The 44521-nt window shown below is 72.8% G+C and carries 37 protein-coding genes; 21 read left to right on the top strand and 16 right to left on the bottom strand.

Features of this window, described 5'->3' with window-relative positions; genetic code table 11:
- Both SNE206_RS36015 and SNE206_RS36010 read right to left on the bottom strand, forming a co-directional pair.
- The coding region (locus SNE206_RS36015) for a PAS domain-containing protein (RefSeq protein ID WP_407917793.1) at positions 1 to 1408 on the bottom strand (1408 nt) is incomplete at its 3' end.
- Positions 1409 to 1672: 264 nt separating this feature from the next.
- Complete coding sequence (locus SNE206_RS36010; protein WP_407917792.1) at positions 1673 to 3421, bottom strand: CocE/NonD family hydrolase; 1749 nt, start codon at positions 3419 to 3421, stop codon at positions 1673 to 1675.
- A gap of 645 nt (positions 3422 to 4066) precedes the next feature.
- Here SNE206_RS36010 and SNE206_RS36005 point away from each other — a divergent pair.
- The gene (locus SNE206_RS36005; protein ID WP_407917791.1) at positions 4067 to 4774 is read left to right on the top strand and encodes a GntR family transcriptional regulator; all 708 of its coding nucleotides are present in this window, start codon (positions 4067 to 4069) and stop codon (positions 4772 to 4774) included.
- Between the two features lie 114 nt (positions 4775 to 4888).
- Here the strand turns inward: SNE206_RS36005 and SNE206_RS36000 are convergent, their stop codons facing one another.
- From SNE206_RS36000 to SNE206_RS35990, 3 genes are all read right to left on the bottom strand, one after another.
- Positions 4889 to 5692 carry an ABC transporter ATP-binding protein gene (locus SNE206_RS36000; protein ID WP_407917790.1) on the bottom strand — a complete coding sequence of 268 codons (804 nt, stop codon included), beginning with the start codon at positions 5690 to 5692 and terminating at the stop codon, positions 4889 to 4891.
- 160 nt (positions 5693 to 5852) lie between these two features.
- A complete protein-coding gene (hisC, locus tag SNE206_RS35995) occupies positions 5853 to 6968 on the bottom strand; it encodes a histidinol-phosphate transaminase (protein WP_407917789.1) in 1116 nt (371 codons plus the stop codon).
- Positions 6965 to 7375, bottom strand: a complete 411-nt coding sequence (locus tag SNE206_RS35990) for an amidohydrolase family protein (protein WP_407917788.1) — start codon at positions 7373 to 7375, stop codon at positions 6965 to 6967. Before SNE206_RS35990 ends, hisC begins: the two co-directional genes overlap by 4 nt.
- On the opposite strand from SNE206_RS35990, the gene SNE206_RS35985 reads away from it, so the two are divergent.
- Positions 7359 to 8111, top strand: a complete 753-nt coding sequence (locus SNE206_RS35985) for a hypothetical protein (RefSeq protein ID WP_407917787.1) — start codon at positions 7359 to 7361, stop codon at positions 8109 to 8111. The genes SNE206_RS35990 and SNE206_RS35985 overlap by 17 nt on opposite strands.
- A complete protein-coding gene (locus SNE206_RS35980) occupies positions 8108 to 8641 on the top strand; it encodes a MarR family winged helix-turn-helix transcriptional regulator (protein ID WP_407917786.1) in 534 nt (177 codons plus the stop codon). Before SNE206_RS35985 ends, SNE206_RS35980 begins: the two co-directional genes overlap by 4 nt.
- Before the next feature lie 22 nt (positions 8642 to 8663).
- Here the strand turns inward: SNE206_RS35980 and SNE206_RS35975 are convergent, their stop codons facing one another.
- Entirely contained in the window at positions 8664 to 9551 is an 888-nt protein-coding gene (locus SNE206_RS35975) for a LysR substrate-binding domain-containing protein (RefSeq protein WP_407917785.1), read from the bottom strand.
- Between the two features lie 82 nt (positions 9552 to 9633).
- Here SNE206_RS35975 and SNE206_RS35970 point away from each other — a divergent pair, with 82 nt between their 5' ends.
- The 8 genes from SNE206_RS35970 (at position 9634) to SNE206_RS35935 (ending at position 20038) form a co-directional block, all read left to right on the top strand.
- A complete protein-coding gene (locus SNE206_RS35970) occupies positions 9634 to 10233 on the top strand; it encodes a nuclear transport factor 2 family protein (RefSeq protein ID WP_407917784.1) in 600 nt (199 codons plus the stop codon).
- 175 nt (positions 10234 to 10408) lie between these two features.
- Positions 10409 to 11404 carry an amidohydrolase family protein gene (locus SNE206_RS35965; protein ID WP_407917783.1) on the top strand — a complete coding sequence of 332 codons (996 nt, stop codon included), beginning with the start codon at positions 10409 to 10411 and terminating at the stop codon, positions 11402 to 11404.
- A gap of 312 nt (positions 11405 to 11716) precedes the next feature.
- Positions 11717 to 13057 carry a spinster family MFS transporter gene (locus SNE206_RS35960; protein WP_407917782.1) on the top strand — a complete coding sequence of 447 codons (1341 nt, stop codon included), beginning with the start codon at positions 11717 to 11719 and terminating at the stop codon, positions 13055 to 13057.
- Positions 13054 to 14646: a flavin-containing monooxygenase gene (locus SNE206_RS35955; RefSeq protein ID WP_407917781.1), complete on the top strand. Its 1593-nt coding sequence runs from the start codon at positions 13054 to 13056 to the stop codon at positions 14644 to 14646. The genes SNE206_RS35960 and SNE206_RS35955 overlap by 4 nt, the downstream gene beginning before the upstream one ends.
- Positions 14643 to 15827 carry a zinc-binding dehydrogenase gene (locus SNE206_RS35950; protein ID WP_407917780.1) on the top strand — a complete coding sequence of 395 codons (1185 nt, stop codon included), beginning with the start codon at positions 14643 to 14645 and terminating at the stop codon, positions 15825 to 15827. Before SNE206_RS35955 ends, SNE206_RS35950 begins: the two co-directional genes overlap by 4 nt.
- Before the next feature lie 296 nt (positions 15828 to 16123).
- A complete protein-coding gene (locus SNE206_RS35945; RefSeq protein ID WP_407917779.1) occupies positions 16124 to 16834 on the top strand; it encodes a response regulator transcription factor in 711 nt (236 codons plus the stop codon).
- Positions 16835 to 16875: 41 nt separating this feature from the next.
- Complete coding sequence (locus SNE206_RS35940; RefSeq protein ID WP_407917778.1) at positions 16876 to 18315, top strand: sensor histidine kinase; 1440 nt, start codon at positions 16876 to 16878, stop codon at positions 18313 to 18315.
- A gap of 508 nt (positions 18316 to 18823) precedes the next feature.
- On the top strand, positions 18824 to 20038 hold the full coding sequence (locus SNE206_RS35935; RefSeq protein WP_407917777.1) for a PP2C family protein-serine/threonine phosphatase: 1215 nt from the start codon (positions 18824 to 18826) through the stop codon (positions 20036 to 20038).
- A gap of 222 nt (positions 20039 to 20260) precedes the next feature.
- Here the strand turns inward: SNE206_RS35935 and SNE206_RS35930 are convergent, their stop codons facing one another.
- The gene (locus tag SNE206_RS35930) at positions 20261 to 21439 is read right to left on the bottom strand and encodes an RNA-guided endonuclease InsQ/TnpB family protein (protein WP_407917776.1); all 1179 of its coding nucleotides are present in this window, start codon (positions 21437 to 21439) and stop codon (positions 20261 to 20263) included.
- Positions 21440 to 21572: 133 nt separating this feature from the next.
- Positions 21573 to 22955: a group II intron reverse transcriptase/maturase gene (gene ltrA, locus SNE206_RS35925; protein WP_407917775.1), complete on the bottom strand. Its 1383-nt coding sequence runs from the start codon at positions 22953 to 22955 to the stop codon at positions 21573 to 21575.
- Between the two features lie 745 nt (positions 22956 to 23700).
- On the opposite strand from ltrA, the gene tnpA reads away from it, so the two are divergent.
- A complete protein-coding gene (gene tnpA / locus SNE206_RS35920; protein ID WP_407917774.1) occupies positions 23701 to 24129 on the top strand; it encodes an IS200/IS605 family transposase in 429 nt (142 codons plus the stop codon).
- 70 nt (positions 24130 to 24199) lie between these two features.
- Here the strand turns inward: tnpA and SNE206_RS35915 are convergent, their stop codons facing one another.
- From SNE206_RS35915 to SNE206_RS35905, 3 genes are all read right to left on the bottom strand, one after another.
- A complete protein-coding gene (locus SNE206_RS35915; RefSeq protein WP_407917773.1) occupies positions 24200 to 24376 on the bottom strand; it encodes a DUF1918 domain-containing protein in 177 nt (58 codons plus the stop codon).
- A 200-nt stretch (positions 24377 to 24576) separates the two neighbouring features.
- Positions 24577 to 26964: a glycoside hydrolase family 65 protein gene (locus SNE206_RS35910; protein ID WP_407917772.1), complete on the bottom strand. Its 2388-nt coding sequence runs from the start codon at positions 26962 to 26964 to the stop codon at positions 24577 to 24579.
- Between the two features lie 158 nt (positions 26965 to 27122).
- On the bottom strand, positions 27123 to 27659 hold the full coding sequence (locus SNE206_RS35905) for a flavodoxin family protein (RefSeq protein WP_407917771.1): 537 nt from the start codon (positions 27657 to 27659) through the stop codon (positions 27123 to 27125).
- Between the two features lie 339 nt (positions 27660 to 27998).
- Here SNE206_RS35905 and SNE206_RS35900 point away from each other — a divergent pair, with 339 nt between their 5' ends.
- From SNE206_RS35900 to SNE206_RS35885, 4 genes are all read left to right on the top strand, one after another.
- Positions 27999 to 30746 (top strand): GNAT family N-acetyltransferase, encoded by a 2748-nt coding sequence (locus tag SNE206_RS35900; RefSeq protein WP_407917770.1) that lies wholly within the window; start codon positions 27999 to 28001, stop codon positions 30744 to 30746.
- A 93-nt stretch (positions 30747 to 30839) separates the two neighbouring features.
- Positions 30840 to 31454: a CBS domain-containing protein gene (locus SNE206_RS35895; RefSeq protein WP_407917769.1), complete on the top strand. Its 615-nt coding sequence runs from the start codon at positions 30840 to 30842 to the stop codon at positions 31452 to 31454.
- Between the two features lie 265 nt (positions 31455 to 31719).
- Positions 31720 to 32412, top strand: a complete 693-nt coding sequence (locus SNE206_RS35890; protein ID WP_407917768.1) for a response regulator — start codon at positions 31720 to 31722, stop codon at positions 32410 to 32412.
- 475 nt (positions 32413 to 32887) lie between these two features.
- Positions 32888 to 33889 carry an Acg family FMN-binding oxidoreductase gene (locus tag SNE206_RS35885; RefSeq protein ID WP_407917767.1) on the top strand — a complete coding sequence of 334 codons (1002 nt, stop codon included), beginning with the start codon at positions 32888 to 32890 and terminating at the stop codon, positions 33887 to 33889.
- Between the two features lie 2 nt (positions 33890 to 33891).
- Here the strand turns inward: SNE206_RS35885 and SNE206_RS35880 are convergent, their stop codons facing one another.
- Positions 33892 to 35610, bottom strand: coding sequence for a GAF domain-containing protein (locus SNE206_RS35880; protein WP_407917766.1), 1719 nt, complete (start codon positions 35608 to 35610; stop codon positions 33892 to 33894).
- 410 nt (positions 35611 to 36020) lie between these two features.
- Between SNE206_RS35880 and SNE206_RS35875 the strand changes: the two genes are divergently transcribed.
- Positions 36021 to 36740: a helix-turn-helix domain-containing protein gene (locus SNE206_RS35875; protein ID WP_407917765.1), complete on the top strand. Its 720-nt coding sequence runs from the start codon at positions 36021 to 36023 to the stop codon at positions 36738 to 36740.
- 161 nt (positions 36741 to 36901) lie between these two features.
- Positions 36902 to 37597 carry a CBS domain-containing protein gene (locus SNE206_RS35870; protein WP_407917764.1) on the top strand — a complete coding sequence of 232 codons (696 nt, stop codon included), beginning with the start codon at positions 36902 to 36904 and terminating at the stop codon, positions 37595 to 37597.
- Positions 37598 to 37821: 224 nt separating this feature from the next.
- Here the strand turns inward: SNE206_RS35870 and SNE206_RS35865 are convergent, their stop codons facing one another.
- Positions 37822 to 38388, bottom strand: coding sequence for a rhodanese-like domain-containing protein (locus SNE206_RS35865; protein WP_407917763.1), 567 nt, complete (start codon positions 38386 to 38388; stop codon positions 37822 to 37824).
- Positions 38389 to 38459: 71 nt separating this feature from the next.
- Positions 38460 to 39227, bottom strand: coding sequence for a sulfite exporter TauE/SafE family protein (locus SNE206_RS35860; RefSeq protein ID WP_407917762.1), 768 nt, complete (start codon positions 39225 to 39227; stop codon positions 38460 to 38462).
- 359 nt (positions 39228 to 39586) lie between these two features.
- Between SNE206_RS35860 and SNE206_RS35855 the strand changes: the two genes are divergently transcribed.
- The 3 genes from SNE206_RS35855 (at position 39587) to SNE206_RS35845 (ending at position 42785) form a co-directional block, all read left to right on the top strand.
- Positions 39587 to 40957, top strand: a complete 1371-nt coding sequence (locus SNE206_RS35855; RefSeq protein ID WP_407917761.1) for an MBL fold metallo-hydrolase — start codon at positions 39587 to 39589, stop codon at positions 40955 to 40957.
- Positions 40958 to 41076: 119 nt separating this feature from the next.
- The gene (locus SNE206_RS35850) at positions 41077 to 41343 is read left to right on the top strand and encodes a metal-sensitive transcriptional regulator (protein WP_407917760.1); all 267 of its coding nucleotides are present in this window, start codon (positions 41077 to 41079) and stop codon (positions 41341 to 41343) included.
- A 62-nt stretch (positions 41344 to 41405) separates the two neighbouring features.
- Positions 41406 to 42785 (top strand): Ni/Fe hydrogenase subunit alpha, encoded by a 1380-nt coding sequence (locus tag SNE206_RS35845; RefSeq protein ID WP_407917759.1) that lies wholly within the window; start codon positions 41406 to 41408, stop codon positions 42783 to 42785.
- 34 nt (positions 42786 to 42819) lie between these two features.
- On the opposite strand, the gene SNE206_RS35840 is transcribed toward SNE206_RS35845, so the two are convergent.
- A complete protein-coding gene (locus SNE206_RS35840) occupies positions 42820 to 43665 on the bottom strand; it encodes an aminoglycoside phosphotransferase (RefSeq protein WP_407917758.1) in 846 nt (281 codons plus the stop codon).
- Positions 43666 to 43933: 268 nt separating this feature from the next.
- A complete protein-coding gene (locus SNE206_RS35835) occupies positions 43934 to 44203 on the bottom strand; it encodes an SHOCT domain-containing protein (protein WP_407917757.1) in 270 nt (89 codons plus the stop codon).
- Positions 44204 to 44521 lie beyond the last annotated feature (318 nt).

Raw genomic sequence — 44521 nt, 5'->3', positions numbered from 1 at the left:
CGAACCAGTCGCCGCCGATCTCGGCGCCGTCGGTGGCGGGGAGGTAGTGGCCGGCGGTTTCCAGGGTGGTGGTGCGGGTGGTGGCGCGGGGCAGGAGGCGTTGCTGGAGGGCGACGGCGGCGCGGTGTTCGCGGGTGTAGCGGCGGGCGTTGTCGACGGCGAGTGCGGCATGCGCGGCGACCTCGGACAGCAGGTCGGTGTCCTGCTGGTCGAAGGGCTCGGGGCGTTCGGTGCGCCAGACGGCGGCTACGCCCAGCACCAGGCCACGGGCGAAGAGCGGCGCGATGGCCAGGGAGTGGCCCGCGTCGGGGGCGGCCGAGCGGAGGAAGGCCGGGTCGGCGAGCGCGCGCTCCAGGGTCGCCCGGTCGGCGACGACCGCGCGTCCCTGCTGGAACAGGCGGATCAGCGGGCTGTCCGGGAACGGGGGGATGACCGCCCCCGGCTGGAAGAGCTCCGCGGGCCAGTCGCCGTGCGCGGAGCGTACGGCGGTGCGGCGCAGCTGCAGGTCGCCCCCGCCGAAGGTCCTGGGCGGATCGTCGCCGACCGTCACGGCCTCGGCGAGGTCGATCCAGGCGAGGTCGCCGAAGGCGGGCACCAGGACGTCGGCGATGTCCTGGGCGGTCCGGGCGACGTCCAGCGAGCGTCCGATCGCGGTGGACACCCGGTGGCGCAGCTCCAGGCGGCGGGCCGCCTCGAAGTGCGCGGTGGCGTCGGTGAACATCACGGCGACCCCTTCGGGCCGACCGCGGGCGTCCTCCAGCCGCAGGGCGGACACCGAGAACGCCCACTCCGCGGCCGGGTGGCCGCGCGTGCGTGCCCGCAGCTCGCGGGCCACCACCGGCTCCCCGGTCTCCAGCACGTCGTGCAGGGCGGCCTCGGCCTTTGCGGCGTCCTGCGGCTCCACCCCTTCGGGCAGGCGGCTGCCGGTCGCGAACAGCAGGCCTTCGAAGGCGGCGGAGTCGAGATTGCTGCGCACGATGGCGAGTTCGGTGTCCCGCAGGACGAACCCGATCCTGTCCTGGGTGAGCAGGGCGCGGAGCAGGGCGGTGCCCTGCCGGGTCTCGGTGTCCAGGTCGGCGGTGACGGCCAGGACGAGGAAGCGGGACGGGGACGCCGTGGGCAGGACGCGGTAGCGGACGGTGACCGTCCGTCCCGCGCCGCCGGTCAGCCGGGCCGTGCCGGTACGGGGGCGGTCGCCGTCGGCGGGGAGGGCGGAGGGGAGCGCGGCGGGCCGCTCGGCCGGGTCGGCGATCAGCCGCAGCACCGAGCGGCCGCGGATCTCATCGGCCGGGCGGCCCAGCAGGTCGGCGGCCGCCGGGGAGCACCACCGCACGACACCCCGGGCGTCGACCAGGGCGGCCGCGACATCGGCGAGAACGCCGTCCTCGCTGGTGGGGAAGGCACTCATCGTGCTGCTCACCGCCTGGTGTCGTGCTCGCCGCCCGGGCCGGAACCCTGCGAGGCTCCTCCCTGGGGACGGCCTGTCCTGGTTACGACTGATTCTCCCTGATACGTGCACCTCCGGCTCGGCCGTTCGTACCGGAGGTCGGGCCGGGCTTCGCGGTGCCGGGGACGGCCGGCCGTTGCCGGAGGGTGACCGCCGTGTCGACGGACGTGTCGACCGCGGCCCGCCCGGGGGTGTCCGGACGTGACCGCGGCCGAGACGCGGGGGCTAGGCGGTCGTCCTGACGGGGAGCTGCAGGTAGGACGTGTGGTCCCCGCCGGTGTGGACGACGTGCTTCCCGCTGTTGCGGGGGATGTAGTCACGCGTGCCGGGCATCATCCCGCCGAGCGCGTTGTGTCCGCTGACGACCAGCCGGAGCTGCTCGCCGGGGTGGAACACCAGGCCGACCGGGAACAGGTCGACCTCGATGTCGACGATCTCGCCGGGGCTCAGCTTCTCGATCCGGTCGAAGGCGTGGGCCGGCACGTCGTCGGTGGTCAGGGCCTTGTCCAGGTGCCGTGCGGACACGCGCAGACGTCCGTTGGAGCCCTTGTACCGCAGCACGGAAGCGCCCCGCTCGGTCACGTCCTGCATCAGCGCGCCGTGGTTGGGCACGGTGAACTGCTGCAGCGGCGTGCCGTGGCGGTCCAGCTTCTGGACGAGGACGAACAGGTCCATGTCGTCGGAGCCCTCCGACTCGACCCACAGCCGGGCCTTGGGGTAGCCGACCAGCGTCGTCTCCTCGTCGAAGCGGACGACGAAGGAGGCCTGGCCCGGGCCTGCTTCCGTGTCGTAGACCGCCTTCGCCGCTCCCGCGGGCGGCTCGGTGGCCAGCGTGCGGGAGAGGCCGTCGAGGTAGTACTTCGTGGAGGTGGTGCCCTCCGGGGGGAAGGCGTCCGCGGGCTGGTCGATGCGGTCGCCGCCTTCGAGGTCGAGCAGGCTGTAGCGGACGCGCGGCGTCCGCTCCCAGCCGTTGTCCTCGCCCTTGAGGTAGTGGTCGAAGAACCGCCGCAGGTCCTCGACGTTCTTCTCGTCGTAGTAGTCGGGCCACTCCTGCGTGTTGTGGATGCGGAGCCACTTGTCCTCGGAGGCGATCCTCCGCCAGCCGCGGAAGGTGCCTGCGGTGTGGAGCGTGTTGGAGTAGCTGGCGACGACGTAGGCCGGCACGGTGACCTTGTCGAACTGCGGGATCTTGTCCTCCCACAGGTCGTCGACCAGCGGGTGGCGTTCGGCCTCCGTGAGGATGTCCTCGCGCCGGTTGGTGCCGGCGTAGCTGTGCTTCTGGAGCCGCTCCGCGAAGCCGGTGTCGGGCATGCCGCCGCGCAGGACGAGGTCGCGGTAGACGTCGCTCAGGCCCTCCCACGGGTTGATCGCCGCCAGGTGGGGCGGCTGTTCGGCCGCGGTGAACCACTGGGCGATCGCGAGGTAGGAGGTCCCGCTCATCGCGACCTTGCCGCTGCACCAGTCCTGCACGGCCAGCCACTCGATCAGGTCGTGGCAGTCCTCGCCCTCCTGGCGCCCGAACATCGCGCTGTCGCCCTCCGACCGGGCGATGCCCCGGGGGTCGGGGTTGCAGACCGCGTAGCCCTGCGCGCACCAGTACGCCGGGTCGGGTCCTTCGAACTTCTGGAGTCCCGAGAGGGCCCCGTTGTCGATGCCGAGCATGCCGAACAGGGCGGTGACGCCGGGGGAGGTGCCGTGGCTCTTGCCGTAGGGGCTCCAGGCGACGAGGACGGGCACCTTCTCGGTGCCGGCGGGGCGGAACACGTCGACGTAGATGGTGACACCATCACGCAGGGTGACGGCGACGTCCCTCTCGAACACGACGTCGGTCGGCAGCGACCGGAAGCGAGGGTCGATCCGGGACCCTGCCGGCAGGGTCCGGGTGCCCGGCTCGAAGGCGCTCAGCAGCCCGTGCGCGGGGCCCGCCTCGTAGTGCGACGGCTCGAACGCCTTCTCTTCCTCACGCATGGCCATGTTTTTTCCTTGATCTGTGGGTGGTCGAGATCAGTTCGGTCGGCGATCGACCGCGCGTACCGCAGCGGCACGATCGGTGGGCTCTGCATCGCGGAGACGTGGCAGGTGCGCGACAGGACGCTCGGGGGTGCGAGGTCTGCGGCCCGGGAGGGAGGGGCGGCGACCGGGATGTCCGCACCCGCATGCTGTGCCGACCCGGCTCCGGGGGCGGTGTCCGGCCGGTCCGGCGCCGCGATCGCCTCGTGGACGTGCGGGCCCTGGGAGGGGGAGGGCCCGTCAGGTCCGACTTCGGTACATCTGTAAATGTACTCTGTAGCCGAGTTTCAGTCCAGGTCTGCGGGCGCACGGCGGGCGGCCGGGACCGCCGTCGTCCCGCCACCCGGGACCGTGCGGGACAAGGGCACAGTGTCGACACTTCGCCGCCGCCCCGAAGGGGTCGGGCCGTTCTCCCCTCTCTGAGGTGGGCGTTCCGGGCCGGGACGCGGCCCCGGTCGGGTCGGGGCCGTCCCGGAAGTGTCGGCAGGTTCGGGGTCGGCGTCGGATACGGTGGTGCGTGCAGCCCGTCCGTGCGGTCCTGCGGACCGCCGGAACGCCCTGTGGGAAAACGTGAAAGGCCGACATGCGATGACAGCACAGTCAGCTGGGGTGACGGACAGGACCGCCCACCCCGACGAGGTGAGCCGGGCCCACCACGCGCTGCGGCGCGCGATCATGCACGGCGAGCTGCGTGCCGGCGACCCGCTGTCGCAGGTCGAACTCGCCCGGCAGCTCGGGGTGAGCCGCGGCCCCCTGCGCGAGGCGCTCAGGATCCTGCAGCGCGAGGGCTTCGTCCAGCAGGAGTCCCAGCACCGTGCCCGGGTGACGGCCTTCAGTGACGAGGACCTCGACGAGCTGTATGCCATGCGGATCGGCCTGGAGTCGCTCGCGATCGGGATCGCCGTGCCGCGGATGACCGGGGAGCACCTCCGGCGGCTCGACCAGCTGCTGGAGGAGATGGACGAGAAGGCGCGCACCGGGGACGTCGAGCAGTGGGAGTGCCCGCACGAGCAGTTCCACCGTGCCCTGGTCCACCCGTCCGGTCCGCGGATGGAACGCGAACTCGCCCTGCTGTCGGACCATGCGACGCGCTACCGTCTGGCCTTCGTGTCCTGGAACCCGCTCGAATGGCAGGCCGGCACGAGCGAGCAGCACCGCACGATCGCCGAGGCGGTGAAGGCCCGGGACGCGAACGCCGCCGCGCAGGCACTGGCGGCCCACCTCGGCCGCACCGCCCTCGTCGTGCTCTCGATGGCCTCGCCCACGTACGAGCCCGTCCGGGTCCGCCGGGCCCTGGCTGCTGCCTGCGGCCGGTAGCCCCGCACCGCGGGATCCACGGAACCGCGGCCGCCGGTGCTCCCCGACCGCGTGTGCACCGACCGCGTGTGCACCGGTCCGGTGCGGGCCCCACCGGCTCGGGCATCCACCGGCTCAGGCCGCGCGGCTGCGCAGGGTCTCCGCGTGCCAGCGCCCCTGTGCCGTCCTGGTGAGGGCGAGGGGATGGTCGAAGCAGTCGCTGACGGTCCGGCTGGTCAGTACGTCGTCGACGGGGCCGGAGGACAGGACGCGGCCTGCTCGGAGCAGTGCGGCGTGGGTGGTGCCGGAGGGCAGTTCTTCCAGGTGATGCGTGACGATCACCGAGGCCAGTTCCGGGCGGGTGCGCTGGAGCGTGTCCAGGCTTTCCACGAGTTGTTCCCGGCCGGGGAGGTCCAGGCCGGTGGCGGGCTCGTCGAGGAGCAGGAGTCCTGGGTCCGGCATCAGGGCGCGGGCGATGAGGGCCCGTCCGCGTTCGCCCTGGGAGAGCACCGGCCAGCGGGCGTCGGCGCGCTCCGAGAGGCCGAGCGTGGCGATGAGCTTGTCGGCCAGCGCCATCTGGTCGGGGGTGGGGGACCAGCGGGGGGCGCGTTCGATGCTGCCGGTGAGGCCGGTGAGCACGACGTCGGACACCTTGAGCGCGGACTTCAGGGGGTGTCGCGGGTTGACGTGCCCGACCAGGCCGCGCAGCCTCTGCAGGTCGACGCGGCCGAGGGTGTGTCCCAGGACCTGGACCGTTCCCCGGGTGGGGTGGCTCACGGCGCCGAGCAGGCCGAACAGCGTGGTCTTGCCGGCGCCGTTGGGGCCGAGGAGCGCCCAGTGCTCGCCGGGGTGGACGGTCAGTGACACGCCGTCCAGCAGCAGCCTGCCGTCGCGCACGACGTCCACCCGGTCGGCCTGGAGTACGGGAGTGCGGGCCATGGGTTCCTCACGTGGTCGGGCAGGACGGCGGTGCTGCGGGAGGTGCCGGCCTCCTGGTCGGTTCCTGTGGGGCGCCGGAGCCGACGCTTGAAGGATAATGGTAGATGTAGCCTGTAGTCGAGTTCCAGGCGGCGCCGTCCCCGCCCGCCCCCCGGGGGTTTCAGGCCGGTGGTGCGGTGGGGATCCGTCGGCGGAAGCGGTCGGCCGCGAGCAGTACGGCGTCGTTGGCCTGCCGTTCGCCGATGGTGATCCTGACGCCGTCCTGGCCGTAGGGCCGCACGGTCGCACCGGCGGCGAGGCAGTGTTCGGCGAAGGCGGCGGTCTGCCGGCCGAGGCGCAGCCAGACGAAGTTGGCCCGGCTGTCGGGCGGGGTCCAGCCCTGCTCCAGCAGGGCTCGGTGGACACGTCCGCGTTCGGTGACCAGTTCCCCGACGCGTTCCATCAGTTCGGTCCGCCGGTCGAGGGACGCGACGGCGGCGCTCTGTGCCGTCGTGGAGACGCCGAAGGGTACGGCGACCTTGCGCAGCGCGTCGGTGACCGGCTCGTGGGCGACCGCGTAGCCGACCCGCAGTCCGGCCAGGCCGTAGGCCTTCGAGAAGGTCCGCAGGGCCACGACGTTCGGCCGGTCCCGGTAGAGCTCCAGGCCGTCGGCGCGGTGGGGGTCGTTGTCGAACTCCGCGTACGCCTCGTCCAGGACGATCATCACATCGGTCGGCAGGCGGTCCAGGAAGGGCTCCAGGGCGTATCGGCGCAGTGCCCTGCCGGTGGGGTTGTTGGGCGTGCACACGAGGACCAGCCGGGTGCGGTCGGTGACCGCCCGCGCCATCGCGTCGAGGTCGTGCGCCTCGTCCCCGGTGAGCGGCACCTCCACGGGACGCGCCCCGGAGAGGCGGGTGACGATGGGGTAGGACTCGAAGGACCGCCAGGCGTGCACCACGTCGTCGCCGGGGTCGGTGCTGATGTGCAGCAGCTGCTGGAGCAGCCCGCTGGAGCCGGTGCCGAGGGCGATGTGGGAGGAGGGGACGGAGAGGTGTTCCGCCAGCCGCTCCGTGAGCTCGGTGCAGTGCGGATCCGGGTAGCGGTGCATCCGCCCGGCGGCGGCGGCCACCGCCTCCAGCACGCCGGGGAGCGGGGGGTAGGGGCTCTCGTTGGAGGACAGCTTCCAGCCGGGGCCGCCGGTGGACGCGGCCGGCTTCCCGGGCACGTAGGCCGGGACGCTGTCGAGCAGGGGGCGCAGCCGGGGTGACGGGCCCCTGCCGGACGTGCTCGTGCTCATCGGATGCGCTCCCCGGCGATCCAGACGCCGGCGATGTTGCGGGTCGCGGTGATGTCCGTGGTCGGGTCGCCGTCGACGAGGAGCAGGTCGGCGCGCCTGCCCGGTTCGATCGTGCCGCGGTCGTCGAGACCGAACGTCCGGGCGGTGAGCGTGGTGGCGCCGCGGAGCGCCTCGACGGGGGTGAGCCCGGCGTCGACCATGAGCCCCAGTTCGTCGTGCAGGGACCGGCCGTGCCCGGGTGCGAACGGGACGCCGGGTGCGGAGTTCGCGTCGGTGCCGACCAGGAGCCGGATGCCGGCCTCGTGGAACTTCGCGACGGTGTCGCGGGCGTACTCGTACCTGAGCCCTGCCGCGGCCCGTACCGTGGCGATGCCCTGCATCATCGTCAGCGTGGGTGCGGAGATCATCCCGGCGGTCCGCATCTGCTGGACGGTGTCGTCGTCGAGGACGGCGTCCAGGGGGGGCGTGCGTGCTGATGTCGACCCCGGCCTCGACCGCGACGCGGAAGGCGCCGGTGGTGATCGAGTGCGCCACGACGAGGAGGCCGTGCTCGTGCGCGGCCTCGACGATCGCGTTCACCGTCTTCCGGTCCATGCCCGCGGGCGGGGCGGCCTCGGTGACGATCTTCACGTAGTCGGCGCCGTCGGCGACGCGGCGCTCGACGAAGGTGCGCGCCTCCTGCGGGGTCGTGACGATCCCGTCGGCGGGGAACCCGGGCATCCTGGCGTGGTTGCCGCCGGGGCCGACCGCGGGAGTCGTCGCGCTGAAGACCTGCGCCACACCTGTCCGGGCGCGCATGTCCTCGACGAACGGGAGCGGCCAGGCCGCCATGTCCATACCGGTGGTGACGCCCCACGTCGCCAGGTTCCACAGGTCGTCCCGGCCCAGGACGTGCATGTGGGCGTCGATCAGGCCCGGCAGCAGCACCTTGCCCCTGCCGTCGACCACGGAGTCCGGGTTCGCCGAGGCGACGATCCCCGTGCCCTCGACGTGGACGCGCCGGGGCTCCGTCAGGCCGTCGCCCGTGAACACGCGGACACCGTCGATCACTGTCGCCGTCGTCATGGGGGCTCCCTTGATAGTTTTCTTGAAAGCTATTATGAAAGCTACCACGAAAGCTTTACGGCTACACTGGGGGCATGACCTCCGCCATCACGAACGGTTCCGGCGACGAACGCCTGGCTCTGGTGTTCTCCCAGCACGTCGTGCGCCTGCAGGGCCTCCTTGAGCAGGCCATCGCCCCCACCCTGGCCGCACAGGGCCTCACGGCCGCAGAGCTCGACGTGCTCGGAGCGCTCCGCGTGGCCGGCAGCCCGTACCAGCTGCGGCCCAAGGAGCTCACGGCCCGGCTGCTGCTGACCACCGGCGGGCTGAGCAACGTGCTGCGCCGGCTCGACACCCGCGGCCTGGTCTCCCGCGTCCCCGACCCCGCGGACGGGCGAAGCCACAACGTCCGGCTGACGCCTGCGGGAGTCACCACCGCCCAGGCCGCGACCGCCGCCGCGACAACGGCGCTCCAGCGCCTCCTGTCCGCGGTGCCGGCCACGACACTGGAGGACGCGCTGCACCGGCTGCAGTCGGTCCTCGGCGCCGTCGGTGACACCTCGCCCGGGGCCCCCGCCGTCCGGCACCTCCCGGAGACCCACGCACCCGGATCCCGGACCGCCGACTAGCCTCGCCGGCCCCGGAGCCTGTTCACGCCCCTGCGGCCGGGCCGCACGACCTGACGAACGCGCGGACCGGGCCGGTGAGTTCGTCGGGCCGGCTGAGCATCACCACGTCCACCTCGGCCGGCATGCCGCGCAGCGGCCGGTAGACGACGTCCGGCAGCCCGATGCGTTCGGCGGCGGCCGGGACCACGGCCACGCCCACGCCGGCCGAGGCGAGCGCGAGCACGCCGAGGGTGCCGGTCACCAGGTGGACCCGTCCCCGGTGTTTCTCCCGGGCGGCCCCGAACCGGTCGAGCACGCTCTCGTCGTCGTGGTCGGCCGCGTACACGATGAGGTTCTCGCCCTCCAGGTCGGCGGGGGTGACCGAGGCCGTGGAGGCCAGGGGGTGGTCGTGGCGCAGGGCGATCGACAGGGTCGTCCGCGCCCCGCGCGCCACCACGAGGTCGTCCACGTCCTTGAGCCCGTTGTCGGGGCTGTACCCGATGTCGAGGGTGCCCTCGCGGATGCCCTGCACCTGTGCGGCGGGCGGGAGTTCGGTCAGGTGGAGCTCCACCCGGGGGTGAGCCGTGTGGAAGCGGCGCAGGTCCGCGGACAGGGTGCCTTCCAGCGCGGCGATTCCGGAGAACCCGATGCGTACCGCCCCGATCTCGCCCCTGACCGACTGCCGGGCGACGTCCAGGGCCCGGCCGGCCTGCGCCAGCGTCCGTCGCGCCTCCAGGAGCAGCAGTTCCCCGGCCTCCGTCAGCTCGACCCGGCGGCTGGTGCGGAGGAAGACCGGGCCTCCCACCTCGCGTTCGAGCGCCTGCACCTGCGCGCTCAGCGTCGACTGGGTCACGTGCAGCCGTGCGGCCGCACGGCCGAAGTGGCACTCCTCGGCGACGGCCACGAAGTACCGCAGGTGGCGCAGTTCCACACCAAGCTCCGATCGTTTTCAACGAACAATGGATCATATCTAACAATTTGTGCGATCAATGCTGCTCGCCAAGACTGTACATATGCCGACATCGACAACGCTTCAGGACCGCCAGGACATCGCCGACCTCATGACCGGGTGGGTCCATCGTGACCAGGGCCGGTGGGACCGCCTCCGAGAGCTGTTCCACCCGGACGCCCGGATCGAGATCACCTGGTTCGAGGGCGCCGCTTCGGACTTCGTCGACGCGTCCGCCCGGATGGCCACCACCGACCTGCGCACCAAACACCTCGTCACGTCCCCCACCGTGACGTTCTCGGCCGACGGCACCCGCGCCGTCAGCGAGACCAACGCGGTCATCGTCGCCGAGAACAGCAGCCTCGGCCTGGGCTGCAACGGCCACAACCGGTTCATCGACCGGATCGAGCGCCGGGCCGGCGTCTGGCGCATCCTCGACCGCACGAGCGTGTACGACTTCGCGACCTTCACCTTCCCCGCCGGGATCGCCGAGATCGACCCCGAGGTGGTGGCCAGGTACCCCCGCGAGTACGGGGCACTGGCCTACCTGCTCGACAGGAGCGGGTTCCCCGTTCTGCGCACCTTCGCGACCAAGGGCAGCGAACTGGAGCACGCCATCGAGAAGTCCGCGTTCGCCTGGCTCGGCGAACAGGCCCTGGACTGAGACCGACCACGGTCGCCGGCGCCGCCAGCTTCGGCGGCTTCGGCGGCGCCGGCGGTGCGCCGCTGCGCCGTCGCGCCCGCCGGAGAACCACCAGGGGCCGGCCGCCGGGCCCCGCAGGCACCCCCTTCACCACCGCAGCCTTCACCACCGCAGAACGCACGGAACCGGAATCGACATGAAACTGATCACCATCGAGGAGCACACGCTCGACACCGCGGTGGCGCAGGCCTCCGCAGGGCGCGCGGCCGAGGTGAGCCCTCACTTCGGGAGGGCGTACTCGCCGGCCACCGGACTGCCCTACTGCCCTACGGCCGAGGAGCTGGAAGACCTCGACGAGGGGCGCATCGCCGACATGGACGCCCACGGCATCGACATGCAGGTGCTGTCCAACCTCACCACGCAGTTCCTGCCGGCCGACGTGGCACCCGAGTTGGTGAGGGGGGTCAACGACCGGCTGGCGGCGGCCTGCGGACGCCACCCCGACCGCTTCGCCGCGTTCGCGTCGCTGCCCACGACCGCTCCGGACCGGGCGCCGGCCGAACTCAAGCGCGCCGTCGAGGAGCTCGGCCACGTCGGTGCGCTCATCCACGGCCGTACGGACGACGAGTTCCTGTCCGCGGAGCGGTTCGACCCGATCCTGCGCACCGCGGCCGAACTGAGGGTTCCCATCTATCTCCACCCTGCCCCGCCCACCCGCGGCACCAGTGCGGCCGACTACGAGGCGGGCCTCGATCCCGTGGTCGCCACGCGGTTCGCCACCGCCGCATGGGGGTGGCACAACGAATCGGGCATCCACTTCCTCCACCTCGTGCTCGGCGGAGCACTGGACCGCCACCCGGACCTGCAGTTCGTCCTCGGGCACTGGGGCGAGATGATCCCCTGGTTCCTGGACCGCCTCGACGAGGCGCTGCCCCGGCGTGCGACGGGTCTCGACCGGACCATCGGCGACTACGTGCGCCAGAACGTCCACTACACCCCCAGCGGCATGTTCACCGCACCGCACCTGCGCTTCTGCGCCGACGTCCTGGGCACCGACCGGATGATCTACTCGGTCGACTACCCCTTCGTCGGCCACGCAGGTGCCCGCGGCTTCCTGGAGGACTGCGACCTGCCCGCGGACGCCAAGCTCGACATCGCCCACCGCAACGCCGAGCGGCTGCTCGGACTGTGACCCGGAACCGGCCCGCGGTCGGCCCGCGGCCCGGCCCGCCCCGCCTGCCGTCCGGCGGCCCGGCGCACCCCGCCTGCCGTCGGCAGGGACCGACCGGATCCCCGTCCGCGGCGTGGAGCCGAGGATCTCGCGGGTTCCGCCTCTACCCGCCGTCCCTACCATCAGGTTTGTCTGCAGACACAAGGACGCCGCTGCGATCCTGTCGGAGGAGCCGTATGCACCGGGCCGGGCCGCCGCCACACTGTCGCCAAGCTCGTGGCGCCTTGTTCCGGCTGCCAGTCCGAGCGCTCTTCACCGGCGAAGGGACTCCTCGTGGCACGTCCGCTCACCAAGCCTCCGGGCGCCGCCCAGGCTCCGCCCCGCTCCACCGCGGGATACGTTCTCGGGCTGCTGTTCGTCGGCAATCTGCTCAACTTCTACGACCGGGCCCTGCCGTCCGTCGTGCTTGAACCGATCAAGGACGAGTTCGGCCTCGACGACACGCAGGTCGGGATCCTCGCCTCGGCGTTCGTCCTCGTCGCGGCCGTCGCGGGCGTTCCGCTGGGCCGGCTCGCGGACCGGATCCCGCGGGTGAAGGTCGCCGGCCGGGGACTGTTCGTGTGGAGCGCCTTCACGGCAGCCGGGGCACTGCTGCCCGGCTTCTGGGGATTCTTCGCCTCCCGGGTGGGCGTCGGCGTCGGGGAGTCCAGTTACGCACCGGCCACCGGCTCGCTCCTGGCGGACCTCTATCCGAGCGAGCGCCGCTCCCGGGCCAACTCCCTGTTCATGCTGGGCTTCCCCATCGGCACGCTGCTCGCCTTCCTCACCGCCGGCGGGATCGCCGTCGCGTTCGGCACCTGGCGGGCCCCGTTCCTCGCCGCCGCCGTACCGGGCGTCGTGGTGGCCTTCTTCGTCCTGCGGATCCGCGAACCCGAGCGCGGCGCCGCCGAACCGGTGCCCGGCACGGCCCCCGGGCGGGAGAGCCCTGCGCGGTCCCTGCGCCCGCTGCTGAAGGTCAGGTCCGTGTACGGGATGCTCGTCGCGTTCGCCGGCTACAACTTCGCGGCGTACGCCATCGGGACCTTCCTCACCCCCGTCCTGCAGCGCTGGTACGGGCTCGACCTGGTCGCCGCGGGCGCCGTCGGCGGTGTCGTCGTCGGCGTCACCGGACTGGTCGGCCTGGTGGCGGGCGGCCGGGTGCTCGACCGGGCCGCCAGGACCTCGCCCGGGGCCCGGACCCGGGTGGCCGCGGCGAGCCTGGCCGGTGCCGCGGTGTTCTCCCTGATCGGCCTCGCCGCGGGCCGGGGCTCGCTGTGGCAGCTGGTGGTGTTCCTCAGCCTCGGCTACATGCTCGGCATCGTCTACCTGGCGGCGGCCGTGCCCGTGGTGTCCGACGTCATCGGCCCCGAGCAGCGCTCCGGCGCCCTGGGCGTGATGTTCGCCGTCGGCTACCTGCTGGGCGGAGCCGGCGGCCCGATCTTCGTCGGTGCCCTGTCCGACGCCCTGGCCGCGGGTTCCGCGTCCGCCGCCGACGCCTCGGCGCACGGCCTGCAGACGGCGATGACGATCACCGTTCCCCTGGCCTTCGCGGTCGCGGCGGCCGGCATGCTCGTCGCCGCCCGTTCCGTACAGGCCGATCGTGACTCGATGCTCGCCCGCGGGGCCGCCGTATGAGGGACGACGAACCCGGCACGGTCGACACCGGGACGACGGCCGACCGGCTCGGCCCACCCGCCGGCTCCCGGGAGGGGAACACCGGGGCCCGGCACACCGAGGTCCTCGTCGTCGGCGGCGGGTTCTCCGGGATCGGCCTCGGGAACGCCCTGCGCGCATCGGAGCTCACCGACTTCGTCATCCTGGAGCGCGGGCCCGCGGCCGGCGGCGTGTGGCAGTCGAACACGTATCCCGGCTGCAGGTGCGACGTCCCGTCCCACCTGTACTCGTTCTCCTTCGCCCCCAACCCGGACTGGACCTCGACCTACTCCCCGCAGGCGGAGATCCGGGCCTACCTGCAGAACTGCGTAGACCGCTTCGGCCTGCGCCCGCACCTCCGCACCGGGACCGAGGTCGAGGCGGCCCGATGGGACGAGAACGACCACCTCTGGCACGTCACGACGAACGACGGACCGTGGACGGCGCGCGTACTCGTCAGCGCCGTGGGCCCGCTGACCGAGCCCAGGCTCCCCGACGTCCCGGGCATCGACCGCTTCCGCGGCACGATCATGCACTCGGCCCGGTGGGACCACACCGCGGACCTGACCGGCGCCCGCGTCGCGTCGATCGGAACGGGCGCCTCCGCGATCCAGTACGTCCCCGAGATCGCGGACCGGGTCGACCGGCTGTTCGTCTTCCAGCGCAGCGCCCCCTGGATCACCCCGCACGACAACAGGCCGATCACCGACGCGGAACGGGAACGGTTCCGCGCCCGGCCGCTGCGGCAGAGGATCGCCCGCGCCAAGGTCTATGCCGCCAAGGAACTCCTGGTGCTCGGCTTCGCCAAACGCCCCGCACTCATGCGGGTGGTCGAAGGCCTCGCGCGGAAGCACCTGGAACGCCAGGTCCCGGACCCCGTCCTGCGCCGGGCCCTCACCCCTGACTTCACGCTCGGCTGCAAGCGCATCGTCCCCTCGAACACCTGGTACCCCGCCCTCCAGAAGCCGAACGTCGAACTCGTGCCCAGGGCGCTGCGCGAGATCCGCGAGCACAGCGTGATCGACGCGGACGGTGTCGAGCGGGAGGTCGACGCCGTCGTCTTCGGCACCGGTTTCCACGTCACCGACATCCCGTTCGCCGACCGGGTGCGCGGCCGCGACGGCCGGCTGATGAGCACGGCGTGGCAGGGCTCCCCGCGGGCCTACCTCGGCGTGTCCGTCCCGGGCTTCCCGAACTTCTTCATGTTCCTCGGCCCCAACTCCGGCCTCGGCCACAGCTCCATGGTCTACATGATCGAGGCCCAGGTGGAGCACGTGAAGAACGCGATCCACGCCCTCCGCCGGTCCGGTGCCACGTCCATCGAGGTGGACCGGCAGGTGCACGACGCGTACAACGCGGAACTCGACCGCAGACTGGCGAAGACGGTCTGGGAGCTGGGCGGCTGCCGGACGTTCTACCAGGACGCGAACGGCCGCAACGCCACCATCTACCCGGACTGGACCTTCCGCTTCCGCCGCCGGGCCGTGCGCTGGCGACCGGGCGCCTACCACCTCGCCACCGCGGCGCGCCCCTCCGACCGCAACCCCGCCACGACAGGAGGGCCGGCATGAAGGCCGTCAGCCTCACCCGCGGACGTCTGGCACTCGTCGACCTGCCGACACCGCGGCCCGCGGCGGGCCAGCTGCTCGTCGCGGTCGAGCGGTGCGGAATCTGCGGCTCCGACCTGCACGCCCGCCGGCACGCCGACGAACTGGCCGACGCGCTCGACCTGTGCGGCTATCCCCGCTACCTCCGGTCCGGCCAGGACGTCGTGCTCGGGCACGAGATCGTCGGCCGGGTCGTCGACCACGGCCCCCGCAGGGAGCGGAGCAGGCTCCGGCCCGGCACACCGGTCGTCACCGTGCCCCTGGTGAGGCGCGGCCGGCAGGTCGACGGCATCGGCCTGTCGGCGGACGCCCCCGGCGGCTACGCGGAGTACGTCGTCGTGCAGGAGGCACTGACGCTCCCGGTGCCCAACGGCCTGCCCGTCGACGTCGCGGCCCTCACCGAGCCCATGGCGGTCGCCTGGCACGCCGTCAACCGTGGCGAGGTGCGCCGCAAGGACGTCGCCGTCGTCCTCGGCTGCGGGCCGGTGGGGCTCGCGGTGATCGCCGTGCTGAAGTCCCGGAAGGTCGGCACCGTGATCGCGAGCGACTACTCGGCAGGCCGCCGGGCACTCGCCCGAAGCCTCGGCGCCGACATCGTGGTCGACCCCGCGGTCGAGTCCCCCTGGCAGGAGGCGTCCGCCGGACACGGCTTCGTCACCTCGATGCCGGACGAGTACAACGCCGGCATCGACGCCGTCGAGAGCCTGGCCGGACTCCCGGTGCCCTGGTGGACCACCTGGCGCGCCCTGGACGCAACCGGTGCCACCCGGCCGAGGCGCCCGGTGGTGTTCGAATGCGTCGGTGTGCCCGGCATGCTCGACGGCATCCTGGCCCATGCCCCCCTGCACTCGCGTGTCGTCGTCGTCGGGGTCTGCACGGGCACCGACACGATCCGCCCCGCACTCGCCGTGAACAAGGAACTCGACCTCCGCTTCGTCGTCGGCTACACGCCCCTGGAATTCCGGGACACCCTCCACGCCCTCGCCGACGGCGCCCTCGGCGTCTCCGGCCTGGTCACCGGACGGGTGGGGCTGGCCGGCGTCGCCGACGCCTTCACCGCCCTGGCCGACCCCGGCACCCACGCCAAGCTGCTCGTCGATCCGTCGCTCGCGTCACACGGGATCGCAGGGACCGCCGTGCGGTAGGACCCGCGCAGGCAGGCCGCCTGCACGGTGCCGGTGCCGGTGCCTGTGCAGCTCGGGATCCCACAGCGGCCCGGCCCGCCGGGTCGCCCGGCGGTCACCGTCCCCCGCCCGGCATCCGGACCTCTCAGTTCCTTCTGAGTTCTGCACCCGGACACCTTCCGCTGAGGACGTCCCGGCAGCTCAGGGGCATGATCCGTGGTCTGCGGCCTCCGTGGGTCCTTCTCCCGGCAGGGCACAATGGCGAGAAGAGCGACCGGCCCGTCCTCCGGTCGGAGCCGCTGACCGGATCGGATGCCATGCCCGTACCCACCCCACGCGTTCTGGTCGTGGACGACGAGCCCGACCTGATCGAGGTGCTGTGCGCCGCGCTCCGCTACGAGGGGTGGGAATCGCGCGGGGTCGGCTCCGGGGAGAGCGCGGTGTCGGAGTGCCGGAGCTGGAAACCGGACGCCGTCGTGCTGGACATGATGCTTCCCGGCCTGGACGGCATGGCGGTGCTGGAGCGCATCCACGCCGAGCAGCCCCAGGTGCGGGTGCTGTTCCTGAGCGCCCGCGACGCGTTGGAGGACCGTATCGCGGGGATCGAGGCCGGTGGCGACGACTACGTCACCAAGCCCTTCAGCCTCCAGGAGGTGGTGGTCAGGCTCCGCCGGCTGCTGCGGCGTGCCCAGGGGCCGGACGCCCGTGAGGAGACCGTGCCGGAGGGTGCCCTCGTCCTGGGCGATCTCGTCCTGGTGGAGCAGTCGAGGGAGGTGCTGAGGGGCGGTGTCCCGGTCGAACTGTCCCCCACCGAGTTCCAGCTGCTGTGCTACCTGATGCGGCATCCGCGCCAGGTGCTGAGCAAGGCCCGGATCCTCGACGCCGTGTGGTCCTACGACTTCGGCGGTCAGGCCCATGTGGTCGAGCTCTACATCAGCTACCTGCGCAAGAAGATCGACGCGGGCCGACCGGCGATGATCCACACCGTCCGGGGTGCGGGCTACCTGATCAAGGCGCCCGTCGCGTGAAGGCCCGGTGGCCGGGCCCGCGCGGCCTTCCGGGCCGGCTCGTGCCCCGCACCATCCGCGGCAGGCTGGTCGCGGGACTGCTGGCACTGCTGGTCGTCACCTTCGCCGGTGTCGGTCTGGCCGTCACCACCGCGCTCCAGCACTACCTGACGAGCCAGCTCGACCAGCGCCTGACGGACACCGGAGGCCGGTACGCCGCAAGCCTGGAGCACGGCGGTCCTGTCGGCGGACCGCACAGCGACACCCGCGCACAGAGCCCCGGCACGTTCGGAGCCCGGCTGCTGAACGGCCGTGTCACCAACGCGGGCGTGGTGGACGGCGACGCCGACGACGAGGCCGTCCCCGACGGCACCGTCCCCTCGGACACCGACGACGCCGTCACCCTCACCGAGCGGGACAGGCGGGCGCTGGCCCGGCTCCCGGTGGGCGGAGCACCCGAGTCGGTACGCCTGTCCGCCCTGGGCCCCTACCGCATGCGGGCGATCACCGGACAGGACGGCGACGTGCTGGTCACCGGCCTTCCGCTGCGCCAGGTGCACGAGACCGAACACAAGGTCGTCGCCCTGGAACTGGCGTCCTTCGTGATCGCCCTCGGCGTCACGGCCGTCGCCGGCGCCCTGTGGGTCCGGGTCTCGCTGCGCCCGCTGAGCCACATCGTCGGTACCGCCGAGCGGATCAGTGCGCTTCCGCTCGCGGAGGGCGAGGTCGTCCTCGCGGACCGGGTGCCCGACGCGGACCCGCGGACCGAGACCGGACGGGTCGCCCTCGCCCTCAACCGGATGCTGGGACACGTCGAGAACGCCCTCGCCCAGCGCCACGCCTCCGAGAACAGGCTCCGGGCCTTCGCCGCCGACGCGGGACACGAACTGCGCACCCCGCTCGCCACCATCCGCGGTCACGCCGAACTCGCCCTCCGCCATCCCGCCGGCACTCCGGACGGGGTGCACCGCTCCCTGCAGCGCATCGACGCCGAATCGGTGCGGATGGGCGCCATCGTCGAGGACCTGCTGCTGCTCGCCCGCCTGGACGCAGGACGGCCGCTCGCACGCGAAGCGGTGGACCTCACCCACATCGCCCTCGACTCCGCGCACGACGCCCGGGCCGCCGCCCCGGACCACCACTGGCGGCTGGAGCTGCCCCCGGAGCCGGTCGTCGTGACCGGTGACGAACACCGTCTGCGCCAGGTGGTCACGAACCTGCTCTCCAACGCCCACCGCCACACCCCCGCCGGAACCACCGTCACCCTGCACGTCGAGGAGCACCTGATCTCCGTCTCCGACGACGGCCCCGGGGTTCCCCCCGCACTGGCTCCGCACGTCTTCGAACGGTTCGTCCGCGGCGACGCCTCACGATCGCGCACCAGCGGCGGCACCGGGCTCGGCCTCGCCATCGTCGAGGCCATCACCACCGCGCACGGCGGCACGGTCACCCTGGCCCCCCGCCCGGGCGGGGGCACCACCGTCACCGTCACCCTTCCCTGACCGGGATCCGGTGGCACGGCTCCGCCCTGCTCCGGGCCGACCGCCGCTGCCGTCGCCGCTGCGGGCCGGCCCTCACGACCGGGCGGCAGGGGCACGACGGGCCGCGGCGTGACGGGGCACCGCACCGGCCCGCCGGCCCGGCCACCCGGCGGGGTGGTGCTGCTGGGCCATGTGGCCCGGACGGCGAAGCCTCCGGTGCCTGACGGACCCGCCGGTCCGCGTAGCGTGGCAGACGGCCTGCACCGTCGGACCGGCACGCGCGGGGTGGCGGCCCGGGCAGGGGACGCGGCCCGCGCCCGGACCGCCTCGCCACCGGAAGCACCCCGGCTGCGACCGGTGGGGGCGGCTCCCGGACGGCGGCCGCGAACACGAGGTGAACCCGGAGGCGCGCAGTGGACGACGGAGCCGGCAAGGCACCGCGGATCGTGGACGGCCCGCCGTCCCCGGAGGAGACGCCGTGCCGGGCCGTCCGCCGCGAGCCCCCTCACGGAGAGCCGGCGAAGGACCGGTGATCGACTACGAGGCGGTCTTCCGTGCTCTGCCGGGCATGGTCGCCCTGCTCACCCCCGACCTGGTGTACGCGGACGCGAACGAGGAGTTCCTGCAGCTCTCCGGCCGGACGCGTGACCAACTCGTCGGCCGGTACCTGTTCGACGTGTTCCCGGACAACCCGAACGACGCCGAGGCCACGGGGGCGCGCAACCTGGAGGCCTCCCTGCGCCGAGTGCTGGCGACCGGCGAGCGCGACAGCATGGCGCTCCAGCGCTACGACGTCGAGAGCCTCGACCGGCCCGGTGAGTGGCAGGAGCGGTACTGGAGCCCCGTCAACGTGCCCGTGCTCGGGCCCGACGGCGACGTGGTGCTCCTGGCGCACCGGGTCGAGGAGATCACGGAACTCATCAGGGCGCACGGCCTGCCCGAGGGCAACCGCGCCCGGGTCCTCGAAGCCGAGCTCTACACCAGGGCCCGCGAACTCCAGGAGGTCAACGAGCGCCTGCGCGAGGCCCATGCACGCGAGCGCGAGATCGCCCTCGCCCTGCAGTCGGCCATGCTCCCGGCTCCCGCACCGCTCGACCGGGTGCGTGCAGCCGTGCGCTACCGGCCCGCCGTGGGCACCCTCAACGTGTGCGGCGACTGGTACGACCTGGTCGCCCTGCCCCGGGACCGCACGGCGGTCGCCGTCGGCGACGTCGTCGGGCACGGGCTCGCCGCGGCCGGCGTCATGGGCCAGCTCCGCAGCGCCCTCAGCGCCGCCTCGCGGGTCGCCGAGGGCCCGGCCCAGTCGCTGGAGGTGCTCGGCCTCTACGCCCGCTTCGTCGACGGCGCGGAGAACACGACGGCCGCGACCGCCTTCGTCGACCACGCCGTCGGAACGATCACCTACAGCAGCGCCGGCCACCCGCCACCGGTGCTGCTGCGCTCCGACGGGTCCTTCGAACTGCTCGACCAGGCCACCGATCCGCCGCTCGGCGCCCGGCCCGAACACGTCACGCGCCCGCAGGCGGCCGTTCCCTTCGAAGAGGGCGACACCCTCGTGCTGTACACCGACGGCCTGATCGAGCGGCGCCACGAGGACATCGACGTCGGACTGGACCGCCTTGCCCGCGCCCTGGCCGCCCGGCCGACGGATCCCCCCGAGGCACTGGCCGACAGCGTGCTGGCGGATCTGCTTTCGCCGGGGGGTGCCACCGACGACACCGTGCTCGTCGTCGTCCGGCTCTGAGACTCGTCGTCCGGCTCTGAGACGCCGAGGCCGGCCGACTCCCGCCGGCCGAACGCACGTGACCGTGCCGGAGGGTGCCGTCCTCAGCCGGCGAACGTGCGGAGCACGTCGCCCCGGCCGGCGGCCGGCCGGGCCGGCCCCTGGTGCCCGAAGTGGTGCAGCTCGGTGTCAGGACCGGGAAAGAACGTGACTCCTCCCCCGGCTAGAGCCGGGGGCTTCTCGTTAAGCCGGTGCGGCTTCGAGACGGACCAGACCGGCCCGTAGAACGTTGGTGGCTCCCACTGTGTCGGCGTGCGCGGTATGGCCGCACGAGACGCAGTGGAACTTGGCCTGGGTGGTCCGGTTGTCTCCACTGGTGTGCCCGCATTCGGGGCACTGGCGGGACGTGTTGCGGGGGTCCACGGCGATCACTTCCCGTCCGGCGCTTTCAGCCTTGGCGTGCAGGATCGTCAGGAACACCCCCCACCCGGCATCCGAGATCGAACGGTTGAGCCCGGTCTTCGCCGCCGCGCCGTTGGGCAGGAACGCGCCCGGCCGATCGGGGTCGGGCTTCGGCGTGGCCGTGCGGACCATGTTGCGGATCGTCAGGTTCTCGTGCGCGATGAAGTCGTGTTCACGGACCAGTCCGAGCGCGGTCTTGTGTGCGTGGTCGAGTCGCTGGCGGCGGACCTTGCCGTGCAGCCCCGCGACCTTCTCGACGGCCCGGCGGTGGTTGGCGGTGCGCTTGTCCCGACGTACGCGGGGGAACTTCGCGAGGGCCTGTTGCGCGGCTTCGAGCCGGGCGGCATTACGGAGGCCGTGCCGGGGGTTGGCGACAAAGCCGCCGTTGGAGTCGGCGAGGTAGTTGGCCACCCCGAGGTCGATACCGACCACGGACCCCGTCCTGGGCCGCGGTTCGGGCTGCTCCTGTTCGGCGGTGAGCACGACGAACCACTTACGGCCCTCACGCTTGACCGACACGGTCTTGACCCTGCCGACCACCGGCCGGTGCCGGTGCACCCTGACGTGCCCGACACCTTGGAGGCGGACGCGGGTGACCGGGTCGTGCGGGGTGGCGTCCCAGCGACAGCCGTCGCCGTCCTTCGGGAAGTCGACCGTGTCGAACCGGTTCACCCCACGAAAGCGCGGGTAGCCGGGCGTCTCACCGGACTTGACCCGGCGGAAGAACGCCTGGAACGCCTTGTCGAGACGATGGAGCGTGGCCTGCTGGGAGGAGAACGACCATCGGCCGTGACGCTCCGGGTCGAACGCCCGGATCTCCTTGAGCTGCGCCGACTGCATCCCGTACCTGATGCTCGTCCTGGAGGCGTGCCGGTAGGCGTCACGGCGTTCCTGCAACGCCCCGTTGTAGAGCGAGCAGTGATCACGCAGCATCTCGCCGAGCGTGATCGTCTGGCCCACGGTGGGCCGGTAAGGTCGGCCCGGGGCGCGGTTCCGGCATTGCTGCCAGCCCGTTTCCCCGGACCGCCTTCCGAACCCGCCGTGCCCATTTCTGGGCAACGGGCTCTCCACAAGCCCCGTTATGGCTTGCCTGTCATTCCTGACCCACAGTGACATCCCACGGGGTCGGGATGTTCATCCCCCGGTATCGGTAGCGAGTGGTACTCAACCGTCCCGGATGGAAGAGTTCCCGATTCTCCGCCAGGATCCACCATCCCCCGGCGCAGTATGTGCTTCGGAGTTGCTTCCAAGTAATCCCCCGGTGTTTCCTTCTGATCCACCCGATCACCTGCCACCACGTATAGTGGCCCAAGTAGTCGAATGTCGCACTGGAGACACCAGGGCGGAAGTATTCGCACCACCCTCTTAGCGACGGGTTGATCTGTCGCAATAGAGCGTCGAGCGGCTGTCCGGTGTCCATTCTGCAGCACATCGTTTTCACCTTAGCCATAGCCGTACGAAGCGACTTCTTGGCCGGGTATGTATAGATGTAGTGCCGGTCGGTCCCCTTCTTGCGATGACGCTGGATACGCCACCCCAGGAAATCGAGACCTTCATCGATGTGAGTGATCAGGGTCTTTTCCACCGACAGGCGCAAGCCCACCGGACGGAGTACCTCAGCCACCTCGGCCTGCATGTCCACCGCATGTTCCCGATCGCCGTGGATCAGCACGAGGAAGTCGTCCGCGTACCGCACGAGGCGATAGTTGGCTTCCCCGAGCTTCTTCCTGCGACGCCGGGAATCGCTGGTGGACTGATGGCCCCCGGGGTGCCGGTCGAAGTGCTCGTCCAGCACCGACAGGGCCACGTTCGCGAGCAGAGGGGACAAGATCCCACCTTGCGGGGTTCCGGTGTAGGTCTCCCGCGTGACTTCCTCCTCAGAGAGGATGCCCGACTTGAGGAACGCCTTGATCAGGCTCACCACCCGCTTGTCCCCGATTCGTATCCTCACCCTGGCCATCAAGGCCGAGTGGGAAATCTCATCGAAGCACGCTGTGATGTCGCCCTCCATCACCCACTCGTATTTCGCCATAGCGAAATGACGAGCCTCGGCAATAGCGTCATGCGCCCGCCGCCTCGGACGGAACCCGTAAGAGCACGGGAGGAAATCCGCTTCGAAGATCGGCTCCAGCACCAGCTTCAGAGAGGCTTGAACCAGCCGGTCCCGTACGGTCGGGATGCCGAGACGACGGAGTTTCCCATTCGCCTTCGGAATCATCGTCTCCCGTACCGGGAGCGGCTGAAAGGTCTGGGAGCGTAGCGTCCCCCGGACCTCATCGAGGAACCCCTCGATTCCTTGCACTGCTTCGATGTTCGATACGTTTCGGCCGTCCACCCCCGCCGTGCGAGCCCCTTTGTTTCCCCGCACCCGATCCCACGCCACCAACAGGAACGCCGGATCGGACACCAGATTGAACAGATCATCGAACCTGCGATCAGGTTCATCGTTAGCCCAACGGTGCAGCTTGGTCTGCATTCTCCGTACCTTGAGGCCGGCCGAGTACACGGCCGACTCAAGATCGTCGGTATTCACCGGCGACCTCCGGACATTGCAATCTCCTCACCACAGACTTGCTGACCCCCTTCGCCATGTACGCGCCTCTCGCGCGCTCGGACTACTACGAGGTCTCCGCCCCACTTCTTGACCGTCAGTCGGCAACGGACCTTCCCTGCCATCCAGACCGGACGCCCGGCGACAGGGTGATCAAGAGCGGTTCCCACGTTCACTGCATGTCGATCGGTCGGGTAGGTGTCCAACTCTGCCCCGGCAGCCTCGCCGCGCCTACGCCGCAGGCTTTCAACGCGGCCTCCCCACCGGCCTTATGGTTCCGGCTTCGGAGTCGGCTCGGACTCGGGTACTCCCTCGCCGTGCACTGCACACCAGCCCATATCCACCAGGTTTGAGCTGGCACAAGTCTTACGAGACTTCAACCGCTGGTTCACTCGCGTTACACCTTCCGACCTCGCTTGCCGGACCCGGACCATCTGGTGGTGCCGGTCCGCCCCGGCGTTGTCGGGGCTGCTTCCCACCCTTCCCGGCGCTCCCCGGGTCAGGCTGCCCCCAGCTTCTACCGAACCGCTGCGACGGCCCGGCGATGACGGTCTCTCACCATCACTCGACGTGCGGCGCCTCGTGGCGCACCATGAGGAACTTGTACGCACGGATCATCCGGCCCACCCCCCTTTCCGGTCCGGCTCGTTGAGCATAATGCGCTTGGGGTATGTCACCCCGCTGGGAACCGAACCCCGATTTCCGCACCGGGCGCCACGTCGCCTACAGCCTCCAAGCACACTTGGTGTTTGTCACGAAGTACCGGCATGACGTGTTCGATGACGACATGCCGAAGCGCTGCGAGGAGATCATGCGCGAGGTGTGCGCCGGCTTCGAGACGGAGTTGCGCGAGTTCAACGGCGAGGCCGACCACGTGCACCTGCTCGTGCACCACCCGCCGAAGATCGCCCTGTCCAAGCTGATCAACAGCTTGAAGGGCGTCAGCTCCCGACACCTGCGAGCCGAGTACACCGGACGGATCAACCGGATCGGCATGGGCTCGGTCTTCTGGTCCCGCTCCTACTTCGCCGGGTCCTGCGGCGGCGCGCCATTGACCGTGATCCGCCAGTACATCGAAGGGCAGAAGCGACCAGCCTGACCGTCAAGGCGCAGGCGCAGAGAACTCCGCCGCTTCACGGCTCCGGGCCAAGGACGCATTCCCTCCCTGCCTAAAGGCGGGGATACCCTGCAAGATCAGGGATGGACACCCGACCGGTCTCCGACCAGCACACGTCCCACGGCGGGCTGCCGTCCGGGTGGTGCAGCGCCACGACCTCCCCGTCACGGCGTGCGGCGCCGGGCCGGGTGGCGTTCACGACGATCCGGTCCCCGATGTCGGCCTTCATGGCAGGCCTCCGTCCCTCGAACTCTCCCCGGGTGTTCCGGGCACCCCCGCTGCTCCAGTGCAGCAGAAGGCCGACGCCGCCACCAGGGCCGGGCGGGCTCCCCGGCCGGGCCGGTCGGCACGTGGGGCCGGGTGCCGGGTGGATCCCGGACGAGGCCCGGAGCCGGGGAGCGCCGGCCCGCCCGCCGGGGTGGTGCAGGCTCACAGGAAGAACGTCCGGCGCTCGCCCGGGTGCACGGTGACGGCGGCCCCGCGCAGGTGGACCCGGATCGGCTCCTGGCGGCTCTCGCGCAGGGAGACGATCACCGTGTGCCGGTCGACCGCGACGGTCACCCCCCAGTGGCCGCGGTAGTGCAGGTCCAGCTCCAGGCGGCCCAGTGCGGACGGCAGCCGCGGGTCGAGCCAGAGCGCGTCCTCGCGGATCTCCAGGCCGGTGTAGCAGCGCTGCAGCAGGTCCACGGTGCCGGCCATGGCCCCGAGGTGGACGCCCTCCGCGGTGGTGCCGCCCTGCAGGTCCTGGCGGTCGGCGGCGAGGGCGTCGCGGAAGAACCGCCAGGAGGCCCGGCGGTTCGAACGCGTCAGCACCCAGGCGTGCACCACCGCGCTGAGCGTCGAGCCGTGCACGGTCCGCGGGAGGTAGTAGCGGACGGTGCGGCGCAGCAGTTCCTCTCCGGCCGGGTGGCCGAGACGGCGCAGCAGGCCGCGCACCTCGCGGGCCGAGAAGAGGTGGAAGAGCATCAGGGCGTCCGCCTGCTTGGAGGCCTTGTAGCGGTTGACGGTGTCGCCCTCCGCCTCCAGGATCCGGTCGAGGCGCCGAAGCTCCGGGTGGTGCTGCCGGTACCGTTCCCAGTCGAGTTCGGCGAGGCGCTCGTAGCCCTCGAACTGGCTGAGCACGCCGTCGTGGAAAGGCACGTGCAGGCGCCGGCCGACCTCCTGCCAGCGGTCCAGCTCGCCCTGGTCGAGGGCGAGGCGCTCCAGCAGCTCCTCGCGCCGGTAGCCGGGCAGGGCCTCGACGGTGTCCAGGCCCCGGGCCAGCACCCAGGAGGCGAGCACGTTGGTGTAGGCGTTGTCGTCCAGGCCCGGCCGGTCGGCCCACGGGTAGGCGTCGTGGTACTCGTCGGGCCCGAGCACGCCGCGGATCGAGTACCGCTCGCGGTCCGGGTTCCAGGCGGCGGCCGAGGACCAGAAGCGGGCGATCTCCAGCAGCATCTCGGCGCCGGTGGTGGCCAGGAAGTCGAGGTCCCCGGTGGCCTGGTAGTACTGCCAGACGTTGTACGCGACGGCCGAGCCGACGTGCCGCTGCAGGTGGCTGTGGTCGGGCAGCCATCGGCCCGACAGCGGGTTGAGGTGCAGTTGCTGCGATTCCTCGCGGCCCTCGCTCGCGCTCTGCCACGGGTACATGGCGCCGCGCAGGCAGGCGTCGCGGGCCGCGTCGCGGGCCGCGCCGAGCCGTCGGTGCCGGTAGCGGAGAACGGCCCGGGCGAGTTCGGGGAAGCGCAGGTTGAGCAGCTGGAGGACGAAGAGCTCGTCCCAGAAGACGTGGCCGCGGTAGGCCTCGCCGTGCAGCCCGCGGGCGGGGATGCCCACGTCGAGGTCGACGGAGTGCTCGGAGTAGGTCTGCAGCAGGTGGAACAGGTGCAGGCGGAGCGTGCCGATCCCGTCGAAGTCGGCGTCGATCCGGCAGCGTCGCCACAGTTCGGCCCAGCGCAGCGCGTGCTCGTCCGCCAGCTGCCCGAAGTCTCCGGCCGCCGCGGCCAGCGTCGTCGCGGCGTGCAGGGGCGCGCCGACGGCCGGGTCGTGGTCGGTGAACACCGCGACCGTCTTCTCGATCGTGAGGGGTGCTCCCCGGACTGCCTGTGTGCCGAGGATCTGTGCGGCCCGGCCCGGCCGGGTCCGGACGGTCGTCGTGGTGGGGACGGGCGAGCCCTCCCGGTGGAGCCGGGTGCGGGCGGCTAGCGCGATGTGCCGCGGCGTGCGGACGGTGGCGACCTGCAGCAGGAGCAGGCCGTCTTCGGCCGTCCCCTGCTCCACCGGTTGCAGGTGCTGCGACGTCAGGCCGCGGTAACGGGCGACACCGGTGTTGGTGACGGTGCCGTCCAGTGCGGAGCGGATCTCCAGCGGCCCGGACCAGTTCTCCGGCAGCAGCTCGGTCTCCAGGGCGACCAGGTGCGGCTGGGCCTGGCTGGCGATCCGCCGCTGGACGAGCCGGGTGCGGCGTCCCTCGCCGTCCTCCACCAGGGCGTGGCGGGTCAGGACGCCCCGGCGCAGGTCGAGCACCAGCCTCTGGGTCGTGGGCGGCCCGGTGAACCAGGTGCCGCCGGTCGGCCGGAACGTGAGCGGCAGCCAGTTGGGACAGTTGACGAGGTCCTCGTTCTCGACGGTCCGTCCGCAGACCACGGTGGCCGCACGGTCGTAGCAGCCGGCCAGGTACGTCCCCGGGTAGTGGATGCCGTCGGCGGTGGACTCCGGTGCGGCACCGCGGGTGACCAGGTAGCCGTTCCCCACCGCGCAGAGCACCTCGCGCACCCCCTCCGCGGCAGGGTCGAATCCCTCGTACGTGAGCTGCCAGTCCTCCGCACGACGGCGCACCGCTCCACCTCACCCTCGCCACGGCACCCCCGGGCAGCCACGCTATGCCGCCGCCCGGGGGCCCGCATCCGGCCGTCAGCCCTCCGTGGATGGCCCCGCGGGTGCGGGCGGGCGCCTCCTCGGCCCCGACGGGGGCGCCGGCGGCCGGCACGCCCTCGTCAGACCAGTGCTGCTCCCCAGGTCCGGGCCCGGTCGAGTTCGCCGGCCCGCAGCGGGCCTTCGGCCTCCTCGACGATGAAGCCCTCGGGCTCGGCCAGCACGTCGTAGTGGTGGCGGGCCAGCCTCCGGGCGATTCCGTACGCGGCGCCGCCGCTCATGCGGAAGTCCGCGCGGGTGTCGAAGGCGGCGGCGTGCGTGCCGCTCGCGGTGTCCGGCAGCCCGTGGAACCAGGCCCGGAGCCCCGGGCTCCCGTCCGGCCCGGCGCCGGCGGCCGGGTCCTCGGTCTTCCGGGCGGTTCTCCGTTCCTGCGTGCCGTGGGCGAGTCTGCGGCTGAGTCCGGAGGACATCCCGTGCATGTGGGTGGGGCCGCCGACCACGAGCAGGTCCGCCGACCGGGTCGCGTCGGAGGTCGCCTCGGCCACCGGCAGGCAGCTCACCTGCGCGTCCGGTGAGGCCTCGTGGATGCCCGCGGCGATCGCCTCGGCGATCCGGCGGGTGTTGTCGTACACGCTCTCGTAGACGATCACTGCCTGCATGGCACGGCCACCTCGCTGTGTCTTCGGATGATCCGTGCCCGGACGTGCGCCGTGCGGCGCGGCCCGGGTGCTGTCCGCCGTACTCATGAACACGGTGGCCTCCGGTACGGTCCGGCCGGATCGCTCACCTCCATGCTCGGGCGGGTGGGCGCCGGCCGGGAGGGCCGACCGGACCTGATGCGACGGGCCCCGCGGGCCTCCTGCCGGCGCGGACCGCCCCGGTCGGCCCGGCGAGGGGGCCGGTCGGCCCTGGCGGTCCCCTTCGCCGGCGAGGAACGTGGAGCCGGGAAGCCCGGAGCCGTTCGGGCGTGCCGGGGGAGCGGACCGAGGGGAGTCGCGATGTCCATCACCGAGCCGCCGGTGTCCGCGGCGGAGGCGTTGCTGGCGGACGGGACGGCCGTGCTCGTCCGCCCCGTCGGGGCAGCGGACCGGGCCGCCGTCCTGGACCTGTACGTGCACGGGATGTCGGACGAGAGCCGTCGGATGCGGTTCCTCGGAACCAGCCCCCGGGCACCCGAACTGGTGGCCGACCGCTTGTGCGGCCCCGGCCGGTCCGGGGTCCTGGCCCTCGGCGCCTGGGCGGACGGCGAGCTGGTGGGGGAGGCGGACTGCCAGGAGACCGCGGAGAACGGCGGGGGGAGCGCCGAACTGGCCATGGCGGTCGCCGACGCCTGGCACCACCGCGGAGTCGCCACCCTGTTGACGGAGCACCTCGTCCATGCCGCCCGCAAGCGCGGCATCCGCGAGTTCGCCGCCGACACGCTGGCCGGCAACAGGGCCGTTCACAAGGTGTTCTCCGACCTCGGGCTGCCGGTGCACCGGCACCTCGACCACGGCGAGATACAGGTGCGCGTCCCGCTCGACGAGGACGACGAGGGCTACCTCGGCGCCGTCGACGAGCGTGGCCGGACGGCCGACCTGGCCAGCCTGGCCGCGCTGCTGCGCCCGCGGTCGGTCGTCGTCGTGGGCGCCTCCCGCCGGGTCGGATCGGTGGGCCGCACGGTGCTGCTGAAGCTCCGCCGGGGCGGATTCACCGGGCCGGTGTGGGCCGTGAACCCGCACACCGGAGTGATCGCCGGCGAGCCCGCGTACCCGGGAATCGCCGAGCTGCCCGGGGTGCCGGACCTCGCCGTGCTGGCCGTGCCGCCGGCGGTGGTGCCCGGCACGGCCGAGGAGTGCGGACGGGCCGGCACGAAGGCCCTCGTGGTGTTCACCTCCGGCCTGGACGCGGCGCAGGCACGGCGGCTGGTGCAGAGCTGCCGGCGCCACAGCATGCGCCTGGTCGGGCCCAACAGTCTCGGGGTCGCGCAGACCGACCCGGAGGTCCGGCTGGACGCGGAATTCGGCGGGGCCTTCCCCCTGTCCGGTACCGCCGGCGTCGCCGTGCAGTCCGGGGGCGTGGGCATCGCCCTGCTGGAACGCCTCGCCTGGCTGGGCATCGGCGTCTCCACCTTCGTCTCGCTCGGGGACAAGTACGACGTCAGCGGCAACGACCTGCTGCAGTGGTGGGAGAGCGACGGCCGGACCGACCTGGCCCTGCTGCACCTCGAATCGTTCGGCAGCCCGCGTGCCTTCGCCAGGACCGCACGGCGCGTCACCCGCACCCTGCCGGTGCTCACCGTCGACGCCGGCCGCTCCGACGCCGGCCGGCGCGGCGCCGCCTCGCACACCGCCGCGGCCGCGACGCCGACCGTCACCCGGGAGACGCTCTTCCGCCGGGCGGGGATCACCGCGGCGCACAGCGTCGCCGAACTCGTCGAGGCGGCGGCCCTGCTCCACACCCAGCCGCTGCCCGACGGCCGCGGGCGCGTGGCGGTGGTCTCCAACGCGGGCGGTATCGGCATCCTCGCCGCGGATGCCTGTGCCGAGGCAGGGCTGGAACTGCCCCCGCTGCCCGCGGACACGGTCGCGGAGCTGTACGACCTGCTGCCGGCCGGGGCGGGAACGGCCAACCCGGTCGACACGACCGCGGCCGTCGGCCCGGCCGAGCTCAGGAGCTGCCTCGACGCACTCGCACGGGCCGGCACCGTCGACGCGCTGCTGGTCTGCCTCGTGCCGACCGCGCTCGTCCAGGACGACGCCGACCGGCCGCTCCGCGCGCTGCTGGACGGCCCGGGCCGCAGGCACCTGCCGGTCGCAGCCGTCCTGCTGGACCAGGAGGTGCCCGTCCGGTACCGGACCTGCGCGGACGGCGGCCGGCTGCCCTCCTACACGGACCCGGCCGCCGCCGCCCGTGCCCTCGCCCACGCCCGGGACCGGGCCCGGTGGCTGGCCGAACCGCCGTCGGCCCCGGCCGCGCCTCCGGACGCCGACACCGTCGGCGCCCGCCGACTGGTCGACGCGTTCCTCGCCGCCCACCCCGACGGGGGATGGCTCGCCCCCGGGACCACCGCCGACCTCCTCGACCGCTACCGCCTGCCGCTCACCCCGTCGATCCACGCACGGACCGAGCACGACGCGGTGATCGCCGCGCAGACGCTGCGGGCACTCGGCCACGACGGCCGGGTCGCGGCCAAGGCCTACTGGCCGGGACAGGTGCACAAGAGCGCCGAAGGCGCCGTCCGCCTCGGCCTCGGCAGCGAGACGGAGGTGCGCGCGTGCCACCGGCACTTCCGTGCCCTCTTCGGCGACCGGATGGCCGGCCTGGTGATCCAGCCCATGGCCGCGCCCGGTCTCGAACTGCTGGTCGGCGCGGTGCAGGACGAGGTGTTCGGGCCGCTGGTCCTGCTCGGCCTCGGCGGCACCGCGACCGACGTCCTCGGCGACCGCACCACGCGGCTCGCCCCGCTGACCGAACGCGACCTGGAGACCATGCCCGCAGAACTCAGGGCGGCCCCGCTGATCCTCGGCCGTCCGGGCGCACCGGAGACGGACCTCACCGGCCTCCGCCACGTGCTCGCCGGAGTCTCCGCGATGGTCTGCGACCTGCCCCGGATCGTCGAGGCGGACCTCAACCCGCTGATCGTGAGGCCCGACGGCGTCGTCTGCGTGGACGCCCGCATCCGGGTCGAGCACAGGCCCTCCTACGACCCCTACCTCCGGCGGCTGCGCCGTCCGGCCCTGGCCGGGGAGGCGGGCGGCCCGTGAGGCGGGGCGTGCCGGACGGTACGAGGGCCGGGCGCGCCCGCCCCTGCTCGGCGTCATCACCGTGGACGACCCCTTCCCCGAAAGGACCACACCATGAACAGCACCTGGTGCACCGTCGGCGACGTGATGACCCACGCGGTCGTCGCGGTGGGGCGGGACGCGGACTTCCGGGAGATCGCCGAGACCCTCCAGAAGTGGCAGGTCGGCGCAGTACCGGTGCCGACCGGCGACGGCAGGGTGGTCGGCGTGGTCTCCGAGGCCGATCTGCTGACCGCTCAGGACCGCGAACCCGAGACCTGCACCGGCATGACCGCGGGCGTCATGATGACCGCGCCCGCCGTGACCGTCCACCCGGACGGTCCGATCGCCGAGGCCGGCCGGTCCATGGCACGCATGCACCTCAAGCGCCTGCCCGTCGTCGACGCCGAGGACTGTCTCGTGGGCGTCGTCAGCCGGGGCGACCTGCTCAAGGTCCACCTGCGCGGCGACGAGGAACTCGCCGGCCAGGTCCGCTTCGAACTGGTCGCGGCCCTGCACCCGGCGGACGCCTCCGGGATCGACGTACGGGCCGACGACGGCCGGATCACGCTGTCCGGCACACTCCCCGGCACACTCCCCGGCACGGAGACGGCCGGGCTGCTGGAACACCTGGTCAGAGGAGTGCCGGGCGTGGTCGACGCCGAGGTCCGGCTCGGCGCCCCGGCCTGAGGTCACCGGTGAGCGGGCGGCGGGGTGGACGCCGGTGCTGCCGCCCGTGGCCGACGGCTCCACCGTCACGCGTGCCACCACCGTCACGCGTGCCACCGTCCGGGACGCGGCGGAGTCCCGCGGGCCGAACCCCCGGACCGTCGCCGTCGAGCGCGCGCCGGGTGCCGCGTCGGCCTGCCGGATCCCCGGTCGGCCGACCGGTGCGGCACGGCGGGGGAACGCGCAGAATCGGGAAGAGACGACGCACAGGCACAGGGAGGCCGTCATGGACCCGATCAGGGACGGCGACACCGGACAGCCCGTACGGGTGTTCCTGCTGGACGACCACGAGATCGTGCGGCGGGGCGTGAAGGACCTGCTGGACGCCGAGCCCGACATCGAGGTCGTCGGCGAGGCCGGCACCTGCGCCCAGGCACTGGCAAGGGTGCCGGCCCTCAGGCCCCGGGTGGCCGTGCTCGACGTCCGGCTCCCCGACGGCGACGGGGTCACCGTCTGCCGTGAACTGCGCGACCGGATGCCCGACCTGGCCTGCCTGATGCTGACGTCCTTCGACGACGACGACGCACTGCTGGACGCGATCATGGCCGGGGCGGCCGGATACGTCCTCAAGCAGGTCAAGAGCGCGGACCTGGTCAGCGCCGTCCGTACCGTGGCGGGAGGCGAGTCGATGCTCGACCCGGCCACCACCCGCAAGCTGATGGAGAGCCTGCGCCACCACGACGAGACCGGCACCGCCGCCCTGCTCGACCAGCTGACACCGCGCGAGCGCGAGATCCTCGCCCTGGTGGGCGAGGGCAGGACCAACCGGGAGATCGGCAAGGAGCTCTACCTCGCCGAGAAGACCGTCAAGAACCACGTGTCGCGGCTGCTCGCCAAACTCGGCGTCGAACGACGCCTGCAGGCCGCTGTCCTGGCCGCCCGGATCGACACCGGGCACCGTTCGTCGCACTCCCGCTGAGCCGCCCGGCTCGCCGGATCGGGCCGCTCGGCCCATGTGCTCCCGGCACCGGGGGCGGACCGTGGGAGGTGAGGGCATCCGCCTCCCGCCCCCACCGGCCCAGGAGCCCGCGATGATGCACCGGAACGACTACGGAACGAACGGGCGGGGCATCGCCCCGATGCCCCTCACCACGCTGCCCGCGTCCACGCTGCCCGCGCCCACGCTGCCCGCGCCCACGCTGCCCGCGCCCACGCTGCCCGTTCCCGGGCTGCTCGCCGACGGCGTGGCCCCGCCGCCCCGCCCGTGCCCCCGTCGAACCGTCCGCCCGCACACCGGCGGAGACGCACGCTGCGCCCCGCACCCCCGGGGCCCTGCGCGCCGGGCGCCCTGCGCACGGGGAGATCGACACCGACGAGTACCGAGAGCGCCCGGACGCCGTGGGCACCGCTCACCGGCCGGCCTCCGGCCGGCCCTGACGCCCGGAGGAGCCACCATGTCCGCCGTCACCCTCGACGCCGCCGCGCTGGAGACCCTGGTCGGCGCGGCGGTGGCCGCACCGTCCATCCACAACAGCCAGCCGTGGCACTTCAGGCTCCGCCCCGAAACCTCCACCCTTGAGGTGCTCGCCGTCGGAGAGCGGAAGCTGCCCCGGACCGACCCGCAGGGCCAGGCCATGCACGTCTCGGTCGGAGCCGCCGTCCTCAACCTCCGCGTCGCGGCCCGCCACCTGGGCTGGTCCCCCGAGATCCGGCTGCTGCCCGACCCCGCCGAACCCGACCTGCTGGCAGCCGTCGAACTCGACCGGCCGGCCCTCGTCACCCTCCTCAGCACCGCCGAACTGTACGGAGCGATCTGGCACCGGCACACCATCCGCACGCCGTTCACCGGGCCGCCCGTCCCGGCCGCCGTCCTCGCCGAACTCGTCGCAGTGGCACGGGCGGAGGAGACGGTGCTGGAGATCCCCGGCCCGCAGGAGGTCCGACGGCTCCTCCAGCTGACCGCCGAGGCGGAACGGGCCGACACCGCGGACGCCGGGCGCCGCAGCGAGAGCCGCGCCTGGATCCAGGAACCCGGCGGCCCGCCGCTGGGCATACCGCGCAGCGCCCTCGGACCCCAGGACGCCGCGGGCCGCCTGCCGGTACGGGACTTCTCCGCCGTCGACCCGGCCGACCGCCTGCCGTCCGCCGTCTTCGAAGCACATCCGTGCATCGCCGTCCTGTCCACCCGCCAGGACCGCCCGGTGGACTGGCTGCGCGCCGGCCTGGCCCTTCAGCACGTGCTCCTGGTCGCCACGGTCCACCAGGTCCGTGCGTCGATGCTGCACCAGGCCGTCGAACGGCCCCACGTCCGCCGGGAGGCCCGGGATCCGTCCCACGGGCCCGGCTGCGTGCAGATGATCCTCAGGCTCGGCTACGGTCCCGAGGGGGCACCGACACCCCGGCTCCCCGTCACCGGGAGCATCGACGTCACCGAGGGCATCGACCCGGACGAGTGAACTCAGCCGGCCGGCAGCGGCACCCGCCAGACCAGCTCCGTCCCGCCCCCGGGACGGGTGCGGGCGTCGAACCCGCCGCCCATCGCGGCCGCCCGCTCGGCCAGGTTGGCGAGCCCGCTGCGCCGCCCGTTCTTCGGAAGGCCGACCCCGTTGTCCCCGACCGTGAGCACCAGGTCCGCGCCGGCGGCGAGCGACACCTCCACCGAGGTGGCCCCGGAGTGCCGGGCGGCGTTGGACAGCGCCTCCTGCAGGACGGCCAGGGCCTCCTCCGCCGTTTCGGGCGGGACGGTGACGTCGATCAGTCCGGTCATCCGCAACGCCGGGGTGAAACCGAGGACGACGGCAGCCCGGTCCACAACCTCCACGACACCCGCCCGCAGCCCCCTGCCGGCCGGGCCGGACCGCTTGGCCCGCAGGCCGAAGATCGTCGACCGGATGGTCTTGGCGGTCTCGTCGAGGTCGTCGATGGCCCGCAGCACACGCTCCGAGGCCTCCGGGTGCTCGATGAACCGTGTGGCGCCCTGCAAGGTCATTCCGGTCGCGAAGAGCCGCTGGACGGCCAGGTCGTGCAGGTCCCGGGCGATCCGGTCGCGCTCCCTGAGCAGGGCGACCTGCTCGGAGTCGCGGCGCCGGTCGGCGAGTTCCATCGCCACCGCCGCCTGCGCGGCGAAGCCCTTCAGCGGAGCCGACTCGTCGGCGTCGAAGAGCGGCGCGCCCTCGGCCCGCGCCAGCATGAGCACGCCGCGCACGCCGCCCTCGGCGGTGCCGATCGGCACGGCGAGGGCGGGCCCCAGCCCCTCCCAGCGCGGCGGTCCGGCAGTGATCCGCGGGTCCTTGCGGACGTCCGGGCTGACCACGAGATCGGCCGACCGCATGGCGCTGCCCATGAAGGAGCCTTCGACCGGCAGCACCAGGCCCTGGTGGTCGGAACCGCGCAGGCCGACCGCCATCCGGACTTCGAGCTCGCCCGTGCCCGGGAGGCAGAGGGCCACCACCGCGAGGTCCGCGCCGGCGATCTCGGACGCCCGGGTGACGAGCAGGTCGAGCACCGTCTGCTCCCGGTCGCCGGAGAGCAGGCTGCTGGTGACCTCGGCTCCGGCGGTCAGCCAGCGTTCCCGCAGCCGGGCCTGTGTGTAGAGGCGGGCGTTGTCGATCGTCACACCCGCGGCCACGGCCAGCGTGGCGAGGACCGCCTCGTCCTCGGCGTCGAACACCCCGCTGCCGCGCTTCTCCGTCAGGTAGAGGTTGCCGAAGACCTTGTCCCGCACACGGATCGGCACCCCCAGGAAGCCGTGCATCGGGGGGTGGCCGGCCGGAAAGCCGACCGACGACGGATGGTCCGCGATCTCGTCCAGCCGCAGCGGCACCGGGTTGCGGATCAGCTCACCCAGCAGGCCGCGCCCGGACGGCAGCGGGCCGATCCGCTCCCGCTGCTCGTCGCTCACCCCCACCGGAATGAACTGGGACAGGGTGTCGTCCTCGCCGATCACCCCCAGGGCGCCGTACTCGGCGTCGACCAGCGTCACCGCTGCCTCGACGATGTGTCTCAGGGCCTGGGTGAGTTCCAGGTCCCGTCCGACGTCGAGCACCGCCTCCAGCAGGCTGTGCACCCGGTCGCGGGCGTTCCGGGCGGCGTCCAGCCGGGTCTGGAGCGCGTCCAGCAGATCGTCCAGGCGGAGTTGCGGCAGGGGGGAAGTGCCGTCCGCGGGGGAGCTTCCCACGTCGTCCTCCCTCCTGGGCAGGTGGCTGCTTCCAGCGTATGAGGCGCTGCCTGTGCCCGCCCCGGCAGTGGGGCCGCCCGGCCCGCCCCGCGGGCCGTCCGGCCCATGGTGCCGTGATCGTGCCGGTACGACGCTGAAAGGGAACCCGGTCGCGTGCGACAGCCGCCGGGACGTCCGGGGGAGGGACCGGACACGAAGGCTCCGACGTGTCACGGACCGGGCCGCCGCCGGTGGGGCGGGATCCCCGACCCGGCCGTCGCCGATGCGGACCTGCGGGCCGGGAACGTCACCGTCACCACCGGTCCGGTCCCGACGAAATGCAGGACGGCCACGACGTCTTCGCCGCCCCTGCCCGCACTGGGGCGCTCGAAGCCGCCTCTTCCGCACCCGAGGACCGAGGACCGAGGACCATGAACACGAACAGCACGGCGCCGCTCGGGGTGTCCGCCGCCACGGCGGAGGACGTCACCCGACGGGTCGTCACACGGTGCCGCCAGCTCGGCCTCACCCAGGACGAGGCGGCCGCCCGGGCCGGCATGTCGCCCCGCTACCTCGGCTGCCTCCTGGACTTCGGGCCGGACTTCGACCCGGGGGCGACGTTCCGCCTGGCACGTGTCCTCGGTCTCGGGCACGGGGACCTCGTCGAAGGACGCCCGGACAGGCCTCCCGGCATCCCGCAGGCAGCCCTCCGCCCCCGTCTGCTCAGGCTCACCGAGGAGGAGTGCTGGGAGCGGCTGGGCACCCACGGCGTCGGCCGGATCGCCTTCCCCGGCGACCGTCACCCGATCGTCCTGCCGGTCAACTACACCGTGGACGGCTGCACGGTCGCCTACCGCACGGCCGACTTCGGCGTCGCGGCCACCGTGGCCGGTTCCGGTGTCGGCTTCGAGGTGGACCGGGTGGACGACGCCGGCAGCTCCGGCTGGAGCGTCCTGATCGGCGGAAGTGCGGACCGCGTCGGAGACCCCGCCGATCGGGACCGGCTCGACCGCCTCGCCGTCACCGAACCCTGGGCCGGCGGGGCGCGGCACCTCTGGATCCGCATCGTTCCGGAGACCGTGACCGGCCGCGTCATCCGGCCGGCAACCGGTGGAACGGGCGACCGGGCCGGGGAAGGAGATCCGCCGTGAGGCACCGGCAGGCGGCCGGTCCGGGGTCCGTTCCGCCGGTCGGCGACCGTGCCGTCCGACCGGCGGCGTCGGCCCGGCGGTCAGGACCGAACGGCCCTGCACCGGCCGGGAGCGGTCGACGGACCGTGGCAGCGCAACCCGACCAGGGAGGAGCAGGGACCATGCAGCACCGGAACGTTCACGACGTCATGACCCAGGAGGTGGTGACTGCGAGGCCGGACACGCCGTTCAAGGAGGTCGTGGCCTTGTTCCACCGCAACGACATCACGGCCGTCCCGGTCGTCGACGACCAGGACCGGCCGATCGGCATGGTCTCCGAGGCGGACCTCATCCGCAAGGAGGCGGTGCTGCCCGACCCGGAGGGCCGGACGCCGGGGCGCCGGCTGCCCCCGGCCGACCGCGCCCGCGCCGAGGCGGAGACGGCCGGAGGACTGATGACCAGGCCGGCGATCGCCGCCCGGCCCGGCTGGTCGGTGCCCGAAGCCGCCCGGCAGATGGACAGGCACAAGGTGAAGCGCCTCCCCGTGGTGGACGAGGCGGGCCGGCTCGTCGGCATCGTCAGCCGCCGTGACCTGCTGCAGGTCTTCCTGCGGAACGACGCCGCGATCCGCGAGGAGATCGCGCACGACGTCTTCGGTCAGATCCTCTGGACCTCTCCGGAGGACGTCCGGGTGACCGTGCACGACGGTGTCGTCACCGTCACCGGCCGACTCCAGCGCCGCAGCCTGATCCCGATCGCCGAGCAACTGTGCCGGGCCGTCGACGGAGTTGTGGCGGTCCACCAGGCACTCGACTGGGCCGAGGACGACACCGAGGTCGACCTCGAACACCCGCGCGCCTACCAGAACGGCAGCTGACCCGGCGCACCTCCGTACCGGTGCCGGGCAATTCGCCGACGGAGGTGCCCGGCGCGTCCGGTCACCTCCTCGCGGCCGGGCCCCGGTCGCGCCCTGAGCCCCGGTCGTGCCCTGAACACCGTCACGCACCGTCCGCCCGTCCGCCCGTTCTCCCGTTCCCTGATCGCCCGGGCGGACGGGTGGACGGGTGGACGGGCACCGGGCGGCCCACCGCCGCGGCGGAGTCAGGTGCGGAGGGCGGCCAGGGTCGTGTCCAGGTCGGTGACGGTTGGCCGGGGGCGGTTGTGGGGGAGCCTGCCGAGCAGGTTGCCCATGGCGCAGGTGTCGGTGACGGCGGAGAGGACGAGCCCGGCGCCGACCACGGCCGAGAACCAGCGGGCGCCGGGCAGGACGAGGTCGGCCAGGACGCCGGCGACGACGAGGCTTCCGGCGGCGAGGCGCACCTGCCTGTCCGGCGCCCACACGGCACGCGCACCCGGAAGTCTGCGGAGCGGGTGGCCGCCGTCTGCCCAGGCCGAGGTCCCGCCGGTCAGTGCGAGGGCGGTGATCCCGGCGGCGGCCAGCTGGTCGCAGGCGGTCCGGGAGCGGTTCCCGGACGCGCACACGACGGCGATCCCGCTCTTCCCGGCCACGGCACGCAGGGTGGGCAGGGCTTCGCCGAGGCGGTCGAGCGGAACGTTGTGGGCGCCGGGGATGTGGCCCGCGGCGTACTCGCCGGGGGAGCGGACGTCGACGACGGTGAGTTCCGCGAGGCGGGGGTGCAGCTGGTCGACGGTCAGGGGCATGGTCATGGTGCGGGGGAGTCCTTCCGGGACGACGGGGTGGGCCACCCGGCCGGGATGCCGGGGGAGCGTGCGGTCGGTCAGCGCAGGGCGTCGACGAGCATGAGGGCCGCGGCGGCCAGCAGCGCGACGGCGAAGGCCGTCTGCAGCGTGCCGCCGCCGAACCGGTCGGCCAGACGCCTGCCGTCCCAGGCGCCGAGCACGGCGGTCGCGGTGAACGGTGCGACGACCGTCCAGTCGAGGCTTCCGGTCGTCCCGAGACGTGGGACGAGTGCGGCCAGGGAGTTCGCGGAGATGACCAGCAGGCTGGTTCCGACGGCCTCGGCCATGGTGAACGCGAGGACGGACACCAGCGCGGGGACGGCCAGGAAGCCGCCGCCCACACCGAGCAGGCCGGTGACCGCGCCCAGTCCGGCGCCCGCGGTCGTCGACCGGACGGCCGTCGGCCGCGCCCGGCCGCGCCGTGCAGTGGTGGACGGTGCGGGCCTTCGGCCGGCGACCAGCATGCGCCAGGCGGCCAGGGCCGCGAGCAGGGCGAATCCGACGGTGAGCAGGACGGCGGGCAGCCGGGCGGACAGTGCACCGGCTGCGGCGGCGACCGGGAGGCCGGCTGCGGCGAACAACAGACCGGTGCGCCAGCGGACGCGGCCGGCCCTGGCGTGCGCGAGCAGGCCGGTCACCGAGGTGACGGCGATGATCAACAGGCTGGCGGTGCCGGCACGAGCCGGGGTGAAGCCGAGCAGGTAGATCAGGACGGGGACGGCGAGCACGCTGCCCCCGCCGCCCAGACCGCCGAGCGCGAGGCCGACGACGGCACCGGCGACCAGGGCGAGGACGAGCGCGGTCATGCGACCTGCCCGTGCAGGCCGTCCACCGTGGCGACGGGGAGCCCGGCCCGGGGCGTGAGTGCCCGCTGCGGTGCGCGCGGCTGGTGGGACAGGACCATGGCTGGCCTCCGGGGATGTGCTGCAGGACGAGTGGGCCGCGCCGCGGCGCTCGGACGCCGGGAAGGCTCCGGCCAGGCGGGAGAGGGGGGCGGGGCCGAGTGACGACTGCGGCCCGTGTGCGCCGCCCCTTGCTTCCGATAATACCCATGGGGGTATTGTGAAGAGCAAGAGATACCCCCACCCGTATTTTTGGGGCCGCCGGGAATGGCACAGGCCGCCGGACCCGGGTGCCGATCACCTCGGAATCAGGAGAGATCCACGTGTTCTTCGCCCAGTACTACCTGGACTGCCTCTCCCAGGCGTCCTACCTGATCGCCGACGAGACCACCGGCCGCGCCGTCGTCGTGGACCCGCGCCGGGACGTCGACGAGTACGTCGCGGACGCCGAGGCGCACGGCTTCACGGTCGAGGCCGTCATCAACACCCACTTCCACGCCGACTTCCTCGCAGGACACCTGGAGCTGGCCGACCGCACCGGGGCGTGGATCGGCTACGGGCGCCGCGCCGAGACCGAGTACCCGATCCGCGGACTCGCCGACGGCGAGCGGATCGGCCTCGGCGACGTCACCCTGCAGGTCATGGAGACCCCCGGGCACACCCCCGAGTCCATCAGCCTGCTGCTCTTCGAACACTCCGGGGACGCCGTCCCGTACGGCGTGCTCACGGGCGACGCGCTGTTCATCGGCGACGTCGGCCGCCCCGACCTGCTGGCCTCCGCCGGCACGAGCGCCGACGAGCTCGGCCGGATGCTCCACGACAGCGTCCAGCGCAAGCTGATGGCCCTGCCCGACGAGGTCCGGGTCTTCCCCGCCCACGGCGCCGGCTCCTCCTGCGGCAAGAACCTGTCCACCGAGCGACAGTCCACCATCGGGGCCCAGCGCGCCACCAACTACGCCTGCGCCCCGATGAGCGAGGAACGGTTCGTCGCCATCGTCACCGCGGGCCAGGCCGCGACGCCCGGCTACTTCGGCCACGACGCCGCGCTCAACCGCCAGGACCGTCCCCTGTTCGACACCGCACAGGCCCGCCGGCCCCTCACCGCCGACGAGTTCCGCAGCCGCCGCGCGGCCGGCGCGGTCGTCCTCGACGCCCGCAGCCCGCAGGAGTTCGCAGCCGGCCACCTGCGCGGCGCGATCAACGTCCCCGTCGACGGCCGCTTCGCCGAACAGGCCGGCGCCGTCCTGTCACCGGACGCGGAGATCCTCGTCGTCGCCCCCGAAGGCAGCGAGGACGAGGTCGTCACCCGCCTCGCCCGCATCGGCTTCGACCGCACCGCCGGCCACCTGCACGAGCCGGAGACCGCCCTCGTCGACCTCGCCGAGGACCTCGCCCCCGCCGGCCGCCTCACCGTCGACCAGCTGCGCACCGCCCTCGGCACCGGGCAGCCGCCGCTCGTCATCGACGTCCGCAGCTGCGACGAGCGCGCCCGGGGAGCCGTGGACGGCTCCCTGCACATCGCCCTGAACGAACTGCCCCGCCGCCTGGCGGACATCCCGGCCGACCGTCCCCTCGTCCTCCACTGCGCCGGAGGGCACCGCTCCTCCGTGGCGGCCAGCCTGCTGCGCCACCACGGTTTCGCCGACGTGTCCGACCTGCTCGGCGGCTACGGCGCCTGGCAGGCCGCCACCTGAGCCGACCCGCGGAAAGGCGGCTCGTCCGTCCGGACCCGCCGCGAACGCGGCGGACGATCCCCGGACGGATACCCCGCGGGGTACACTGGATCATCCCCCGACACCGTGGAGGTGCAGCAGTGCAGGTCGACGACGACTCGGTCGGCGCGGTCCTCAACCGCCTTCGCCGTGCCCAGGGTCAGCTCGCGGGAGTCATCGCCATGATCGAGGCCGGACGCGACTGCAAGGACGTCGTGACCCAGCTCGCCGCGGTCTCCCGCGCCCTCGACCGGGCCGGATTCAAGATCGTGGCCAGCGGCATGCGCCAGTGCATGGCCGCCGCCGACGGCGAAACCCCGCCGATGAGCGAGGCCGAACTCGAGAAGCTCTTCCTCGCCCTCGCCTGACCTGTCCCGCTGCCGCGGAGCCCCTGACAGGGCCGTTCGGTCCTTCAGCGGTCCCTCCGGTGTTGCGCCAGCTCCTCCACGATGTGCCCGACGAGGCTCTCCACGGCCGCCTGGACCGGTGCCGACAGGCCCGTCCCCGGGGCGCGGTCGGCCCCCTCCACCGCGTAGACGACCAGCACGCGCGGCAGACGTCCCAGCTCACGGGCCAGCGAGACGGCGGCGCCGAGGCCGAGGCGCCCGACCTCACCTCCCGGATCTGCGGGATCTGCCCGATCGCCTACCAGCTGAGCGCCTGCCGCGCGATCGAGGACGCCTGCGGCGCCACCGTCGACGGACAACTGGCCGCGCTGCGCCGTCTGATCTACTGCGGCGAGTGGATCGAGAGCCACACCCTGCACGTCCACCTGCTCCATGCGCCCGACTTCCACGGCTGCGACGACTTCGCCGAACTCGCCCGCACCCGGCGTGCCGACGTCGAACGCGGACTGCGGCTCAAGCAGGCCGGCAACGCGATCGTCGAGCTGCTCGGCGGCCGGGCGATCCACCCCGTCAACATCCGCCTCGGCGGCTTCCACCGGGTGCCGGACAAGGCCGAACTACGCCCGCTGGCGGAACAGTTGCGCAGGGCTCGCGACGACGCGGCCCTGACCGTCCGCTGGGTGGCCGGATTCGACTTCCCCGACGCCGGCTGCGACCACGACCTGCTCGCCCTGGCCGAACCCGGCACCTACGCCATCGAGTCGGGCACCCCGACCGTCATGCCCGCTCCGCACACTGCCGGACTGCCCGCCACGAGCAGCCGCGCCCTGCCCACCCGCACCTTCGGCGTCCGCGAGTTCGGCGACCACGTGGCCGAGAGGCAGGTGCCGCACTCCACCGCCCTCCACGCCCGCCTCGACGGCCGCCGCCACCTGACCGGCCCCCTCGCCCGCTACGCCATCAGCGGCCGCATGCTCTCGCCGATCGCCCTCCAGGCCGCCCGGGACGCCGGGCTCGGCGACCCCAGGCAGGGCACCGTCTGCCGCAACCCCTACCGCAGCATCGTCGTCCGGGCCGTCGAGGTGCTCCACGCCGTCGACGAGGCCCTGCGTCTCATCGACGCCTACGAGCCCCCGCCGCACCCCCACGTCGAGGTACGCCCACGGGCCGGCACGGGCCACCGGGCGACCGAGGCGCCGCGCGGGCTGCTCCACCACCGCTACACCCTCGACGCCGAGGGAACCGTCACCCGGGCCGTCCTCGTGCCGCCGACCGCCCAGAACCAGGACGCGATCGAGGAGGACCTCCGCCGCGCCGTGCAGGACCACCTGCGGGCAGGGGAGCCCACCGACGGAGAGCTGAGAACCCTGTGCGAACGAACCGTTCGCAACCACGACCCGTGCATCTCCTGCTCCACGCACTTCCTCGACCTCACGATCGACCGGACCGGACGCTGCGCCTGACCGCGCGCCCGCGGCCTGCCGCGTCGGGAGAGGATCAACCCTGAAGCGCCGTCAACTTCCTCACCACAACGTCGACGGCCCTTGCATACCGCTCCGGCTCACCGGACCGGATCTGCCCCGACAGCCCCGCGCCCTCGCTGTGCGCGACGAGCCTGAAGATCAGTGCGCGAACCAGCATCTGCTGCCAGTCAGGATGGTCGCCGCCACCGGTCAGCAGGCTGGACGGAAGATCGAACCACAGCAGACCATCCGCCACCACGATGGCCTCCGCGAACACCGGAGGCCGCCAGTACGGCGAAAAGTCGATCACAGCAGGCGCTTCGTCCCCGGCGAAGAGCACATTGCCGGTGAGATCGCCGTGAATGAGCTGAGCGGCCTCCTGCTCCACCGGTCGCCTCAGCTCCAGCAGAGCCGAGAACGGCGCGGAGAGGTCGTCGACGACGTCGACGTCCTGCTCGCCCCACGCGACCCGATCGCCCACAGCCCACGGATGGGTGTGCCGGTCAAGGAAGTCCGGCCGGGGCACCTGTCGCAAGGCGGCGTGGAAGGCACGACCGGCACTGAGCACACCGGCCCAATGCTTCCGAGGGCCGGGCTCACCGGTCAGGAACTCACCGGCCGTCCAACCGTCCACGACGCTCCGACCATCAGCCGCCCGGAGCGGCAACGGGACCCGGAAGCCACTGCCCGGCGCCAGGCTCTCGAACAAGGAGGAAGCCCACTCGACCTCGTCGTCGGGCCCCTCGGCGGGCTTGAAAACGAACCCACCGACGAGAACGCTCCGCCCCTGCCCACCGACCAGCGGGACAGGAGGGCCCTTCACCCCGAAGGCGTCAAGGACGGCGCTGGGCGGGACAGCATTGCTCGGCAACTCGGTCACGCCGGGCATCCTGCCGACACCACCCTGCCCGGCGCACCTGCTTTTCGCCCGGCCCGAGCAGGAGCCTTCCGGCCCGTCCGGAGAATTCGCCGACGCCCGTAGGCCCGTTCGCTCCAACTGTTCCACACGTGCAGCCCGGTACGTCCAGGGCGAGGGTGCCGACGAAGGCGATCGCGCCCGCGGCGGCGGCGTACGGACCGTAGTCCCGGTCGTTCCTCACGGCGCACTCCGGGGCCGGGATTCTTCGCACCGCTGCCGGTGCGACGGCTCATGGACGGGCGGTGTCGCGCAGGGCGGCGAGCCGCTTGCGGTACTCCTCGTCGTCGATCTCACCGCGGGCGAACCGGTCGGCCAGCACCTGCTCGGCCGACGGTCGGCCGACGCCGGTCGGCGGGGCCGGTGGGGCGGGCGGGGCGGGCGGGGCGGGACGGCTGCTGGAACGGTCCAAGGCCCTGACGAGCAGGACGCCACCGAAGACGAGCAGCGCGGTGAACAGCAGCATGCCGATGCTCATCCCGAACCAGCCCCAGCCACTCATGCCACCGTTGTGCCAGTACATCATCGAGATCGCCTCCCAGCCCTCCCTCTCACCTCCATGCTGCTGCGCCCCACCCGGATGGGTATGGGCCTGTCGGTCCCCGTACGCCGTCCACCGGGCCCCTGCTGGTGGTTCTCCGCGCGCCTGGATCGAAACAACCCGGACATCAGGACTCCGTGGGAGCCGGGACAGCTCAGATGCCGGCCAGGCTGCGGAAGCGGCTGGCGTGGAAGACGAGCGGGGAGGTGTCCGGGGCCGCACTGAGGCCGTGGATGCGCAGCAGCACGATGTCGTGGTCGCCGAAGGGGACTTCCTCGT

The organism is Kitasatospora sp. NE20-6 (genome assembly GCF_045862635.1).
The sequence above is the reverse complement of the archived record's forward strand: the minus strand, read 5'-3'. Positions and strand labels throughout refer to the sequence as shown.

What these genes read in the sequence shown, in the direction of transcription:
- SNE206_RS36000 (WP_407917790.1), bottom strand. Translation starts at nt 5,692, where the DNA reads ATGGCCCGCACTCCCGTACTCCAGGCCGACCGGGTGGACGTCGTGCGC.
- SNE206_RS35980 (WP_407917786.1), top strand. Translation starts at nt 8,108, where the DNA reads ATGACCTCCGCCATCACGAACGGTTCCGGCGACGAACGCCTGGCTCTG.
- SNE206_RS35885 (WP_407917767.1), top strand. Translation starts at nt 32,888, where the DNA reads ATGTCCGCCGTCACCCTCGACGCCGCCGCGCTGGAGACCCTGGTCGGC.
- SNE206_RS35900 (WP_407917770.1), top strand. Translation starts at nt 27,999, where the DNA reads ATGTCCATCACCGAGCCGCCGGTGTCCGCGGCGGAGGCGTTGCTGGCG.
- SNE206_RS35970 (WP_407917784.1), top strand. Translation starts at nt 9,634, where the DNA reads ATGCCGACATCGACAACGCTTCAGGACCGCCAGGACATCGCCGACCTC.
- SNE206_RS35950 (WP_407917780.1), top strand. Translation starts at nt 14,643, where the DNA reads ATGAAGGCCGTCAGCCTCACCCGCGGACGTCTGGCACTCGTCGACCTG.
- SNE206_RS35965 (WP_407917783.1), top strand. Translation starts at nt 10,409, where the DNA reads ATGAAACTGATCACCATCGAGGAGCACACGCTCGACACCGCGGTGGCG.
- SNE206_RS35835 (WP_407917757.1), bottom strand. Translation starts at nt 44,203, where the DNA reads ATGAGTGGCTGGGGCTGGTTCGGGATGAGCATCGGCATGCTGCTGTTC.
- ltrA (WP_407917775.1), bottom strand. Translation starts at nt 22,955, where the DNA reads ATGCAGACCAAGCTGCACCGTTGGGCTAACGATGAACCTGATCGCAGG.
- SNE206_RS35895 (WP_407917769.1), top strand. Translation starts at nt 30,840, where the DNA reads ATGAACAGCACCTGGTGCACCGTCGGCGACGTGATGACCCACGCGGTC.
- SNE206_RS35990 (WP_407917788.1), bottom strand. Translation starts at nt 7,375, where the DNA reads ATGATCTCCGCACCCACGCTGACGATGATGCAGGGCATCGCCACGGTA.
- SNE206_RS35870 (WP_407917764.1), top strand. Translation starts at nt 36,902, where the DNA reads ATGCAGCACCGGAACGTTCACGACGTCATGACCCAGGAGGTGGTGACT.
- SNE206_RS35865 (WP_407917763.1), bottom strand. Translation starts at nt 38,388, where the DNA reads ATGACCATGCCCCTGACCGTCGACCAGCTGCACCCCCGCCTCGCGGAA.
- SNE206_RS35905 (WP_407917771.1), bottom strand. Translation starts at nt 27,659, where the DNA reads ATGCAGGCAGTGATCGTCTACGAGAGCGTGTACGACAACACCCGCCGG.
- SNE206_RS35875 (WP_407917765.1), top strand. Translation starts at nt 36,021, where the DNA reads ATGAACACGAACAGCACGGCGCCGCTCGGGGTGTCCGCCGCCACGGCG.
- SNE206_RS35915 (WP_407917773.1), bottom strand. Translation starts at nt 24,376, where the DNA reads ATGAAGGCCGACATCGGGGACCGGATCGTCGTGAACGCCACCCGGCCC.
- SNE206_RS35955 (WP_407917781.1), top strand. Translation starts at nt 13,054, where the DNA reads ATGAGGGACGACGAACCCGGCACGGTCGACACCGGGACGACGGCCGAC.
- hisC (WP_407917789.1), bottom strand. Translation starts at nt 6,968, where the DNA reads ATGAGCACGAGCACGTCCGGCAGGGGCCCGTCACCCCGGCTGCGCCCC.
- SNE206_RS35890 (WP_407917768.1), top strand. Translation starts at nt 31,720, where the DNA reads ATGGACCCGATCAGGGACGGCGACACCGGACAGCCCGTACGGGTGTTC.
- tnpA (WP_407917774.1), top strand. Translation starts at nt 23,701, where the DNA reads ATGTCACCCCGCTGGGAACCGAACCCCGATTTCCGCACCGGGCGCCAC.
- SNE206_RS36010 (WP_407917792.1), bottom strand. Translation starts at nt 3,421, where the DNA reads ATGGCCATGCGTGAGGAAGAGAAGGCGTTCGAGCCGTCGCACTACGAG.
- SNE206_RS35945 (WP_407917779.1), top strand. Translation starts at nt 16,124, where the DNA reads ATGCCCGTACCCACCCCACGCGTTCTGGTCGTGGACGACGAGCCCGAC.
- SNE206_RS35860 (WP_407917762.1), bottom strand. Translation starts at nt 39,227, where the DNA reads ATGACCGCGCTCGTCCTCGCCCTGGTCGCCGGTGCCGTCGTCGGCCTC.